The 41,642-nt window shown below is 69.9% G+C and carries 40 protein-coding genes (1 of these 40 cut by a window edge); 6 read left to right on the top strand and 34 right to left on the bottom strand.

Features of this window, described 5'->3' with window-relative positions:
• Together ACIQVL_RS22555 and ACIQVL_RS22560 are read right to left on the bottom strand one after the other, a co-directional pair.
• On the bottom strand, positions 1-2,540 hold the 5' portion of the coding sequence (locus tag ACIQVL_RS22555; protein ID WP_403476183.1) for a glycoside hydrolase family 2 TIM barrel-domain containing protein. The gene continues 499 nt to the left of window position 1, outside the view; 2,540 of the gene's 3,039 nt are visible here — the first part of the coding sequence; its start codon is at positions 2,538-2,540; its stop codon lies off the left edge, out of view.
• A gap of 5 nt (positions 2,541-2,545) precedes the next feature.
• On the bottom strand, positions 2,546-3,757 hold the full coding sequence (locus ACIQVL_RS22560; protein ID WP_403476184.1) for a glycoside hydrolase family 1 protein: 1,212 nt from the start codon (positions 3,755-3,757) through the stop codon (positions 2,546-2,548).
• A 179-nt stretch (positions 3,758-3,936) separates the two neighbouring features.
• Between ACIQVL_RS22560 and ACIQVL_RS22565 the strand changes: the two genes are divergently transcribed.
• Positions 3,937-4,557, top strand: coding sequence for a TetR/AcrR family transcriptional regulator (locus tag ACIQVL_RS22565; RefSeq protein WP_403436821.1), 621 nt, complete (start codon positions 3,937-3,939; stop codon positions 4,555-4,557).
• A gap of 13 nt (positions 4,558-4,570) precedes the next feature.
• Here the strand turns inward: ACIQVL_RS22565 and ACIQVL_RS22570 are convergent, their stop codons facing one another.
• The 5 genes from ACIQVL_RS22570 to ACIQVL_RS22590 all read right to left on the bottom strand — a co-directional run bounded on the left by ACIQVL_RS22570 (position 4,571) and on the right by ACIQVL_RS22590 (position 12,520).
• On the bottom strand, positions 4,571-7,201 hold the full coding sequence (locus ACIQVL_RS22570; RefSeq protein WP_403476185.1) for a family 78 glycoside hydrolase catalytic domain: 2,631 nt from the start codon (positions 7,199-7,201) through the stop codon (positions 4,571-4,573).
• A 141-nt stretch (positions 7,202-7,342) separates the two neighbouring features.
• Complete coding sequence (locus ACIQVL_RS22575; protein WP_403436819.1) at positions 7,343-8,203, bottom strand: ATP-binding cassette domain-containing protein; 861 nt, start codon at positions 8,201-8,203, stop codon at positions 7,343-7,345.
• On the bottom strand, positions 8,200-9,990 hold the full coding sequence (locus tag ACIQVL_RS22580) for a dipeptide/oligopeptide/nickel ABC transporter permease/ATP-binding protein (protein ID WP_403436818.1): 1,791 nt from the start codon (positions 9,988-9,990) through the stop codon (positions 8,200-8,202). Before ACIQVL_RS22580 ends, ACIQVL_RS22575 begins: the two co-directional genes overlap by 4 nt.
• The gene (locus ACIQVL_RS22585; protein ID WP_403476186.1) at positions 9,987-10,928 is read right to left on the bottom strand and encodes an ABC transporter permease; all 942 of its coding nucleotides are present in this window, start codon (positions 10,926-10,928) and stop codon (positions 9,987-9,989) included. Before ACIQVL_RS22585 ends, ACIQVL_RS22580 begins: the two co-directional genes overlap by 4 nt.
• 38 nt (positions 10,929-10,966) lie before the next feature.
• Positions 10,967-12,520, bottom strand: coding sequence for an ABC transporter substrate-binding protein (locus tag ACIQVL_RS22590; RefSeq protein WP_403476187.1), 1,554 nt, complete (start codon positions 12,518-12,520; stop codon positions 10,967-10,969).
• Positions 12,521-12,873: 353 nt separating this feature from the next.
• Between ACIQVL_RS22590 and ACIQVL_RS22595 the strand changes: the two genes are divergently transcribed.
• The gene (locus ACIQVL_RS22595) at positions 12,874-13,497 is read left to right on the top strand and encodes a TetR/AcrR family transcriptional regulator (RefSeq protein ID WP_403436814.1); all 624 of its coding nucleotides are present in this window, start codon (positions 12,874-12,876) and stop codon (positions 13,495-13,497) included.
• 102 nt (positions 13,498-13,599) lie between these two features.
• Here ACIQVL_RS22595 and ACIQVL_RS22600 read toward each other — a convergent pair whose 3' ends face one another.
• From ACIQVL_RS22600 to ACIQVL_RS22730, 27 genes are all read right to left on the bottom strand, one after another.
• A complete protein-coding gene (locus ACIQVL_RS22600) occupies positions 13,600-14,958 on the bottom strand; it encodes a DUF317 domain-containing protein (protein WP_403476188.1) in 1,359 nt (452 codons plus the stop codon).
• Between the two features lie 66 nt (positions 14,959-15,024).
• Positions 15,025-16,152: a DnaB-like helicase N-terminal domain-containing protein gene (locus ACIQVL_RS22605; protein WP_403436812.1), complete on the bottom strand. Its 1,128-nt coding sequence runs from the start codon at positions 16,150-16,152 to the stop codon at positions 15,025-15,027.
• A complete protein-coding gene (locus ACIQVL_RS22610; RefSeq protein ID WP_403476189.1) occupies positions 16,152-17,423 on the bottom strand; it encodes a DNA cytosine methyltransferase in 1,272 nt (423 codons plus the stop codon). The genes ACIQVL_RS22605 and ACIQVL_RS22610 overlap by 1 nt, the downstream gene beginning before the upstream one ends.
• Complete coding sequence (locus tag ACIQVL_RS22615) at positions 17,420-18,343, bottom strand: hypothetical protein (protein ID WP_403476226.1); 924 nt, start codon at positions 18,341-18,343, stop codon at positions 17,420-17,422. The genes ACIQVL_RS22610 and ACIQVL_RS22615 overlap by 4 nt, the downstream gene beginning before the upstream one ends.
• Positions 18,344-18,888: 545 nt before the next feature.
• Entirely contained in the window at positions 18,889-19,638 is a 750-nt protein-coding gene (locus tag ACIQVL_RS22620; RefSeq protein WP_403476190.1) for a hypothetical protein, read from the bottom strand.
• Entirely contained in the window at positions 19,635-20,135 is a 501-nt protein-coding gene (locus tag ACIQVL_RS22625) for a hypothetical protein (RefSeq protein ID WP_403476191.1), read from the bottom strand. The genes ACIQVL_RS22620 and ACIQVL_RS22625 overlap by 4 nt, the downstream gene beginning before the upstream one ends.
• 128 nt (positions 20,136-20,263) lie before the next feature.
• A complete protein-coding gene (locus tag ACIQVL_RS22630; RefSeq protein WP_403476192.1) occupies positions 20,264-20,692 on the bottom strand; it encodes an XF1762 family protein in 429 nt (142 codons plus the stop codon).
• Positions 20,689-22,479: a type IV secretory system conjugative DNA transfer family protein gene (locus ACIQVL_RS22635; RefSeq protein WP_403476193.1), complete on the bottom strand. Its 1,791-nt coding sequence runs from the start codon at positions 22,477-22,479 to the stop codon at positions 20,689-20,691. The genes ACIQVL_RS22630 and ACIQVL_RS22635 overlap by 4 nt, the downstream gene beginning before the upstream one ends.
• Positions 22,480-22,511: 32 nt before the next feature.
• Positions 22,512-23,288, bottom strand: a complete 777-nt coding sequence (locus ACIQVL_RS22640) for a DUF317 domain-containing protein (RefSeq protein WP_403436800.1) — start codon at positions 23,286-23,288, stop codon at positions 22,512-22,514.
• Positions 23,289-23,290: 2 nt separating this feature from the next.
• The gene (locus ACIQVL_RS22645; protein ID WP_403476194.1) at positions 23,291-23,827 is read right to left on the bottom strand and encodes a hypothetical protein; all 537 of its coding nucleotides are present in this window, start codon (positions 23,825-23,827) and stop codon (positions 23,291-23,293) included.
• 53 nt (positions 23,828-23,880) lie between these two features.
• A complete protein-coding gene (locus ACIQVL_RS22650) occupies positions 23,881-24,699 on the bottom strand; it encodes a DUF317 domain-containing protein (RefSeq protein ID WP_403436796.1) in 819 nt (272 codons plus the stop codon).
• Complete coding sequence (locus ACIQVL_RS22655) at positions 24,690-25,046, bottom strand: hypothetical protein (RefSeq protein ID WP_403436794.1); 357 nt, start codon at positions 25,044-25,046, stop codon at positions 24,690-24,692. Before ACIQVL_RS22655 ends, ACIQVL_RS22650 begins: the two co-directional genes overlap by 10 nt.
• A gap of 28 nt (positions 25,047-25,074) precedes the next feature.
• Complete coding sequence (locus tag ACIQVL_RS22660; protein WP_403436793.1) at positions 25,075-25,878, bottom strand: DUF317 domain-containing protein; 804 nt, start codon at positions 25,876-25,878, stop codon at positions 25,075-25,077.
• Positions 25,875-26,258, bottom strand: coding sequence for a hypothetical protein (locus tag ACIQVL_RS22665; protein WP_403476195.1), 384 nt, complete (start codon positions 26,256-26,258; stop codon positions 25,875-25,877). The genes ACIQVL_RS22660 and ACIQVL_RS22665 overlap by 4 nt, the downstream gene beginning before the upstream one ends.
• A gap of 22 nt (positions 26,259-26,280) precedes the next feature.
• Positions 26,281-26,535, bottom strand: coding sequence for a hypothetical protein (locus tag ACIQVL_RS22670; RefSeq protein ID WP_403436791.1), 255 nt, complete (start codon positions 26,533-26,535; stop codon positions 26,281-26,283).
• A 121-nt stretch (positions 26,536-26,656) separates the two neighbouring features.
• Complete coding sequence (locus ACIQVL_RS22675; RefSeq protein WP_403476196.1) at positions 26,657-27,310, bottom strand: hypothetical protein; 654 nt, start codon at positions 27,308-27,310, stop codon at positions 26,657-26,659.
• The gene (locus tag ACIQVL_RS22680) at positions 27,307-28,053 is read right to left on the bottom strand and encodes a hypothetical protein (RefSeq protein ID WP_403476197.1); all 747 of its coding nucleotides are present in this window, start codon (positions 28,051-28,053) and stop codon (positions 27,307-27,309) included. The genes ACIQVL_RS22675 and ACIQVL_RS22680 overlap by 4 nt, the downstream gene beginning before the upstream one ends.
• Positions 28,054-28,829: 776 nt before the next feature.
• Positions 28,830-29,255 carry a hypothetical protein gene (locus tag ACIQVL_RS22685; RefSeq protein ID WP_403476198.1) on the bottom strand — a complete coding sequence of 142 codons (426 nt, stop codon included), beginning with the start codon at positions 29,253-29,255 and terminating at the stop codon, positions 28,830-28,832.
• 99 nt (positions 29,256-29,354) lie between these two features.
• Complete coding sequence (locus ACIQVL_RS22690) at positions 29,355-29,852, bottom strand: hypothetical protein (RefSeq protein ID WP_403476199.1); 498 nt, start codon at positions 29,850-29,852, stop codon at positions 29,355-29,357.
• A gap of 34 nt (positions 29,853-29,886) precedes the next feature.
• The gene (locus tag ACIQVL_RS22695) at positions 29,887-31,686 is read right to left on the bottom strand and encodes a hypothetical protein (RefSeq protein ID WP_403476200.1); all 1,800 of its coding nucleotides are present in this window, start codon (positions 31,684-31,686) and stop codon (positions 29,887-29,889) included.
• A complete protein-coding gene (locus tag ACIQVL_RS22700; RefSeq protein ID WP_403476201.1) occupies positions 31,683-32,888 on the bottom strand; it encodes an AAA family ATPase in 1,206 nt (401 codons plus the stop codon). Before ACIQVL_RS22700 ends, ACIQVL_RS22695 begins: the two co-directional genes overlap by 4 nt.
• Before the next feature lie 132 nt (positions 32,889-33,020).
• Complete coding sequence (locus ACIQVL_RS22705; RefSeq protein WP_403476202.1) at positions 33,021-33,242, bottom strand: hypothetical protein; 222 nt, start codon at positions 33,240-33,242, stop codon at positions 33,021-33,023.
• Between the two features lie 156 nt (positions 33,243-33,398).
• The gene (locus ACIQVL_RS22710) at positions 33,399-33,893 is read right to left on the bottom strand and encodes a hypothetical protein (protein ID WP_403476203.1); all 495 of its coding nucleotides are present in this window, start codon (positions 33,891-33,893) and stop codon (positions 33,399-33,401) included.
• A 113-nt stretch (positions 33,894-34,006) separates the two neighbouring features.
• The gene (locus ACIQVL_RS22715) at positions 34,007-34,453 is read right to left on the bottom strand and encodes a hypothetical protein (RefSeq protein WP_403476204.1); all 447 of its coding nucleotides are present in this window, start codon (positions 34,451-34,453) and stop codon (positions 34,007-34,009) included.
• Between the two features lie 187 nt (positions 34,454-34,640).
• Positions 34,641-35,168 carry a hypothetical protein gene (locus ACIQVL_RS22720; protein ID WP_403476205.1) on the bottom strand — a complete coding sequence of 176 codons (528 nt, stop codon included), beginning with the start codon at positions 35,166-35,168 and terminating at the stop codon, positions 34,641-34,643.
• Positions 35,165-35,899 (bottom strand): hypothetical protein, encoded by a 735-nt coding sequence (locus tag ACIQVL_RS22725; protein WP_403476206.1) that lies wholly within the window; start codon positions 35,897-35,899, stop codon positions 35,165-35,167. Before ACIQVL_RS22725 ends, ACIQVL_RS22720 begins: the two co-directional genes overlap by 4 nt.
• Complete coding sequence (locus ACIQVL_RS22730; protein ID WP_403476207.1) at positions 35,896-36,777, bottom strand: hypothetical protein; 882 nt, start codon at positions 36,775-36,777, stop codon at positions 35,896-35,898. Before ACIQVL_RS22730 ends, ACIQVL_RS22725 begins: the two co-directional genes overlap by 4 nt.
• 110 nt (positions 36,778-36,887) lie before the next feature.
• Between ACIQVL_RS22730 and ACIQVL_RS22735 the strand changes: the two genes are divergently transcribed.
• Genes ACIQVL_RS22735 through ACIQVL_RS22750 form a run of 4 tightly spaced genes read left to right on the top strand, consistent with a single transcriptional unit; the run spans position 36,888 to position 41,537 of the window.
• Positions 36,888-38,081: a tyrosine-type recombinase/integrase gene (locus tag ACIQVL_RS22735; RefSeq protein WP_403476208.1), complete on the top strand. Its 1,194-nt coding sequence runs from the start codon at positions 36,888-36,890 to the stop codon at positions 38,079-38,081.
• A 2-nt stretch (positions 38,082-38,083) separates the two neighbouring features.
• Entirely contained in the window at positions 38,084-40,708 is a 2,625-nt protein-coding gene (locus ACIQVL_RS22740; protein ID WP_403476227.1) for a tyrosine-type recombinase/integrase, read from the top strand.
• Between the two features lie 9 nt (positions 40,709-40,717).
• Entirely contained in the window at positions 40,718-41,299 is a 582-nt protein-coding gene (locus tag ACIQVL_RS22745; RefSeq protein WP_403476209.1) for a DUF6262 family protein, read from the top strand.
• Complete coding sequence (locus ACIQVL_RS22750; RefSeq protein ID WP_403476210.1) at positions 41,292-41,537, top strand: hypothetical protein; 246 nt, start codon at positions 41,292-41,294, stop codon at positions 41,535-41,537. Before ACIQVL_RS22745 ends, ACIQVL_RS22750 begins: the two co-directional genes overlap by 8 nt.
• Positions 41,538-41,642: the final 105 nt, after the last annotated feature.

A 41,642-nucleotide genomic window follows, 5' to 3' on the forward strand; every position in this document is an offset into this window, starting at 1 on the left:
AGAACCCAGTCGCCGTCGGCGAGTGCCGTGATCGTCCGCCGGTGCACGACCTCGTCGCCGAAAGCGGCCTTGTAGCGCGTGGTGACCACTGTCCCCTCGGCCGTCTCCCCGATCTCGACGTCGATGGGCGTGAGGTCGAAGAAGCCGGATCGGACGAACCGATTGTCGAGCGAGAACGACTTGTCGTGGCACGTGAGAGCGCGCCACAGGCTGAGCTGTGGGGCGCTGCGCAGCAGCGGGTGCTGAAGGGTGCCGTCAACTCCCAGATCAGGGCGCCCTGTTGTGGTGCGCGGCAGCTGTGCCGGGTCCCGCGGGAAAGCGACCTGTTCCACTGCTGTCTCGGTACCGGCGGGGGCCCAGACGGAGGCTTCCCGAGTGCGCACGGTCAGAGTCAGCGCCAGTCCGTGGGCGAGCAGCTTCTGGACCGGGGCGGGGATGTCGATCGTGCCTTCTGCGCCCGCGGACACCTCCGGCGTCGGCACGGCCACGGTCCCGGCCGGGCCGGTCACGGTTTCGACGCGGAGTTCGAGTGCGTACGCACTGAGATCCGCGAAGGTCTGGCGGTTGCGGATCCGGAGCGTTCCCGCCCGGGCTTCGTCGGCTGCCGACACGATGCGGATCGGGCTGAAGAGGCCGCGGGCCTCGAACAGGGCTGGCTTCGGGGTGAGATCGGGGAACACGATGCCGTTGACGAGCATCGGGCCGTTGTGGGTCTCGTCTCCGAAGTCGCCGCCGTAGCGGTACTTCCCGTCACCGTCCCGGTCCAGGGAATGGTCCGTGAACTGCCAGATGAAGCCGCCCTGGAGGCCGGGCCGCGTCTCGAACAGCTCCCAGTAGTCGGAGAGTCCACCCGTGCCATTGCCCATGGAGAACGCGTACTCGCAGGTGATGAGCGGGCGGTCGGCGCGTGGGTCGGCCGAGTAGCCCTCCAGGCTGGCGAAGGACGGGTACATCGGGCAGAGGATGTCGCTGACCGCGTGCCCGGCGTGCCAGTCGGTGGAGATCGCGCCCTCGTAGTGCAGGGGCCTGGTCGGGTCCATGCGCCGGATCCAGGCGGCCGCCGCGTCGTGGGCGGAGCCGTAGCCGGTCTCGTTACCCAGGGACCAGGAGATCACCGACGGGTGGTTGCGGTCGCGCAGCACCATCCGGGAGATCCGTTCCACGATCTCGGCCAGGAAACGCGGGTCGTCGGCGATCGTCGAGGCGAAGGCGTGCCCCTCGACACCGGCCTCGTCGATGACGTACAGCCCGATCTCGTCGCAGAGGTCGAGGACGTACGGGTCGTTGGGGTAGTGGGCCGTGCGGATCGCGTTCACGTTGAACCGCTTGAGCAGGGACAGTTCCGCGAGCATGCGGTCCCGGGACAGGACGCGGCCGGTGCGCGGGTCGATGTCGTGGCGGGCGACGCCCTGGACGAGGATCCGTCGGCCGTTGACGAGGAGGTCGCGGCCCTCGATCCGGACGCGGCGGAAGCCGACCCGGATCCGTGTCTCGTCGGCGACCGCCCCGTCCGGTGACAGCAGCTGGACCACGACGTCCTCAAGGTGGGGGGTCTCCGCGGACCAGGGGGTGACGTCGAGGTCGCCGAGGGCGAAGGCCGCTTTGCCGGCGGGCGCCGCCGGCTCCGGGAGCCGGGTCATGGTGGCGGGGATCGCGCGGAACTCGGGCGGGATCGGCGCGCCGGCCGCGTTGATGCTGAGCAGGTCCATGAAGTCGTCGGGGAGCAGGGACTCGGGGCGCGTGGACCTGTCCAGCGAAGGCTTGGGGAGGGTGCGGGTGCCCAGTCGCGGGGACACCGGCAGTGTCACCGTCCGGTCGAGCACCTCGATCCGTACGGACCAGCCGGCGACGTCGTAGAGGTGGTCGAGGCCAGCCGTGGACACGGTGACCTGGAGGTCGCCGTGCTCGGTCTCGGGGTCGTAGTCGGCGACCGCCGTCACGTCGGCCAGCCGGATCTCCGGCACGGTGTAGAGGAAGACCGAGCGGCTCAGTCCGGACTGCCACCAGTGGTCCGGGTCCTCCAGATAGGTGGCGGCCGACCACTTGGCGACCCTGAGGTAGATCCGGTTCGTGCCGTTGACGAGAGCCTCGGTGATGTCGAACTCGGCTGCCAGGTGCGAATCCGAACTCGTCCCGACCGGCCGGTCGTTGACGAACACCCGTAGCAGACCCTCGGCGGCTCCGACGTGCAGGATCGTCCGTTGCCCCGGAACCGGTGACAACACGACCAGGCGCCGGTAGACACCGGTCGGGTTGTGTGCCGGGATCTGCGGCGGCACCTCCTCGAACGGCATGGGGACGTTCGTGTAGTGCGGCCTGTCCCCTTCCCCGAGCTCCTCCTGCATCGTCCACAGGCTCGGGACCTGGGTCTTCTTCCAGTCCATGCCGAGGGGTGCGGTGGGCGTGGGCAGCAGCTGGAAGTCCCACGTGCCGTCGAGGGTGATGTCGGGGGTGCGGTGCAGCGCGTGCATGGGCAGCCGCCCGACGGGGTGCAGGCCAGAGGCGTCGTAGGGGCCCATCGTGTTCTCCGTTTCCGTCATGCCGATCACGCGTCCAGGTTCCGGCCGCCGCTGCGGGCGACTCCGCCCAGCCAGCCCAGACTCGGCTTCGGGTGCCGCTCGAACGTCTTGCGGTCGACCGCGACAAGCCCGAACGTCGGCTCCCAGTGGCCCCACTCGTAGTTGTCGAGGGCGCTCCAGTGCAGATAGCCCCGTACGTCGACGCCGTCGTCCACCGCCGAGAACAGATGGCGCAGGGCCTCGCTGGTGTAGGCGATCCGCCGGGTGTCGTCGGCGGTGGCGATGCCGTTCTCGGTGACGAGGACCGGCACATGACCCGTGGTCTCCCAGGCGTGCCGGACGGCGATGCCGAGGGCATCGGGCCGGTACGCGTTCCCGGTCAGCGTGGTGTCGGGGCCCAGAGGGTGGGGGACCACGCCGTTCTCGTCGACGGCCTGGCTGGAGTACGACTGGACGCCGATGAAGTCGTCGCCGCGGGCCGCTTCGAGATACAGGTCCTCACGGACGTACCGCACCTCGCGCAGCTTCTCCTCGTTGCCGGGGGTCGGCGTGAGCGCCTGGCAGGCCACCGTCCAGCCGGACTTGGCGCCCGTGCGCCGCCCCAGGATCTCGCGGGCGGCCCGGTGGGCCTCGGCGAGCCGCTGTCCGATCTTGGGGTCGGGGTCCGGGAGGACGGGCCGGGCCGCGCCCTCGACGGTGGGGCTCATCCACTTCGCGGCGTCCTCCTCGGAGGGGCGTGCCTGGCTCATCGTCGCCATCAGGGCGAGTATGTTGGGCTCGTTGATGGTGCAGACCCATTCGACGCCGTCGAGGATGCGCGTGGCCGTCTCGACATACGCCGCGAAGCGGTCGATCGCACGATCGCTCAGCCAGCCGCCGTCCTCGCTGAACCAGCGAGGGTTGGTGAAGTGGTGCAGGGTGACGACCGGAGTGAGCCCGAGGTCGAGGGCGGTGTCGATCATCCGTCGGTAGTGGGCGAGTTCGGCACGGGAGACATGCCCCTCGGCCGGCTCGATGCGCGCCCACTCGATCCCGAAGCGGTAGGAGTTCAGGCCGGCGTCGGCGAGCAGCCGCATGTCCTCGGCGTAGCGGTGGTAGCTGTCGACAGCGTCGCCGCTGCGAGCCATGCCGGGCATGTTCGGCTCGTTCGCCCACCAGTCGCTGGTGACGTTGTTGCCTTCGATCTGGTGGGGGGCTGTCGCCGCGCCCCAGAGAAATCCAGGAATGAGTTGGGTCACCGTCGAGGTCCTTGCTCGAGAACGGCAGAAGAAGCCGCGGCCCGGAAGAAGGCGGGCGGCGGGAGTACTGCCACACTAACACGAATTTCGAATCGCGATACTATTTTCGCGGCCGTCGGCGGTGTGGCGGACAATAGGACCGCCACGCCAGCCAGGGATTCATCGTCGGGAGAGCACGCATGACGCCAACCAGCGGACGCGGACCGTACGCGAAGTCGGCGGAGGTGCGCCGCCGGATCCTCGAAACCTGCGTGGACGCCTTCGGCGCGACCGGCTTCTACGGCGCCACCATGAAGGACATCGCCGCACGCGCCGGCATCAGCCACACCGGACTGCTGCACCACTTCGCGCGCAAGGAGGACCTGCTCATCGCCGTGCTGGAACTGAGCGACGAACGCAGCAGTCGCTTCCTGGAGTCGGCCGACGCGATCGACCCGGTCAAGAACCCCGCCGACGCTCTGCGCGGCATGCTGGCCACGGTCGTCGACAACGAACTGCAGCCGGGAATCATGGAGTTGCACTGTGTGCTCTCCGGCGAGGCGACCTCGCCGGGACACCCCGCGCACGACCACTTCGCGGCGCGTTACCGCGGCATCCGCCGCTTCTACACCGACGCGTTCGCCGCGCTCGCCGCGCGCGGCGAACTCAACTCCCCGGTCGACCCGCCGACCCTCGCCGCCATGACGATCGCTCTCATCAACGGTCTCCAGACGCAGTGGCTCTTCGACCGGGACTCGGTGAAGATGGAGGCCGCGATCCGGGCGTTCATGACGTCCCTCGTCCCTCAACTCGCTCGCTGAACCGGCCATCGGGTCACCCCATGTCGCAGATGTAGTGGTGCTGGCCGGGCCCCGCCTCCGCAGACTCCCCGCTTGGCAGGGTGACGGTGGCGGAGGTGCCCGGCGGCACTGCGACCGTGAGGAGGAACCGGTCGGCGTCGATACGCCAGTGCGCCGCGATGCGTCCGTGGACCGAGTCGAACTGCGCCTCGGCCCAAGTGAGTCCACCACCCGGCCGGGGGTGGATGTCGAAGTTTCGGTAGCCGGGGGAGTTCTCACGCAGACGGATGCCCGCGACATGGCGGTGCAGGAAGGAGATGACCGCACCCTTGCTGTAGTGGTTCAGGGACCCGTGCGCGACGCCGTCGGCGTCGATCCCGTCCCACTCCTCCCAGACGGTGGTGGCCCCCCGTTCGAGCATGGCCATCCAGGACGGTGACGTGTCCTGGAACAGCAGGTCGTAGGCGATGTCGAGGTGCCCGGTCTCCGCCAGGACGGGCAACAGGGAGGGCGTGGCGAGGAAACCGGTACTCAGGTGGGTGTCGGCCTCATGGACCAGCGCGGCCAGGCGCTCGGCCGTGCGCGGCCGCAGTTCCTCGGGAACCAGGCCGAAGGCGAGCGCGCGCACATGGTTGGCCTGGGTGTCGAGAGTGAGACTGCCGTCCGGCCGGATGAACTCGGTGCGCCAGGCCAGGAGCACGCGGTCGGCGAAGCGGCCGTAGGACGCGGCGTCATGCAGTCTGCCGAGGACGGCGGCGATACGGGACAGCAGGCGTGCTGAGCGATGGAGGTACGCGGTGGCGACCGGCCCGTGGTCCTGGAGGTAGAACGGCGTCGCGCCGGGCTGTTCCGGCTCCAACCACTCGCCCCAGTGGAAACCGGAGTCCCACAGAAACTCCTCGTGCGCCGCTGGCTCGGGGCGAGCTGCCGCACGGTCGGCGTGGCGCCCGGTGCGCGCTTGCTCGGCGGCCCAGTCCACCCAGCGGGTCATCGAGTCGTACTGGTCGGCGAGGATCTGCACGTCGTCGTAGGCGAGGTAGGTCTCCCACGGCACGATCACCGCCGCGTCGCCCCAGCCCGCCGAGCCGTGCAGGAGGGCGCGGCGGTGCTCGGGGGTGCGGCGCCGGATGGCGTGGTCAGGGGCGATGTTCGCGGTCTTCCCGTCGGGCCACTGGTCGGCGGCCAGATCGCGCAGCCACTTGGTGGAGAATCCCGCGACGTCGTAGAGGAATGCCGCGGTAGGGGCGAAGAGCTGCCAGTCGCCGGTCCAGCCGTCGCGCTCCCGGGTCGGGCAGTCGGTGGGGATGTCGCAGGCGTTGCCGCGGAAGCTCCAGACGGCGGCCTCGTGCAGGCGATTGAGCCGTTCGTCGCTGCACCGGAACCAGCCGGTGCGGCGCAGGTCGGTGTGGACCACGACGGCCTCGATGTCGTCGGCTCCGATGTCGCCCGGATGGCCCTCGACCCGCACGAACTGGAAACCGTGGGTGGTGTGCCGGGGTTCGAAGACCTCGCCCGAGCGGCCGGAGGAGACGACACGGTCACGCTGTCCGGCTTTGAGCGCGATGCCGTGGTCGTGGTTTTCTGCGGGCAGGTCGAGATGGTCGGTGGTCACGTCACCGTCGGCGGCGAGGGCCTCTGCGTGGACGAGGGTGAGCTCGGTGCCGCGCGGCCCGAGGTCGGACAGCCGTACCCAGCCGTTGATGTTCTGGCCGAAGTCGACGACCTGCACTCCGAACCGCGGGCTGGTGATCGAGACGGGAGTCAGGGACTCGACTCGGCGTACCGGTGGTGCCGGGCTGGTGGTGAGCCGGTCGCGGAGCGCGTACAGCCCCCCGGTCGGGACCGTCACCTTCTCCCAGGCGGAGTCGTCGAAACCAGGCCGGCTCCACCGGGACAGGGCCCGGGTGAAATCGACATGTTGCCCCTCCATCGGGTCGGCGGCGGTGATCTCGGCGACGCTGGATCGCCACTGGGGGCCAGTACCGATCACCTGGGCGTACCCGTCGGCCGACCGTGTGTGCAGTTCGGCGAGCAGGGCGGTACGCGTGCCGAAGCCGTCAGGAATCCGCTGGGTGCCATTGCAGCCACGGAACCGTCCGTCGGACAGCACGGCACCGAGCACGTTGACTCCGGCCCGCAGCAGGCTGGTCACGTCGTACGTCTGCACCTGCAGGCGCGACAGATACGACGTGAAGCCTGGTGTGAGCTCCTGGTCACCGACGCGGACGCCGTTGACGAACATCTCGTAGTCGCCGTGTGCGGTCGCGTACAGCCGTGCCCGGGCCGGTAGTTCGGTCAGTTCGAAGGAGTGCCGCAGCAGATGCGCCGGGCGCCGACCGGCCGCGGGCACCTCGTTCTCGGCCGGTTCGATCCACGCGGCTCGCCAGTCCTGCGGACGGATGGCGGATTCCCAGGAACTCGGCTCGGACCAGTCGCTCTCGCCCAGGTCGGTCCAGACCTTGACCTGCCAGACGACCCTTTGCCCCGGGTCCACTTCGGGGCCCGGGTAGGGGACCAGCACGTTGCGGTCACTCTCCACACGCCCCGAGTCCCAGTCCTCGGTCTTGATGCGGTAGGCCACCTGTCGAGTGGCGTCGGCCGGCAACCACCACGACAACCGTGGCGCGATCGCCTCAATCCCGAAGGCCTCATCCAGGTGTTCCACGCGCAGATGGGTGGGTGGGCGCATCGGCGTCCCTCTCTCTGTCAGTCGGTTGCACCGGGCCTACCGGTCCGCACTGGACCCCCGGGTCCGCCTCCCCCGTCGACAGGCGAGGCGGACCCGGGGCCGGGGGACCGGGCGCGGTCAGGCGGCGTCGGCCCCGGCACGCTGCTCGCGCTCTGCCTCGGCCAGGTGGTGCCGTTCGGCGCGGCGCTGCTCCTGCCTGACCGGGTCCGCGACAGGGGCGGCGAGCAACAGCTTCTGGGTATAGGGGTGTTCGGGGGTGGCGGTGACGAACTCGGCGGAGCCGGTCTCGACGATGTCGCCCTTGTAGACCACGCTCACCCGGTGGCTGACGTGGCGTACGACCGTGAGGTCGTGCGAGACGAAGATGTAGGCCACGCCGGTGCGCCGCTGGATGTCGATGAACAGGTCGAGCACCCGTGATTGTGTCGACAGGTCGAGCGCGGAGACGGGCTCGTCACAGACGATCAGCTTCGGCTCGGGAGCAAGGGCACGGGCGATCGCGACACGCTGGCGCTGGCCGCCGCTGAACTCGCGGGGCAGCCGCTCAGCGGCGTCCTTCGGCAACCCCACCTGGTCCAGGAGGTCACGTACGCGACCGCGCGCGTCCTGTGCGGTCGTGCCCTGCACCACGAGCGGCTCGGTGAGGATGTCACCGACGGTGAGGGACGGGTTGAGCGAGGTGTAGGGGTCCTGGAACACGACCTGGATGTCGCGCGCGAAGGCGCGGCGCGCCTTGCCCGTGGCGTGAGTGATGTCCTCGCCGCCGAACAGGACGCGCCCGCCGGTCGGCTTCACCAGGCCGAGCACGGCGCGGCCGATGGTCGTCTTGCCGGATCCGGACTCGCCGACGATGCCCAGTGTTTCGCCTCGGTGCACCGTCAGGGACACGCCGTGGAGGATCTCCACGGGGCGGGCACGGAAACCCCGTCCGGGGTAGGCGACGCGCAAGTCGCTGACTTCGAGCAGGGGCGTCGTCATGATGCCTTCTTCCCGAGTGCCTCGGCCACGGCCTCCGGGGGATCCGTGCGCAGGCTGCTTCCGTCGAGGATGGAGCTGAGGAGCATCCGGGTGTACGGATGCTGAGCCGACCCGAAGATCTCCTGGGCTTCCCCCACCTCGACGACCTCGCCTCGCCGCATGACCGCGATCCGACTGCAGCTGTCCGCGACCACACCGAAGTTGTGGCTCACGAGGAGGACGGCCATGTTCAGCTGCTTCTGCAGGTCGCGCAGCAGGTCCAAGATCTCCGCCTGGACGGTCACGTCGAGCGCCGTCGTGGGCTCGTCGGCGATGAGCAGCTTCGGGCCGCTCGCGACGGCGCCCGCGATGAGCACGCGCTGCGCCATGCCGCCGGAGATCTGGTGCGGGTAGGAGTCGAAGGTCCGCCTGGGGTCAGGGATGCCCACTCGGGCCAGCAGGGCGAGCACGTGATCGCGGGCGGCTTGCCGGGACATGGGCTTCGACGCGCGCACCCCTTCCATCAGCTGGGCGCCCACGGTGAATGACGGGTCCAGGTTCGACATGGGCTCCTGCGGTACGTACGCCACGGACGAGCCGCGCAGCTTCTTGAGGTCTCCCTCGCCCAGGTCGAGGAGTTCACGTCCGTCGAGCCGGATCGAGCCGCGCGTGACGGCCGCCTCCGGCGGGAGTACGCCGAGGATCGCGAACGCGGTCTGGGTCTTGCCCGATCCGGATTCTCCGACTAGGCCGAGCGTCTCGCCCGCGTTCAAGTGCAGGGTGACTCCGCTGACGACCTCCTTCAGCTCGCCCGAGGGAGTCGGGTAGGCGATGGCGAGGTCTTCGACGGTCAGCAGGTGCGGAACGGCGGAGGATTCGGAGTGGGTGTCGGTGGCTTCGCGCCTGCGCTTGGGCACCGTGAGCTTGGCCGGCTTGGGCATCACCAGTTCCAGTGCGTCGCGCAGCGAGTTGCCCAGCAGCACGAACGAGGCGTTCATGAGGCCGAGCAGGAGGCTCGGCCAGACGAACTGCATCGGCTCGTCGTAGAGGTTGGCAAAACCCTCGGAGATCATCGCGCCGAAGCTGGGGACGGTGCTGGAGCCCAGGCCGAGAAAGGCCAGGCCCGACTGAAGGGTGATGGACGACCCCATCAGGAAGGCGGTCGCGATGATGATCGGCCCGCGGATCACCGACAGTACGTGGCGGCCGAGAATACGCAGATCCGTCAGGCCCGACACCCGTGCGGCGTCCACATAGAGCTCGTTCTTGACCCCGACGACCATGTTGCGCACAAGACGGAAGATGCCCGGCGCGGACAGGACGCCGAAGATCAGCATCGTCGCCCGGTAGTCGCCGTTCGTCACGGGCAGGAGCACGATCAGCAGCAGCAGCCCCGGGAACGTCATGATGAGGTTGAAAGCCCAGTCGGTGACGCCCCGCACCCGGCGGCCGAAGTACCCGCCGATCAGCCCGGCAGTGACGCCGATGACGAGAGCGACCCCTGTGCCGATCAGGCCGGCGACCAGGCCTGTGTTGATCGAATGCAGCAGCCGGGAGAAGATGTCGCGGCCGCTCTGGTCGGCCCCAAGCGGGTAATCCGCAGTGCCCGGAGCGGCGTTCACGGCGTCCAGTGAGGCCTGGTTGGGGCCGTGTGCGGCGAGGACCGGGGCCAGCAGCCCCAGCACCACGATGACCAGGAGCAGACCGACCGTGATGGCGCCCTGCGGGTCCTTGAGGAGCTTGCGAAGAGGGGACCTGCGCCGCGGGGCGACCGGCCCCGCGGTGGTCACGACGGAGTTCCCGCTCACTGGAGCCTCGCCTTCGGGTTGAGCCAGCCGAGTACGACATCGACGACGAGGTTGATGCCCACGACGAACAGGACGCCGAAGACAGAGAGGCCCATGATGACCGGGACGTCTCCCTGGAGGGCGGAGTTGAAGGAGTAGCTTCCGATGCCCGGCAGGGCGAACACGTTCTCGATGATGAGAGCGCCGCCGAGCATCGCGATGAACTCGAAGGACAGGACGGTGAGGGCGGGCCCGGCAGCGTTGCGCAGGGCGTGGCGCAACACGATGGACCGGGTGGAGATGCCGCGGGTGCGCAGGGTGCGGACGTAGTCCTTGCGCAGTTCGCCGATCATGGTGCCGCGGATCTGCGCGGAGAGATTCGCGATGCCCCCCACCGCGAGGCCGATCACCGGGATGGTGATCGAGGCCAGCCAGCGGCCGGGGCTCTCCCCGAGGGGCGTGTAACCGGTGGCCGGCAGCCAGTCCAGTTTCACGGCAAAGACGTAGACCAGCCCGATCACGATCAGCAGGTTCGGCACGAGGTAACCGAAGAGGGACGCACCCTGCGAGAGGCGGTCGACGGCGCCGCCACGCGACGCGGCGAGAACGCCGAGTACGACGCTGATGACGACGGAGATGGACAGGGCGACGACGACGAGGGACAGCGTGACGGTGAAGTGGTTCCAGACGGCTGTTCCGACGGATTCGCTGGTGCCGTACGAGGTCCCGAACTCACCCCGCACAGCATGCGACAGCCAGTCGAAGTACTGGACGATCACCGGACGGTCCATGCCCAACTCGGCCTTCTTGGCCTGGACGGATGCTGCCGAGGCGTTGCCGCCGAGCAGGGTGGTGACGATGTCGTTGAATGACGTGCTCAGCAGAAGGTACGTGATCATGGAGACCAGGAGGACGAGTACCAGACTCGTGGCGAGTCGGCGCAGAACATAGAGGATCATGGGTGGGAAGCTCCTTCGCGTCCACGCGGGCCGACGGACTAGCCGACCACGTCGAACGCGCGGATGGTGCTGTTGGTGTTGGAGCCGTCGCCGAGGTACTTGATGCCCTTCTTGACCGCCCAGTTGTTGCCCAGGTAGGCGATGGGCGCGTCCCACGCGTTCTTGACCAAGAGCTCGTTGACGGGCTTGTAGGCCGCGTCGGCACTCGCAGGGTCGAGCTGGCTCGCAGCTTGGGTCATCAGCTTCGTGAGCTGCGGGTCGGTGGTCTTGAAGGGGTTGAGCACAGCGATCGGGCCGAAGTTGTTGGCCATCTGGCGCGCGGGGGTGTTCAGCCCGTCGAAGAAGAGGAACATGGGGTACTTCTTGGACGCGATCGCGCCCAGGTTGTTCTGCGGGGGCACCGGCGTCCACTTCACCTTGATTCCGATGTCGCCGAGTTGCTGGCCGACGGTGGGCTCGAGCTGCTTGGTGAAGACGAAGCTCGGCACGGTGACGGAGAATCCGTTCGGATAGCCGGCCTCGGCCAGCAGCTTCTTCGCGGCCGCGGGATCGTAGGGGTAGGTCTGTTCGAGGGCGGAGTCGTGAGCCGCGCTCTTGGGGTTGACTATCTGGACCGTGGGCTGGCCGACCCCCATGAGCAGCTGCTTGACGATCTTCGTTCGGTCGAAGGCCATGTTGATCGCCTGGCGCACCCGGGCGTCTCCGAGGGGCTTGAGCACGCTCCCGGTCCGGTCGGCCAGGATCAGGTTCGCCACCGCCGTGGCCTTGACCAGCGTCATGCTGAAGCCGCCCGACTTGAGCTTGGCGGTGTACTGGGGGGCCGCGGGACCGGCGTCGATCTGCCCGGCCTGCAGGGCGTTGTAGGCCGCGGTGGGATCCACGATCACCTTGAACTTCAGCGTCTTGAAGGGGTACGCCTTCGCGTTCCAGTAGTCGTCACGCCGCTTGAGCACGTACGACGAGCCGTTCACGGTCGCTTTGTCGAGGGTGTAGGGACCCGAGCCGACCGGGTTCAGCTGGCTGCTCTTCTTGGCCATCGTGGCCGGATCCGCGATCACGCCTGCTGCCATCGAGAGGTTGGTCAGCAGCGCGCCGTCCTGTTGCCTGAGGTGGATCACGACGGTGTTCGTGTCGGGTGCCTCCACCGACTTGACGGAGGCCAACGGGACCTGCTGCGGACCGGGCGTGGACATGGTGCGTTCGAGCGTTGCCTTCACTGCGGCGGCGTTCACCGGTGCGCCGGAGCTGAACGTCATGCCCTTGCGCAGCTTGATCGTGAGGGCCAGACCGTCGTCCGAGTACTTCCAGCTTTCGGCAGCGTTGGGCTTCAGTTCGCCGTTGTTGTCGGTGTAGAGGAGCGTGTCGTAGAGGGCGCTCCATATGTAGGTCGCCTGTCCCTCGTTGAGCTGGGCCGGATCGAACGAGGCCGGAGCCGCTTGTACCGCGAGCGAAAGCGCCGTGGCGCTCGACGACGACGCGCCCTCTGCTCCGCCACCGCCGCACGCCGTCAAAGAGAGCAGTGCCGTCGCCGTGAGCGCCGCGGGCAGCGCTCGGGAGCGAGTGCGCGGGCGGATGGATCGAATGCGAGTCATATGGATTCCCCTTGTCCCGTGCAGCTCGGGGCCGGGCCGTGAAGCATGCGGCCGGCACCGCCCCGGAGCTCGTGCCCGACGGCTCGAACGAGCCACTTGGCAACGTCTACCAAGTGGTTGAATTTAGCTCGTGGAACGTAGGCGGGGGAGTGAGTGCCCGGGAAGGGGGCGCGCATGGTTCTTGACCAGAGCGTTATCTTCCGGTCCGGCGAGCGCCTCTTTCGCGCCTCCCTAGTAGGATTTGAACGTCAACCATCTGGATGATTTTGGCCTGAAGGGCTAAGGTGCCTGGCATTCCTGCCGGTAGTCGGCCTCGGAGGCCCTCGGCGTGACCAAGGCAAGGGAGACGTGACGTGGACCGGGCAAAGCGGCGGGGCCCGTACGCGAAGACGGCTGCCCGCCGCGCGGACATCATCCGCGCGGCTCGTGCCAGCTTCGCCGAGAACAGCTACGCCGGGGCCTCGTTGAGGGACATCGCCAAGCGGGCCGGCATCACCCACGCCAGCCTGCTGCACCACTTCGAGAGCAAGGACGAACTGCTGACGGCGGTTCTCGCCCAGCGCGACGACGAGGAGTGGGAAACCGGCTTCGCTGGAGGCGACGCCCATGACTCGCCCAAGGAGTATCTGGCCGAGACGCTGCTCGCCCACCAGAAGGCACCCGAGCTGATGCGATTGTGGGCCGAGCTCTCCGCCGCCGCCTCGCGTGCCGATCACCCAGCGCACGCGTACTTCGCGGGCCGCAGTGAACGCGTGCACACCTACACGGTCGAGGTCATGAAACAGCGCGAGGCACAGGGACGGCTGCCGGAGGGTCTCGATCCGGAGAGTGCGGCGGCCCTGCTCTTGGCTGTGCTCCACGGACTTCAGGCGCAGTGGCTGTTGAAGCGGGACCTCGACATCATCGTGCCGCTCAACCGCTTCCTGGATCTCGTTCTCCTGCCGGGCGATGAGCATGGGTCCGCGGGTGCTTCGTAGCGGACACTGTTCGGTGGATGAAGGAGATGTGGTGGGGTGCGACTGTTCAGCGCGGCCGCGCCTCGCTGGTGCGCGCTGCCTGCGCCTCCAGCTGGGTGGCGGTCACTGCCGTGGCGTCGTCACGCGGCCCCAGCCCGATCGGGTCCAGCACGGCCGTCCACGACGTGCGTCCCGTCTCCAGCGATGGGTGTGGCGGGTGCCGGTGTCGTGGGCGAGCGTTTCGGAGATGTCGGCCAGCAGCGGGCTGGGGGTGTACGGGGATGCCGTGACGGTCCAGGTGGGGTGGTCGATGCTGGGGCCGGACCAGATGGTCCAGGTGGTGAGGTTGCTGTTCGGCTGGTGGGCGGCGAATGCGTCGAACCGGATGTCGGCGTCCCGGGAGGGGTTCGTCCACCGGATCCAGCGTCCGTCGACGGTGTGCTCCCAGCCGGCGTCGGTGAGGGGTTGGGTGGCGGCGGTGACGGTCTTCTCGGTGACGGGGCTTCCGATGGCGGTGTCCCATGCGTCGCCTGCGGCGAGGTGGTGGAGCAGGGTCTGGAGCACGGGGGCGGGGGTGGTGCCGGTGGCGGTGAGGTGCCACATCCGGTCGGAGACGGGCGTCTCGTAGGCGGCCACGGTCCAGGCGGCCTCGCGGGGGTCTGCTCCGTGGACGCGCTCGATGCGCAGGGTCTGGCACTCGTGGATGGCGTGTGTGGTGTCGTCCGACCAGGTCCGCCATTTCTGCCATTCGCCGTGGGAGTCGATGAACGTCTCCAGGAGCGCATCGTGGTCGCCGGCGTCGGCCAGGTAGACGGGGACTGTCTCCGGGGTCGGGCGGGACGGTTGGGCCTTGGCCGTGGTGACGTCGAAGACGAAGCGCGCTGCGATGGCGGCGCGTTCGGTGTCGGTCAGGGGCGCGGGGCCGGGGCGCATCGTGGCTGCGTGGACCTTCTCGAAGGCGAGCAGTGCCTCTGCGGGTGAGTCGAAGGTGTCGGCGATCTGGCGCAGGTGGTTCTCGCCGTGGAGGTAGACGGACTTGCCGCTCCGGTGAAGGTATGTGCCGACCGCGACGGTGGTGTGGCCGTCGTGGGCGTGGGCGTGGATGAGGAGGTGGCCGTGGCGGATGTCGTCGTGGATCTGTTGCGCCTGGTTGGAGACCTCGCGGATCTCGCTGCGAGTGCACCAGGGCATCGGGTAGTTGGCCCAGGTCCATTCCTCGTTCATGGCCTCCTGGAGCCGAGGGGTGATCTCCACAGCGATGCCTACGGCGCGCAGGTGCTCGGCTGCGTCCTTGGCCCAGTGGGGCTCCTCGTGATCGATGCGGGCCAGGACCAGGACGTTGGTGGCGGCGACGCTCCACTCGGCAGCCTCCAGGGCCACGAGGGCGACGTGAGCCTGGCTGCCGGTCAGGACGGCCTGCACGGCGCTCGGGTGAGTGGGGTGGGTATCGAGGCGGACGTGGGCGTCGATGGCGGGAGTCATGTGAGGGGTCTCGTCTGTTCTGCCGGTGGCCGGGCCTTCGGGTCCGGCCACCGGCGTATGCGGGGGCTACCGGGCTGCTCGCACGCGGCGGGTTGTGTGCGGGGCCGTGGTGGTTGGTGGGCCGGCGCGGGTGGTGGGCGCCGGTCGCCGAGGTGGAGGCGGGCAGCAGGGGGGTGTGGTGGCGTGCTGCCAGCGGGTGCGGACGGCGCCGATGTCGGCGAGGGCGCGTCGGGCGCCGACGACGAGCTGGAAGGGGGTGTTCGCCGGGTCGCCGGCGTACGCCGTGATGCGCTGGGCGGTGTGCTCGGCGGCGGTCAGGAGGGAGCGCTGCAGGGCGCGCTCGCCCCAGTGCTCTACGGATCCCGCCGGTTCGGCCAGCATCCGGAGCACCTCACCAGGGTCGCTTCTGTCGTCGAGGAGACCGCGCTGCTGGGCTTCCCACAGGACGGTGACGGGGTCGATGGGCTCCTGGCGGCGGGCCAGGGCGTTCAGGCACTGCCACAGGCCGGCGTGCAGCGGCACGACGAGGTCGCCGGGGAGCAGCCACGGGACGGCGTCGATGCCGGCCGGGTAGGCGGTGGCGGTCGCGAGCAGCAACCGCTCCTCCTCGACGGCCTCCATGTAGTCGGGTGCTGCGGGTGGCGGCGGAGCCGCGGTGCGGGGCAGGACGCCTGCGCGTGGGGGGAAGCGGGCTGCGATGTCGTCCACGACCGTGGCGAGCGCGTCGGTCTCGGTGAGCACCGTCTGGACGGGGTGGGGGAGGGAGGTGTCGTGGACGGTGTGCACGAGGCGTTCCGCGGCTGTCTCAAGGCGGCGGCGGGCGTGTTCGGCCTCGACCATCCGGGCGTAGGCAGGTGCGTGGCGGGGCCAGGGGCAGACCTGGACGAGCGCGTGAAGGTCGGAGGCGGTCAGCCCGCGTACCTGCTGGCGTGCCGTGGTGAGCACGAGATCGAGCCACGTGGCGTTCTTCGCGTGCTCGTCCGGGTCGGGCGGCGGCAGGGCGCTGATAGTGGCGAACAGAGCCGTGTGCGCTGCGGTGGAGAACGAGTCGGCGGTGATGCTGGTCAGGTCACCGAGGCGGTGGGGATCGAGGAGGAGGGCTCCGAGGAGGGCCTGCTCGACGTGGAACACCGGCTGCGGGGGCGCGCTGGCGTAGAGGTCGTGGTCTTCGTCGGGTTCGGGAGTGTGGGGCATCAGGCGGCGAGAGTGAAGTCGTCGGGGTCGAGGCGGACGCCGAGGTGCGGGGCGAGGAGATGGCCGGCGAGCAGCGGCGGGACGGCGTTGCCGATCTGCGAGAACTGCTGGCTCTTGTTCCCGGCCCAGGGATAGTCGGCCGGGAAGGTCTGCAGGAGGCCGGCCTCTTGGGCAGTGATCCGGATCGGCTCGGGAACGGCAGGCACATCGGCTTCTGAGGCCGGCGGTGAGGCGGGTTCGGCGACCCAGGTGCACTCGTTGGCACGGTGCCCGAAGAACAGCGTCCCCGCCGGCTCGGACAGTGGACGGACGGTGGCGTTGGCCTGGCTGTTGCTGCGCAGGGACCATGACCAGCGGTGGGCCTCTGCGGTGAACATCGGCGCCTGGGTGTCGGCGGCACGGCTCTTCTGTGTGCTGTGCTTGGCCTCCCGGCTGGCGCCTTCACGACGGGACTGCAGGACCATCCTGTCCGGCCGGGGTGTCCAAGTGCCGCGCTCCCGGGCGTCGGACAGCGTCTTGCGGGAGCCCGAAGGGAACGGCTCAGGTCCGCCGCCGGGCCCGCCGCCGGCGCACACGGTGGGGACGGGCCGGTCGGTCGCCCCCCATCCCAGGGCCTGGGCCATGCTGACCCAGCGGGCGCGGCCCGGACCGAACAGCGATTCTGGCTCCGCGAGTTGGGCGTGTGTGGGGGTGGGCGGCTGTGCCGTGCGGACCCGGGAGGCCAGGAGGATGGCCCGCTTCCTGGTCTGCGGGACGCCGAAGTCGGCGGCGTTGAGGATCCCGTACCAGACCGAGAACCCCCACCCGCGCAGCACGGCCCCGTACTGCTTCCACAGCGGCAGGACGTCCGGGACCTCCTCCATCGCGACCCAGTCGGGCTCGCCCGCCGAGTTCAGCGCGTACAGGTAGCGCATCGGTTCGGCGGCGAGCAGGGAGCGCTCGTCACGGCACGTGGCAAGGAGGCGCTCGCGGCTGTCGCGTCCGGCGGCCAGGTCCTCGACCGCCGTGTGCACCAGCGGCTGGTCGAGCAGGCCCAGGCGCTTGCCGGCCATGCTCCACGCCTGACACGGTGGGGACGCAATCACACCGTGGGTGCGGCCGACGAACGGCCAGGTCGGATACCGTGCCACGTCTGTCCGGACCGTCAACTGCCCCGCCGCAGAACGGGTCTTGCACGCCCACGGATCCCATTCCAGCCCGACGTCGCGCGCGCCCAGGACGTGAAGGGCTCTGCTCCAGCCGCCCGGCCCCGCGAAGAGGTCGAGTATCACCTGGCCAGCCCGAAGCTGTCCTGCGTCAGTGCGTCGGCGTCGCCGCGGCAGGCCCAGGGCGAGCAGCCGTCCTCGACACCGCTCTCCAGGACGTCGGCCTCGTCCATGCTGATCTGCTGGGCGGCTCGCTCGGCCGCGGTGACGTGGTCGATCGGCGCCTGGCTCAGCGGGACGCGGGAGCGGTGGAGGAACGCCTCGCCGAGGAGTCGGCTGCCCGACGCGTTGGCACGGGCATTGCCCTGCCGGATTGCTGTGTCGAATTCGACGACGTCCGCCCACTCGGACGGAGAGGTGTCCCTGATATGCCGCCACTGGGCATTTCCGTGGAACGGACACCCCAGGCAGCTCGATTTCGGGGTATCGGATAGCCCGAGCGAGGTCAGGTAACGCAAGCAGTCGGCCCTGCTCCAGGACATGTCCAAAAGCGGGTGCCGGTTGCGCATGTACTTGACGTCAGCGTCCTTGGCCCGATGGAATTCATCGGTCGAGATTCCCACCCACTGTTCGACGAACACCCCCTTCGGGATGCGTGTGGGATAGGGGTAGCCGAGCAGTTCGCGGACCTTCTGCTTGATCGGCTTCACCTTGTATTCCCCGGTACACTGGCGTCGGGTCATTCCAGGCCGCCCGTCCTGATTGAGAATGTGGAGCGGCATGGAGGCGAACCGGTGATCCGGATCAAGGGCGTCTTGTCGGATATTCCCGGCCGACACGCGGAGTACGGATATTCCCGTCGGTGCGGCTATCTCCTTTTCTAGCCGGTCAAGGTGTGCATAGACAGCTTGGGGTTCCCATCCTGTGTCGGCGAAAATGGCGTAGTCGACTCGGGGGAGAATGCCCTCGGCTGACAGAGCGAGAAGCGTGCTGGATTGAACTCCGGCGCCAAGGGAGAGGGCGCGGAATCGGGGCTGATCTGAAATGGTCTGTCCTGGGAGTAGGGATACGAGGGCGCTCTCACCGACGGTCGCGGGTGATGCCGGCGGCGACGTAGTGGCATCCGGTCGCGCTCAGGTCGAGCTGGTGGGTGGCGTCGGCGAGGTGTTCGGTCATCTTCGGGATGGCCGCGGCGTGGCGAGCGGTGTGCGTGGAGGCGTCGTCCGCGGGATAGCCGGGGAATGGAGCACCGTCGTAGGGGTTGGCGAGCAGCGCGCTGACGAGGTCGTTGCCGGCCAGGGAGGAGGCGACTGCGACCGAGGCCAGGCACTCCAGGCTGGAGCGGCTCCCGGCGACGCTGGTGTAGGCGCTGGATTCGAGCGTGCCCAGGTGGACGAGGACGGTGGCTGTCAGGTCCTGGGCCTTGAGCAGGAGCGGGCTGATCTGGCGCAGTCGTCGGTGCCGGGGGTGTAGGAGAGGTCCCGTACGCGAGTGTGCAGGGCCTCGAAGTCGCGTGCCAGAGCGCGCAGTTGTTGTACCGGGTCTGCCAAGTTGAGCAGAGGCATGGAGTGGTGTGACTCCGGAGGATCGGTCAGCGGGTCCGGGCGGCTGACTCCGCGGGGGCGGGCGCGGATGTCGTTCCGGGGGGACTTGCGCTGTGTGGGCTGCTGATGGCGGCGGTCAGGGCGATGGTGCCGGCCGCGGTGAGACGTACTCGGTCTTGGAGCGGTCCACCCATGTAGGCGGAGGGCGCGGACTTCGGCACGCGTTCCGCGAGGCCGCTCGTCTCCAGCGACCGCAAGGTGCCGATGAGCACGCGCTCGCTGCGGTAGCGGACGTACTGCCGGCCCAGGGAACTGGTGGCCACGACGTTCCCGCAGCCGATCTCCCACAAGGCGGTGCGGTGCGTGGAGGTCAGCCGGTGGCGCGGAGCGTTGCCGGTACTCCCGCGTCGGTGCCGTATCACGTAGGCGAGGGTGTCGGCGCACCCCATGGCCGCCTCGGGTGCCAGGGCGGTCAGCGTGCGGGCCGTGTGGGGCCCGTGGTCCGCGGATGCGCTGTTTAGGAAGGCGAGCTGCTGGAGCCGGACCACTGCGTCCGACAGCTCGTGACTGTGGAAGAGACGTTCGTCGGCGACCGCTTTGATCGCGGCGCGGGTCGCGGCGGCGAGTTGCTCTGCGGAACCGGCGTGGGCGTCGAGCTCCGACGATGGACCGGCCCGCAGGAGCCGGTCGAGCATGTCGTTGTGCTGCACGTACTGGTCAGCGAGCAGCAGCAGCCGCTCGATGGGCGTCGGCGGGGCGGCTACGTCGAACAGGAGGCCCTCGGACGGTGTCGTCATACGCGGCGCCGGGTGGCGGGGACCGGTGACGTGGCGGGGGCCTGTTGCGGGCTGTGCCGGCGGGCGTCGGATATGAGCTGACGGTCCTCGGCGCGCTCCGAGAACGAGGCGAGGCGGCGGGAGAGATGTCGGGCCACGGCGCGATAGGTGGTGGCCGCGCGCTGCATCTCGTCACCTGCGCGGCGGAGTTGGTCACGGCTGGTCGCGGGGGTGGAGTCGGCGTCCTCGGACAGCAGGATCTCGGTGCGGTGGTGGATGGCGAGGTTGCACAGCGTGGCGGCCAAGGAGATTTGAGCGCAGGCACCGGCCAGGTGCGCCAGGTTGTCGGTGCCGCCCTTCATCGCGGGGTACTGGCTGACCGGCAGGTCGTGGAGCTGGCGTGTGCACTGCATCGCCAGCTCGTTCACCTGCAGGCTCAGGGGCGTGATCTCTCGGACGGGCTTGGCGATCTCGCCCTCCCGGATCCGCGTTGCCTGCGCGGACAACTCCTCCAGCACGGGGGCCACCTCACCAAGAAGGCGGGTATGTTCGGTCAAAACGACGGTGTGCAGGACAACTCCGGTGGCGGGGACAGGACGGGAAGATAGAGGGTGGTCGGCCCGTTGGGGTGCCGGAGCGCGCTCGGTCAAGGGGCTTCCCACAGCAGGCGGGTGACGCGGTCGTTTCCGTGGTCGGTTTGTGGGCGGGAGGGGGAGTGCCATCCGGCCCGGGGCGGGCGGCTGGCGATGATGCGCCACCCGGCACCGCGCAGTGAAGCGCCGCTCTCGCCGTCCTGCGTGTAGGTGACCAGGCGCCGGTACCCGAGGGCCTTCGCCGCGCGCCACGATGCCCCGTAGAGCAGCGAGTTGGAGTTGCGGGTGCCGTCGCTGGCGGTCCGGGTGACTTCCAGGGTGGCGCCGTCGTCGAGGTGGCGGGCCACGGGCCGGCCGACAATTGCGACGGCGCGCAGGGTGCCGGTCTCGTCGGCGGCGCCGACGGCGAAGATCTGTCCTGCGGGCGGCGGGTGGTGGCGGTCCAGGTCCGCACGAACTCCTTCGCCTGGGGCGTTGCTCACACGGCCGTCCCGAAGTCGGACTGCGTCGGCGTGTGCTTCGCGACGGCGCGGGCGGTGATCGCCTGCGACGCGCGGGCGGACGCCGCGGACAGCGCCTCCGCGCCCGGCTCCCGGTACCACGGGCGGAGATCGAGCATGGCCGCGCGCATCCCGGTGGCGAAACACAAGGCCGTGCCCTTGGGCAGGGCGCGGATCGCGTCGGCGGGCAGGATCCGCTCCTGCCGCATCGACACGGACGTGCTCTTGCCGGACTCCGAGTGCGAGGTGGACGTGGTCTCCACGTCGTGGTCGCCGATCAGGCGGGACAGCTTGTCGGCGAAGTCCGGGTCGTCGATCCCGGACCCGATCACCTTGACGGTCGAGGCGGACCACATGGCGTCCATGCCCGCGTCTCCCCACACCTTCTGGCCCTGGCGGTAGGACTGGAGGATGGTGATCGGGATGATCCCGCGGGAGCCGAGGTGGGAGTACAGGTCCGGAAGGTCGCTGATCTTGCACACGTTGGCGGCCTCGTCGAGGATTGCCAGCATCGGCGGATCCAGGCGTCCGCCGGCGCGTTCGGCCTGTGCGGTCGCGGCCCGCATCACCGAGTCCGCGCACGCGGCGATCAGCGCCGAGGCTCCGCCGCCGCCGTCCTTGCTGAGCAGGAACAGCGTGTCGGTGGACGTGACGAACTGCTCCGGCCGGAATTCCGGGACGTCCTTCTGCGGGGTCACCCACGCGGCGATCTCTGCGTTCAGGAGCGCGGAGGCGTACTGCCGGGCGGTCTCGTAGATGCCGTCCCTCGTCTCCGGGGGGCCTTCGACGGTGCCCTTGAGCTGCGCGGCGACGGCGGTGAACTTGTGGTCGCGCAGGATGTCGAGGGGCGTGCGGTCGGCGGGGAAGGCGAGCCACTGCATGATGTCGGTGATCGGGCGCTCGTCGAGCGCTGCGGCCAGCAGCAGTTGGGACAGGATGTTGCTGCCGGCCTTCGACCAGAAGTCGCCCTGCTGGGAGGCGTCCACGGAGGCGGCGAGGAAGTGTCCGGCGAGCCGGTTCGCCCCGTCCAGGGTTCTCGCGCTGGCGAGGGGGTTCCACCACATCGAGCGTTCGGCGTGCGCTATCTGCTGCGGGTCCATGGTCCACACCGTCCCCGCCCGGGCCCTTGCCTCGTAGGCGGTGGTGAAGGCGTCGCCGGCGGCCTTGTTCGACGTCAGCAGGACCGGGCCGGGTGCGCCGAGCATGGAGGGGATGGCGAGCGAGGTGGTCTTCCCGGACCGGGGCGCCATGATCGCGACGGCGACGTCCTCGAACCCCATCCGCACTTCGTGGCGGCTGCCTTGCAGGTTGCCGAGAAGGATGCCGGTGTCCTTCGCGTCGATGTGCTTGCTGTCCTTCAGGCTGGGGCGCAGGGAGCGGGCTTTGTCGGTGATCGCCTTGGCCATCAGCGGCTCGATGTCCCGGGCCTTGGCCATGCCGGTGATCTTCTTCCGGCCTCCGCTTCGGTTCTTGTGCTGCGCCCACAGGACGCCCGCCCCCGCCCCCAGGGCGAGGAACAGGAGAACGGGGACGATGCGGGCACCGATCAGCAGGGACGTCTCGCCTGCGGTGGGCCAGACCTGCTCGGGGTGGAGCAGGGCCTTGGTCGGCTGGTAGGGGGCCCAGCTGGTGCCGGTGAGGTAGGCGGTGATGTTCCCGGACAGCCAGGCTAGGTGGGCGAGAAGGACGACGACGGCGAGGACGCCGAGCAGGAGGCGCAGGACGAGGTCGTATCCGTCGGTGTTGCTGTTGGAGGAGGAAGGGGGCAAGGGCTACGTGCTTCCGGGCGGGGAGGTGGGGGTCAGCGGCTGCGGCCGTGCCTGGGCGGTGTTTGCCGCGGAGGGAACGGGACCGTCGGCGGGGTGGCGTGCCAGGCAGCGAGGGAGTGAACGCGGTCTTCCAGCGCCCCAGCGACGCGTACGGCGAGTACGCCGGTGGTCTTGCGGGTGACGATGTTCGGGCCGAGGGTTGACAGACCGCGCCCGCTGTGGGTGCGGGGCAGGGGCTTCGGGTCGGCGAGCGCGGCGGTGAACGCGGCGACGAGGCGTGGCGGGGTGTGGACGTCGAAGCGGGCCTCCCAGACCTTCCGGCGCGTGCCGAGGGTGACGGTGAAGAACCAGGCTCCCGGATCGGCCGGTGTTCCCGGACGCTCGACGTACGCCTTCTCGTCGGGGGACACGAGGCCGTCGCCGAAGTACCGTGACCAGCCGGCCTGCCGGAGTGCCCCGTACGGGTCGCACGGCGCATCGGCGGCCAGGGCCGGATCGGTGAGGGCGTCGGTGACGGCGGCGATCAGTTCGACCGGAGTGCGGGCGCCGAAGCTCGCGTACCAGGCGGGCCGGTCCGGCTCGGCGGCGTGATGCAGGGCCCACCACTGGTCGTCGGGGTCGGGCTCCAGGCGCAGGAGGGCCTTCTGGTCGGGGCTGGAGAGCAGGGCGCGCGGCATCAGGGGGTCGTCGCCGTGGCTCCATCCGCAGGCGCGGTGGAGGGGGACGGTGATCCAGGCGGGGTCGCTGCCGCCGGCGAGGTGACGCGGGGCGACGAAGTCGACCTCGACGGTCGCGGGAGTCGGTGACATGGTCACTTCCGGGCCAGGGTTCGCCGGACGGGTGCGAGGTCCGATGCGGGGACCAGAGGAGAAGGGGCCTTGCGGGCCGCGGTGTTGATCTCCCGGAGCGCTGTGCCGTGGGTGGCCCAGTCGTCGAGGTAGCTCCACGATTCGGCGTGGTGCTCGGCGAGGGCGTCGTCGAAGTCCGGTGTGCCGGGCTTGGCGGTGGCGGGGAGGGCGTCGCGGGTGAGCAGCCATTGCTGGTGCAGTTCGTCGAGCCGGTCGAACGCTGTGTGCAGGACGCCCAGCTGGTAGACCCAGCGGCTCTGGACCGTCTTCTCCGGTAGTTGGGCCAGCTGTGTCTCGGCGGTGGCCAGCAGGTGCCGGGCGCCGTAGCGGAGCATCTCGAACGCCGCGGCGGTGTCCGCGTCGCGCTGGCTCGCGCGCAGGCCGTAGGCGTGGTCGTCGTAGGGCCAGCCGTCGAGGTCGGTGTGCTCGTCGGAGTAGGCGTCCCAGGCGTCGAGGATCTTCTTGCTGTCCCGCACGTAGTGGTCGAGGTGGCGCAGCAAGTCGCGGTGTGCGTGGTGGTCGAAGAGGGGGATGGACAGGGTGTCCTTCCAGGTCAGCGGCGCGCCGGTGTCCGGGTGGCGTCTGGGGCAGGGGGCGTGGCGGGTTGGCTGTGCTGGCGCCGGGCGGCGCGCGCCCGGGCCCGGATCGCGTCGAGCCGGGCGGTGTGTGCCTCGACCACCTGCTTGGGGGTGAGCGGGCTGGGCTCCTGGACGACGCTGTAGTGGGCGGTGCGGTCGTGCATGCCGCGCTGCAGGGGGCTGGGGTCGGCGAGCGCGGTGACGAAGGCGTTGACCAGTGGCCGGGGTGTGCGGGCGGCGAACCGGGCCTCCCACAGGCGGGGACCGAAGCGTCCTCGGTCGGGATCCCGCACCTCAATGTGCCAGGACACCTCGGAGTCGTCGCGTTCTTCGGTACGCCGTTCAACGCGGCACGTTCCGTCCGGCGAACTGGCCGCGCCCTGAGCGTCGATGAGCCAGCCCGCGGCGTCGAGCACGTCCAAAGGGGTGGCGTCTGCCGGGGGCGTGGAGGCGACGAGGGCGTCGGTGAGGCCGCAGATGATCTCAGCGGGGGCGAGTTCGCCGAAGTAGGCATACCAGCCGTGTTCATTGTCCGTGCGTTCCGCCCACAGCCGCCACCAGGCGAACATGCCGGCTCCCGGATCGAAGCCGAGGCTGTAGCGGTGGTCGGGGCTGGTGAGCACCATCTCGGGGCTGAGCGGGTCGGAGGTGCGCTGCCATCCGGCGACGGCCAGCCCGGGGGTGATGTGCCGTGCGTCGCCGGGACCGGCGAGATGGCGGGGGCTGGTGTCGAAAGGGATCCGCCAGGCGTGCTTGTCGGCGAAGGCGGCGAGCTGTCGTTCGCTCAGCGGCACGGGCAGGACTCCCGCTCGCTCGTCGGCGAACTGCCGTACAGGTCGCGGAGATCGTCCAGCACGTAGTGGAGGGTGTGCTGGTCGGCCAGTTCCCACGCGGCCGTGCGCAGCTCGGTGATCAGAAGGTCGCCGTGCGCCGTGCGCGGTGTGTCCGGGTTCTCCTGTACGGCGCGGGCGAGGGCGCGCAGCGTGTCGGCGAACTGGGCGGGCAGTCCCGTGTACTCGTCGAGGAGAGGCTCGACGAGGGCGAGGGCTTGTGCGGGGTCGGGGTTCTCGCGCAGGTAGTCGGTGAGGTCCGCGAGCGTTTCGGGCAGAGTACGGATCGTGTCCGGGGTGAGTGCGGGCATCGGGCTCCTCGGGGCGGGACGGTCGCGGTCAGCGGCGGCTGTGTGCGCCGCCGGCCGGGGTGTAGGGGCGGGCGGTCGTGCTCGGCCTGGTGCTTTGGGCGCTGTTGCGGGCCCAGGTGGCGGCGCGGGCCGCCGTGATACGGGCCTGCTGCCAGGCACTGAGCTGGGAGGGCTTCACGGACACCGACCAGGTACGGATCTGCGCGCTCATCGGCACGCGTCCGCGCGGGCGCATCACGGGGTCAGGGCTGGCGAGTTCGCTGGAGAAGGCTTGCACCAGGTGCATCGGGGTGTTCGGCGTGAAGCTGGCCGTCCAGCTGTTGCCCTGTGTGTCCTGCGCGCCGGTCCACCACATCGTCACCCCGTCGGGGCCCTGCCGGTACTGCATCCACGCGGTGCCGTCGGGGCTCGTCGCCGTGTAGTCCTGGCCCTCGAACCGCGTGTGCCAGTCCTGCTCCAGCAGCGGGGCCCAGACGTTGGGGGCGTGGGCGGAGCGGGGGCGGGTGAGGGCGTCGGTCAGACCGGCGAGGATCTCTACCGGGGTCTGCCGGCCCAGGTGGGCGGACCACTCGCCGTTCGCCCTGCCCGCCCGGCCGTGGATCGTCCATCCGCCGGGAAGGCTGTAGGGGTCGTAGGCGACACGGACGGCGCGGTCCGGGCTCTCCGTGTACAGGGGGCCGCCTGTCTTGGACTTGTCGCGCCAGCCGGAGGCGCGCAGGAACTCCGAGACGTGCCGGACGTCGCCGCCACCGGCCAGGGCACGGGGCTGGACGAGGTAGTGCTGCTCGGCCTGCTCGCCGGGTCCCCAGCCGTGCCACTGCTTCTTCTTCACCGGTGGCGCCGTACGACGAGCGGTGCGGGCGCCGGGGGCTTCGCCGCCGTAGCGGCGGGCTGGGCGCCGACGCGCTGGAGGGTGTCTTTGTGTCCGTCCAGATCGAGGGTGATGTCGCCGAGTTCGTTCGAGGCACGGCCCAGGGCGAGCCACACCTGCGCGGGGAGCGCGCCGCGCTCTGCCTGGTCCTTGGCGAACACGCTGCCGGTGGCGACGAGATGGGTGACGCCGCCGAGGACTCCGTTGTGCGGGTCGAGCACGCGGGCGATGACCTGCGCGGCCTGGGGCGGGGGAAGCTGCGAGAGGTGGTCGGCGAGCTGGCCGAGCTGGCGGGCGATGGCGTCGGCCAGTCGCACCGGGTAGGGGATGGGGTGGGTCATGCTCCTCCGGGTCGGTGGACGGTCAGTGGCGGTGGCGTTGCCCGAGGCGCTGTGTCTCGGCGAGGACGGCCTCCGGACGGCCGTCGGCCAGCGGGGAGGTGCAGTTGGGGCCGGTCGGAATGCAGGAGCGCAGATAGCGGCGGAAGAGGGCCGTGGCGAGTCGGGTGTTGAGCCGGTTGCTGATCGGTGGGGGTGTGCGGGTTGCTACGGGCTTCTCCGGTTCGGGGTCGGTGAGATGGGCGGTCCCGCTGCGGCACCGGGACCGCCCAGGCGCCATACGGGGTGCGGCGGCCGACGCCGCAGGCAAGGGGGGACCCGATTGGCCGTCAGGGCCTTGATGTAGGTCTCGACGTCCTTGCCGCATCCGTCGGCCAGGTTGGCCGTGAGGTTCTCCGCGGTCAGCGGCGGCGCGATTCCGCAGGCCGGGCGCGGCCCGCCGGCGGTGGTGAGGCAGTGGCCGGCCGCTGTCCAGAGCGTGCGGCGTGGTTGCGGGCGTGGAGGATGGCGCGCGCGGCCTCGCTCATGGAGGCGGCGGTGCTTCCGAGCCGCGCGAGGGGATCGGTCTTCCCGAGGGGCGCGGCCTCCTGGAAGTCGTCTGCGGCGATCCAGACGCGGACGACGACTTCTCTGACGAGGGGCAGCAGCCCCTGGACGGGGGCTGCGACCTCGGTGAGGACCTCGGCCACCTCGCTGCCGGTGGTGGCGGTAGCGGCCCGCTCGGCGAGTCCCGCCAGGTAGCGCAGGGCGGCCTCGCGTTCACCGTCCGGGACGACCAGCATGTTCAGTGCGGGGTCGAGGTAGACGCTGTGCCCGGCGGCGAGCAGAGCGTGCGAGGTGGCGGTCGCCTTCAGCCGCTGCTGCTCGACGGGCAGGCCGTGCGGCAGCCGGTGATAGTCCCCACGCGGTCCGGGGGCGGAGAGGAAGCTCCCGGTTCGCTGGAGAATGTCCGCGGCCCGCTCGGTGCCACCGACGGCCACGACCAGGTCGGTGCGGGGGTCCCTGGTGATGGTGACGTACTCCAGCACCCAGAAGTCGGGCTCCGTCTGCTTCACCGAGACCGGGCGGTCGTCGTACGCGCGTTGGCGGGGACGGGCGACGCGGTAGCGGGCGCGGTCCGGCCCGCGGGATGCTGCAGAGCGATGCCGATGCCGAGCGCGTCCAGCCGCGGGCCGATCTCGCGCAGGGTCCGGGCCTGGGGCTGGGTGTCGTCACCGCGCAGACGGTAGATACCGCTCTGCGGATCATGGACGAAGCCGTGGGCTATCAGGACAGCGCTGGCGCGGTCGTCGGCGGGTGCGGTGGCGATGCTGCCGTCCGACTGCCAGGTCAGAACGACCCGGTCCGGCTGGGAGGGCCGGATGTGGCCCAGGGCGTTGTGGCGGGCCTGGGCGAGGGCGCGGTCGTAGCGGGCGAGCAGGTCGCCGGCGACCTGTTCGGCGCCCAGGAACGGGTCGTCGGCCAGGGCGATGCCGTTGGGCTCGCGGACGGCGCGGTACGCCTCGTTGGGCAGGGCGTGCGGGGCGACGGCGGCGACGAGGAACCCGTCGCGCTCGTCGTACCGGTCCACAATGACGAGCTGCGCGCCGTCGGGCCGGCTCAGGACGGCCGCTTGCTTCAGCGGATGCTCGGCGAGGGAGGCGGCGACCAGGTCCAGGTCCCATATGCGTTCGGCGAGTTCGGCGAGGTCGTCCTTGGCGTCCGGCTCCAGGTAGGAGCTCGTCCAGGTGTCGGGGAGTTCACCGGCAAGAACGTCGGCGTACGAGGCGAGGCGCTCGGAGGTGTCATGGTCGTGCATGGTGTCCTTGGGCAGTTGCAGGGGGTCAGCGGCGCAGGCGGGTGGCACTGACGGGCGGTGGCGCCGGGGCCGGCAGCGCACGCGGCGGTGGTAGGCAGGCGCACACCGCGGAGCGTTCGGTCTCGTGGTCGGGAACCTGTTCGAGACAGGACCGGCGGCCGGGGTGAGGGGCGTACCTGGTCGGCCAGCCGTGCGCGGGTGTGTGCGAGGTCGGAGCGGATGACGCGTACGTATTCGTCGGCGAGGTAGCGCAGGCGCCGGGCGGTGTAGGGGTCGGAGGGGTTGCCGAGGCCGTCGAGGAACTCCGCCAGGGCGCCGAGGGTGTCATCCAGCCCGGCGAGGACGCCGTCGTGAGGCGCGGTCAGTTCGGTGAGGATCCGGGCTGCTTCGTCGGTGTCGGTGGCTTCACGCAGACGCTCGGCGAGGCGGGAGACTGAGGAGCCGAGGGCGGGATAGCGCACGGGCCGGGCATCGGAGTCGAAGTGCGGGTCGCAGTCGACGTGGTATCCGGCTGCCCGCAGGCGTGCGACGGCGTTGGTGGCGAGGCGGGACTCGTCGTCCTTGGCGAGGACGGCGGGGGCCCAGTGGTACGTCTCGTGGAGGCGGACGACGGCGACGAAACCCGCGCGCTCAAGGATGCTGTGTGCCTCGGAGTCGCCGCCGCGGGCGAGGAGTTCGTCGGAGTGCGGGTCGCGGCGGATGTCCAGGAAGCGGTCAGTACGGGGCAAGGAGACGTTTCTCCCGGGGAGATCGTTGGGCGTTGGGCCCGACGGCGGTCACCGGCCGCTGCGGATATCGGCGATGTGCACGAGCTGGCCCAGGGCGGTGGTGGTGTACCAGCCGCAGTCGATCAGCTCGTCGCGGCCGGCGAACCGGGCCAGGAGCGTCTCCTCCATGGCCCGCAGGTGGATCAGGCAGTCCGGGCAGCGGCGCGCGAGGTGCACGAGGTAGCGGGGGTGGGCGGTGACGTAGGACTGGGCACCGCCGGTCGCATCCCGCAGCCGCCACCCGTCCTCGTCGGTCGGGGTGTGCCAGGACGGGGCGACCACGCGCATCGCGTCGCCCCATAGTTCCCCGCCGGCCACCCCCTTGAGGACGACGACGGTGTCACCGGCCTGGAAGTGGGCGTGGGTGACGTCCCGGTCGGGAGTGAGCGGGTCGGCCGTCGGCGCGAACGCCGAGGTGGGTGGGGGCTGGGACATGCAGTTCCTTCCACGTGAACGGTGGCGGGGTGGGAGGAACAATGGTCCGGAGGAACGCCGGTTTGGCTAACCGGCGGTCTGCGGCTATGTTGCCCGCCGTCAGCGGAACGGGTTCTCCGTCCCGCGGTCCGTCTCACCGGCTGCGTCGAGGAGTTCGAGCAGGTCAGGACCTTCGGCATCGCGCTGATCGATCCACCATCCGGCCCGGGTGACGGCGCGGGCCTTCTCCTCCAGCTCCGCCCAGTCCGCCTCGTCCCACGTGCCCTCGGCGACGAGCGCGGTGTACGCGGCCGTCATCAGTTGGTGGCGGGAGCGCTCGCCCCAGGCCAGGGTCTTTTCCGGGCCCTCCAGCTGCGGCATGCCGAACTGCTGCGCCCAGGTGACGGCCGCTTCCTGCTCCTCGGCCCGCTTCGTCGCGAGCCACTCCTGCTTGGACTCGGATCCGGTATCGCGCGCCGCCTTCCAGCAGTCGGTGCAGTCCTTCGACGCGAGCCAGCGGGCATAGCCCGCCCTCTGGTCGGCAGGACGATGGGACAGGTCGTGATCCACGCTGTGGGAGCAGGCGTGCTCCACGGTCCAGGTCGTACGTATTGCCACGTGGTTGTTCCTGCTTTCTGTCTTCTGTGTTGTCTCAGCGTGTCCTGCGGATGGCGTCTGTGGCCGCCGTGGCGATGGCGGCGGGGGCGCTGGAGGGCTGGGGCAGGTGCAGCAAGGTGGTCCCCGGCAAGTGGTGGGACTTCGCGGTGAGGGTGAGCTGGAGTACGGCGCAGCCGGCGGTCGTGAGCTGCTTGACGCGGGTGACGGCTTGAGCGGTTTCGTCGCTGCCGTACCGGGCGTCGGTGACGATCACGAGGAGGCGGCCGGCGCCGGGGCGTCTGAGTTCGAGGCCGTGGTCGAGTGCGTCGATGGCGTCGCCGAGGTTGTGGTGGCCGCCGTTGGCGTCGAACGTCGTCACGCGCTCTGGTGCTCGGTGGGTGGGTCGGGTCAATGCGGTCAGGTGCCTGTCGTAGGCGATGGTGGCGGTAAGGGAGTCGGGGTCGGTCAGGGCTGCTGCGCGTGCCACGATCCAGGCAGCGGACGCGACGGGCGCGCAGGCGGCACGCATGGAGCCGGAGACGTCGACGGCGATACCCACACGCAGCGGTGGGGTGGGGGAGTTCCGGCGGCGGGTGTGGGTGAACGGTTCCGCGGTGGGGACCGACCCGGCCGCGCGCTGAGCGTCGCGGGCGAGGGCCGCGCGCATGTTGAGGCGGCCGGGCGGGGTGGGGCTGGTGGTCCGCTCCTCGGTCCGCTCGCGGTAGGCGGCGGCACGCAGGGCGCGGCTCAGGCGCGCGGCGGCACTCTGCTCGGCGGCGGTGGGCCTGCGGGTGCCGGTGACCGGGTTGCCGTAGGGCGCCGGTGTGCCGTCGGGGGTGACGGTGGTGCCATGGGCGTTGAAGACCGACTTGGCGGTGGCGGCGGCTTTGCGTCGCTGGCCGGCCCGCTGGGCGCGGTCCTGAGCCTGCGCTTTGGACTGCGCGGCCATGGCGTTGGTCGCTGCGGCCTGTGCCGCGAGGTCGGCGGCGTCGGTGGCTGCCGTGCTGTCCATGACGACCCCTACGGCGCCGGACAGCAGATCGGTGAGGTTCTCCGGCATGGGCAGGGCGGGGGCCGCGGTGTCCAGAGCGTCGCACCATTTTTGAGCGTGCGCGAGGATGGTCGTGGCGTCGTGGTCGGCGCACTGGTGGGCTGCGGTCCAGATGCGGGTGAGTGTGGCCAGCAGGTTTGCGCCCAGCACCTTTTCGCATAGATCGGCGACGGCCCGGGTCTCGCCGGCGTCCAGGATGCCGACGTCACGGCGGCCGAGGACCAGGGCCGCCACGGCGGCGGCGTGCTCGATGCCCTGGAGGGTGGGGTGGGCGATGTCGGGCATGACCAGGGTTCGGGCACTGGTGCGCAGGTACGTGCGGTCCGTGGGCCGCGTGATCAGGTGTGCGCCTTCGACACGGCTCTCCTCCAGCAGGAGCGCGGCGTCGACGACACGGGGGTTCGCTCCGGCTGGCGCCGTCCAGAGGGAGTGGGCCGCGTGCGCGGCCTCGTGGACGAACACTCCCCAGGCGGCGGGATACTGCTCCTCGTCGCCCACGATCCGCGGATGGATCTCGTGGGGCTGGAGCGGGGCGAACAGGCCGGCGTCGAACTCGACCTCGCCCAGAGTGGGGAAGAACGCGGCCGGTGCGCCGCTGCGCGTGCCGGGGCGGCAGGTGACGAGGAGGTCCTGGCGGCCGGAGAGGGCGACCAGCCGATCGCCGAGTTCGGCTCCCACGCGCAGCCACGCGTCCGGGGAGGAACGGGGTTGCGTGGGCGGGGCGCCGTCGTCGTCCCATCGCGCGAGGTCGGCGTCGTCGTCCGGCGTGGTGGCGGGGGACTGGACGTGGTGGTGGGCGCTCATCGCGAGCGGCCCCGGTGCGCGGAGCCGGTGCTGCCCGGGGGCTGCCGGACGGCCGAGGCGGAAAGCTGCTTGCCGAGGGTGAGGGGAGCGACCTCCTTGACGCCGGCAGCCTTGATGACGGCAGCGGCGACGGCGTCGCGATCCTCCAGAGGGGCGATGCCGACCAGGTTCGCGAGCGCGGCTTTGGTGCCGAGGACGGCCTCGGTTTTCTGGTAGCTGAGCAGCTCTCGCAGTTGGGGGGCCCAGCCCAGCTCGCCGAGTTCGACTTGGCGGGAGAGGTGTCGGGCGACCCGGACCACCCGGGCATCGATCCTCAGCGCCAGGGCCAGGTCATAGTCCGTGCCGATCTGGATTTGCACGCTGAACCGGCTTGCGAGCGCCTCCGTCAAAACCGCCCCGTGGACGCCGGGATTGTGGCCCGCCACCACGTAGAAGCCCGGCTCGGCCTTGATGGTCTCGCCCTTGTGGGCTTTGACCTGGATCTGCTTGCGCCCGTCCATCGCGGGATACAGCGCCGCCAGGACCTTTGGTGAGATCAAGGTGGCATCGTCGATCAGCAGGGCGCGGCCCTCGGTCATCGCGGTGACCAGCGGACCGTACTGGAAGACGTAGGCTCCTGCGTCGTCCTGTGTGTACTCGCCGATCAAGTCGCCGACCGTGGTGTCGCCGTCACCGGCGACGGTGAGCAGGTCCGGGAACGCCGCCTCGACCAGACTCGTCTTGCCGGTGCCCGGAGGGCCGTAGAGCAGCACCGGTACGTCGGCGTCGCGCAAGCGATTCAACGCCTCGACGTCGGGCAGATCGGCCAGCTCCCGGGGGTGGTAGACCTGGCCCCCCGCGCGGCGGATCGGGCCGGTCTGCCTGGGCGTGGCTGCGGCGGGAATGGTCGTGCGGGCCGTGGCCGCTTGGGCGCGGGGAGAGTGGGTGCCCGGTGGGCTGATTACAGCGGTCTGTGCGGCTGCGGCGGTTTTCGCGTTCGCGCGGAACTCCGGTTGTCCGGTTCCGCCTTGGTCGGCCTCCCCGCGTCGCACCAGGGTGAGGGCGGCGTTGCGGACGGCGCCGTGGGAGTGGCCCAGCTGCCTGGCAATGTCCCCGATGGTGAGCGTATCCGCTGGCCGGTCGGCGAGCAGTCGGGCTACCTTGGCCCGTAGTTCGCCGCCCTTGGTGCGCGCTGGACCGGTAGGCGTTCCGGGTGTGGTCAAAACGAGGCCCCTTCAACAGGTACGGGTGCGGGCGGGGCTGGCGATGCGCTGGAGAGGCTGGCCCGCTCTCGGAGCGGATCACGGACTGTGCCGATATCGGCGACCGGGCCAACCGGGGCGTACCGTCGGCGCTCACCGGCCGACCGAGGGCTCGGTCCAGGTGCACGGGATGGCCGGCGACGAGCAGCTCGCTGGCTGCCGAGCAGGCCCGTGCGTCTGCTCCGTACCGGGTTCCGTCGCTCGGTAGGCGCAGCCTGGTGTCTCTTCGAAGCCGGCCTGGAGCAGGATCCGCCGGGCGGCGGCGTTGTATCCGGTGGTGGTGATCTCGCCGGTGATGGTGTGTCGGATCGTCATGAATGGCTCTGCTGGCGTTTCGGGCAAGGCGGATCTCCTATCGGTGGTGGCGGGAAAGCGGTGGGGTGTTGGGCGAAGACGAGGCGGGCCCGGAGCTTGGTGACCACCGTGATCAGGGGTGCGGCCAGGTCATGGTCTGCGCGGCACGAGGGTGGTTCAACGGCGTGTGGTGTTGCGCCGGGACGCGGTGCTGGATGGGGGCTTCGCGGCCCGGGCAGCGCGGGCGGGCGCAATCACTGGAGGCGGTTTATCGAAGGTCCAGTGGGCGGGGTGATCGCTGAAGCGAGTGAGGGGGTCGGTGTCCCAGGGGACGAGCGGTCCCCAGCCCGCCTGGATCCTGACGCTGATGACTTCGATGCTCCCCGGGCGCAGGATGTAGCCCCACTCGAAGTCCTGTTCAGCGGCTGACTGCGGGGTGATGGTTTCGCGGGCGGGCGGGGAGCCGTCCGGGGTGATCAGGAAGTTGTCGAGGGCCCTGCTGCGAAACTGCATACCGCCGGTCAGCTCGGTGACCAGCGCGGGGGGTGCCCCGTCGAGGAGATCGGTGCCCAGGGTGTCCCAGCCCAGGGTGACGCTGTCGATGAGGTGGTGCGCCATGGCGTCCACGTCACGGTTGAAGCGGTACTGGAACGCGGCGAGGAGCAGGGGCACCTTGTGACTCGGCTGGCCGATGTAGTGGACGCCGATGCCGCTGTAGCCGTCGCTGGTGCGGCGGGCAATGAAGGAACTGGTCGACAGGAGGTCTCCGGGATGACGAGGGTGAACTAGCGGCGGGCGGCGGGGCGCGAGGGGCTGGCCTGTGACGGGGCTGCGGCAGGAGCGCTTTGAGGCCGGCGTCCGCGCGGTGTCCGGATGGAGGGCGGGGTGTCGAGGGAGGACCAGGCAGCCGGGTGGTCGTTGAAGGCGGTGCGCGGGTCCACGGACCAGCTCACGAGCGGGCCGATGTCCTCGTGCAGGAGGCTGATCACCTCGACGCCCTCCTTGTGCAGGACGTACCCCCACTGCATGTCCTGCTCGCCGGCGGTCGTTTCGGTGACCGACATGCGGACCGGCGGGGAGCCGTCAGAGGTGACCAGGTGGTCGAGGGTTCGGCTGGGCCAGTGCTCGCCGCCGGTCAGCGCGTTCACGAGTGCGGGCGGAGCGTCGTCGAGGAGATCGGTGCCGAGTTCGTCCCAGCCGACGGCCACGTCGTCGATGAGGTGCCGGGTCATGGCCTCGACGTCCTTGCCGAACCGGTGTCGGTAGGCGGCGAGCAGGAGGGGGAGCTTCTGGCTCGGATCACCGTCGAGGTGGACATAGATGCCGTCGTAGCCGGATTCGGTGGGCCGGGCGATGAAACAGCGGGTGGACAGAGGTACTCCAAAACTGCCAGGACGCGCAGGACTTGGCGGAACAGGTCTAGGGCCGGCGGCGTGGAGACTGGGGGCCTGAGGCATCGGTGGCCCGCTGGTGTTGCTCGGCGACGCCCGGCGTCGGTGCGGGCTTGGGCGGGGGACCGGTGACGGATTGCAGCGCCCGTTTCAGACTGCGCAGCGCCGCCGCGTGCCCGAGCGTCAGGGCCAGTTGGCTTTCGGGCGTGGCGGCGGGGGCATGCCGGTAGGCGAGGCGGTGGGTATCGGCGAGTGCGGTGAGGGCCGTGCTCAGATGCGTGGCGGCCCGGTTGGTGTGTACGAGCGCGGTCGCCAACTGCGCCAGGTACTCGCGTCCCACGGTCGTGGCGGCGAGGGGGTTGTCGGCGGACTGGCGAAGATCCGCGAGGAGACCAGTCGCGAGGTTGTGCACGGCGACCAGTTCGTCGGTGGTGGGTGTGATGGCGGCCCGCGCGTTGTCGGCCTCGGGAGGCACGAGGGCGGCGGCGGTCTCGGTGATGCGTCGCTGCCAGGTGGTCAGGCGGGCGTGAACGAAGGCGTCGTTGCTCAGGCTCATCGGCGCTTTCCCTTGTAAGCGGCTGCTCCTGGCAGGGGCGGGTGCGTACGTGGTCCGTCGTTGGTGTGCAGGGTGATGTGGAAGTTGCGGTGCCGCAGGCGCTGCAGGCTGGTGATCAGGTGGCGCCGTACCTCCTGGGGGCTGAGGGCGTCGGGGAGGTGGCACTCGCCGGTCGCGGGGTCGAGGAGGAACCCGCCGTGTGCGAGGAGTTCGGTGTTGGCACCGAGGTAGCCGGAGCGGATCCGGGGGCGCTGCTGGTCGTCGAAGGCGACGTGGACCTGCAGGTAGCCCGGACTGCTGCGCCGGATCGCGATCGGGGCGGCGAGCCGGTAGGCGAGCAGCAGTCGGCGGTGCAGGGCGGCTGCGGCCCGGACCGGGTCGTCGGGAACGGCGATGCCGCGCGGGGCCCGGATGCCGCGGACATGCCAGTAGCTGGTGTTCGCGGGCAGCATCGGCAGCACCAGGTACTGCCTGGGGCGGTGGGGGCGGGGCAGGACGTAGAGCTGGAGGCCCCAGTGGTGGGTGAGCACGGTGCGCCGGGCGCCGGCTTCGTAGGCCGTGTACGGCATGGGGCCGCTGTCCCACATCCGTGCGCCCGCCGGGTCGGCGGCAATGAGCACGGTGTGGGGGGAGGGCCGCCAGCCGGGCAGCCGCTCGGCGAGAGCATGGGTGAACTCGGCGAGGTGCACGGGAGGTTCCTCGTGGGGGTGGTCGTCGGCGTGGCTGGTCACGAGGAGGCGGTCATGCCGTGGGCGTCGGTGCGGCGGCAGGTGTAGCCGAGCAGCGTCGACTTGCCCCGCGTGGTGGGGACGGCGGCGACGTCGGAGCAGGTGAACTCGTATGTGAAGTAAGGGCTGTTGGTGGTGCCGAGCCAGGCGCGGTCGTTCTTCTCCGGGATGATCTCGAAGCCGGAGAAGACGGTGTCGCGCTGGGTGTGGTTGTGGGCGAACATGACGAGGGCCTGGCCGTCGGCGGCCTTCAACGCGTAGCTGCCGGTGAACTCGGGGGCGGCGGCCGAGAACGTGGTGACGCCCTGGCTGCCGAACTTGTGCACCGTCTTGTCGTGCGCCTTGATCTGCCGGGCAGTCGCCTTCGAAGAGGTGAAGACCTTCCTTGCGCTCAGGTCGCCGCCCGTGGCGAAGTTGTCGCCGACGGCGGTACGCAAGGTGGTGACCGGCGTGGGGGCGTCCTTGCTGGAGGTGGCGTCCAGGGCGGTGGCGTAGCCGTCGGCGTCTAGGGAGATCTTCGGGAGCTTCTTCGGGTCGTCGAGGTCGACCGCGGCGACCATCTCCCACCGCTTCGTTGTGGCCTGCTGGGCGAGGACCATCACCCGGACGTGCTGCTTCTTTTTGCCGCTGCGGGTGACGGCGGCGAACCACCGCTGCTGGCCGGCGCGGACGCGGGGGATGTAGACGTCGGTGGCGGCGAGGTCGTAGGACCACGGCTTGTACGGCTCGCGGTCGGCCGGGGGCAGGCCCTCGTTTTCCTTGTAGTCGGCCACTGACAGCGCGTAGAGCGGCCCGTCCTCGACCGTGTCCAGGAGTGCCCGGTCGCGGTGTTTGTTCGCCTCGTTGTTGATCTTCGAGTAGTGGGCGATTTTACCGACCATCTTGTGTGCCTCCGGGTCGTTCGTCGGGATGGTTCTGGGTTGCGTTTCGTGTCCCTTTACCGATCTGGCCTGTTCTTTTTTCGACGTTGGTTGCGGACGGAGGAGGACGATTGCGGAGCGCGATGGTCGTGGGGGACCTGCGGGTACAGAAGCTGGCTCGTGCCGGGGGCGGTTGGTCGTACACGATCGTTTGGCCGGACGTCACGGTGGACGAGGAGGCGGACAGCTACCTGCGTACGCACGAGGGCAGTGGGTCGCAGAAGACGTACGCGTACTTCCTCGTCGATCACTTGCGGTGGCGGATCCGTGAGCGGCTGACGACCGGGTCGGTCACGCTGCTGGACCTTCTGCGCTACCAGGGGGCGGTGGGGGCGAAGGTGGCGATGCCCTACGGGCAGCCGTGGCGGGTGCCGCCGAAGCGTCCGTACGGCACGTCGGCACTGGAGATCTCGGCGTCCTGTCTGAAGGGCTTCTACCTGCATCAATGCGCGATGAGTGGTGTGAACCCGGAGTTGAAGGCCGCTCTGGAGGCCCGCCGTCTTCCCACTCGGGCCGACCGTGACCGGGCCCTTCTGGGGCATGTGAAGACGTCGATGCCGGTCAACCCGCTGGCGCCGAAGCGGGGAACACGGCGTCGCCACCCCAAGATGCTGCCGGACGGGGCCCGGGGCGGCCTCCTGGACGTCGTGAACACGGCCCGGGACGCGATGGTCGTGACCTGGCTGTCCGATACGAGTATGCGCATCGGCGGCCTGACCGGCCTGCATCTGGCCGATCTGCACCTGCGGGACAACGCGGACTGCGGCGAGTGCAAGAGCCCTCATGCCCATGTCTGTCACCGGTGGGGCAACCCGAACGGGGCTGCTGCGAAGATCAAGCCGGACTGGGAGACGGTCGACGGCGTGGTCACGAAGGGCGAGATTTACCGTGTCAGTCCGGCCATGGTCAGCAGCTACTACACGTACATGACGACGGAGTACGCCCAGTACGCCGCGGGCCACGGCATGCTGCTGATCCAGTTGGCCGGCCCGCGCCGGGGCGAGCCGTGGTCGGCGGACGCGGCACGCGGCATGCTGCGCAGAGCCGGACGCCGGGCCGAACTGCCGGGCCGGATCAGGCCGCAGGCGTTCCGCCATCAGTTCACGAACGACGTCATGGATGCGAGCAACAACGATCCGCAGGTGGCCAAGGCGGCCGGGAACTGGGCCTCGGCTCAGATGGTCGATGAGGTCTACGGGCATCCTGACCTGCACTCTCCGCAGTTCGTCGCCGTGCTGAACAAGGTCTGGGGTGAACAGGCGTGACGATGACCGCCGCCCGGTTGCTGACGCTGGTGGGGCCGGCGGCGCGGACGACGCGCACGACGCGGGACCGGCTGGAGGTGCTGAGCGCGCTGATCTCGGCGCCGGCGTTCGATGCGGTGCTGCGGCCGGACGTGATGCACATCCCGCGCGAGCATCCGTTCTACGGCTGGGGCTGCGGCGTCGAGGGCTGCGAGCGGACCCGGGATGCACGCCTCGATTTCTGCAAGGACCACGAGGACGAGTGGCGCGCCATGCGCCGGGCGGGCGGGAACATCGCGGACTTTCGTGCCATCGCCCGGCCGAAGCCGCCTCTGGCCTGGCTGTCGCCGCCGCCCTGCCTGGTCTGCCCGAACGTCCCGGCCCGCAGCCGGAATCAGCTGTGTTACTTCCACTCCCAGCAGTGGAACGCGCACCGCCGCTACGCCCGCAAGAAACACCAGCGGGAAGCTGTCTTCGACGACTGGCTGACCGAGGTGGCCCGGCCTTTCCCCGGTTTTGGGCGGTGCCGGGTCAGGTCGTGCCACTGCACCGCAGAGCACCCGCTGGGGCTGTGTCATCGTCACCGCGCCAGCTACATCGAGCAGAAGAATCCCGGTGGGGCCCGTCTGCCGCAGTACTGGAGCCGGAAGCTGGCCGAGACCGGTGAGCCGGTTCCGGTCAGTTACGACGACGAGGCCCGGTTCGTGAAGTGGTGTCAGGAGACCGACCCGCCGCACCGGGTCAACGGCACCCTGACACTTCTGGGCCTGCGGCCGTTGGCCAAGGCCGAGATCAAGTGGTGCATCGACCACCACACGCGGGGTGAGGAGGGCAGCGTCTGGTCCATCTCCTGGATCCAGCGGCTCATCGACGAATGCCGGCGACAGGACGTGAACTCGCTGGCTGACATCGACCTGGACGCCTGCAAGCGGCATACCCGGCACATGGCCAAGGTGATGCTGCACTATCTGCGGCTGGTCTACTTCACCCGCGAGGACACCAGGGAGGCCGGCTTCATCGAGACCGAGCACTTCGGGGTCCGCTATCCGCGCACCCGCAGTCACATCGACCTGACCCGGATCACCCAGCGGTGGCTGCGGGACATGTGCTGGGACCTGATGGCCGCCCGGCTCCTGGCGGGACAGGCGCGATCGCGCGGCCCGTTCGACTTCGACCGGCGCGGCTGCATCGAGTTGAGTGCCTACCTGGAGATCGAAGCCCCGCACGGCGGACACGACCCCACTTTGCTGACCGAAGCCCACATGGTCGACTTCGTGGCGGACCAACGGCACCGGGCACGCCACAGACTGCCGGCCCTCGGACAACGGGCCAACGGGAATTCGCTGGAGAACGGGCCCACCACTCCCGGCACGATGTCCACCGCCTTCGACGGCGCCCGCAGGATCCTGCGGGCCGGACTGGAATCGGGAGAGGCTGAACGCATCGGTCTGGACCGCCGGTTCATCATCGCCCTGCCTTACGGCCCCAAGACCAAACGGCGCCGCAAGCCCTTCTCCGACGACGTCGCCCGCGCACTCGCCAACGAGGCAAACCTCCAGCTGCTGGCGGCCCGCGATGTCGAGGACCGCGGACTGCGGGACATCTGGGAGGGCCTCGTCGCCACAGGCCGGCGCTGCACCGAGATCCTCGACGTCCGCCTGGAATGCGTCGGCCGACTCGGCAACGTCCCCATGTTCTGGCACGACCAGACCAAGGTCGGCAACTTCGACGAGGGCATCCGTATCCCCGAGCGGTTCTACCGCCGGGTCAAAGAGCGCCAGGCCAAGACCACCGCACGCTTCGTCCAGCGCAAGGGACGCCCGCCGACCGAGCAGGAGCGCCTTGAACTCGCCCTGTTCCCCCGCAAACACACCAACCGCGAACTCCTCAAGGGCACCGGCTACAACTGGTTCCTCGCCCTGTTCGGTGACTGGGTCCTCACTCTGGACATCGGCAAGGCCGTCCCGCATCAGGCCCGCCACACCCTGGCCACCAACCTGCTGAAGGCAGGCGCGAATCTCACCCACGTCAAGCGCTACCTCGGGCAGGTCTCCGAGGCGATGGCCGAGCACTACACCCACATCGCCAATACCGACCCCCGCCTCAACGACGCTTTGCAGACCGTCTGGGTCAGCGGCCCGGGATCGTTCGAGCCGGGCATCGTCCTCTCCGGCAGCCAGCCCATGACCAGGGAAGAAGCCGAGGCGATGCTGATCGACCTCACCCGCAGATCCACCCCTGCCGAGGGCGGCTTCTGCACCTTCCAGCCGGTCGTCGACGGCGACGCCTGCCCCTTCAACCTCAACTGCCACAGCTGTGCCGAGTTCGTCATGACCGGGGCCGACCTCGTCTACTGGCATCGCAAGCGCGAGCAGTGGCGCATGCTCGCCGAGCGTGCCCCGGACGATGCCACCAGGGACTATCTGCATCAGGTCTTCGACCCCACTGCCCGCGCGATCGAGGGCCTGGAGCGAGCGCTTGCCGCCGTCGGCTTGCTCGAAGAAGCCCTCCAGCTCGATCTCCGCCGGCCCCAGGACTACTTCGGCCGGGTCTGGTCCACCGCTTTCCGAGCCGAAGAACTCGTCCGGCAGGCCGAAGCCGACGGCCTCGAAGCCGACGACGAGTACGCCATCGATGCACAGGACTGAGGTGACATCGTGACCGCCATCCCCCAGACCGCAGCCGCCACGGCTGCCCGCCGCCGCCAGACGCAGGACAAGCTCCAGCAGGTCGAGAGGGCGATCGGCCAGCTCCGTCGCGAACGCGGACGGCTCACGGTCCGCGCGATCGCCGACCGGGCAGGTGTGTCCGCCACGTTCCTCTACGAGAACACCGGCGCACGCGCGCTGGTCCACAACGCTGTCGTCGAGAGCAAGAGCCGCCACGACCTCCGGGCGCAGACGGAACACGACCGGATCGAGGCCACCTGGCGAGAACGGGCACTCAACGCAGAGGAAGGACTGACCCAGGCCCAGAAGGAAATCCACACACAGCGGCAACGGATCGGCGAGCTCATGGGGCAGCTTCGAGACGCGGAGCAGATGGTCCCAGGCGAGTCCGTCCAGCAGCTCCTCACCGAGAACACGACACTCAAGCGCCGGCTCCACCTGGTCACGCAGGAACACCGGTCGCTCCAGGAACGACTGCACGGCGCCCGCTCCAACCTCCGCTTCGCGGACAAACGCATCGCCGACCTCGAAGCCGAACTCCTCGAACTGCAGGCGGCCTCCCGTGACTGAACCAGGGCGTGACCCGATCAATCTCGACCGAGAGGAGGCTGAGTCCCTCGTCAAGCTCCTGAGAGCGTTCGAGAAGTTCCTCGACGACTGCGAGGAGAGCATCGCCGACGCCGTCGCCGACCACTTCGGGCTCAGCCCGGCCGCCGAAGCGTTCAGCGCGGCACTGTCCATCCACGCGGACGCACTCGAAGCCGCCCTCTGCACAACGGACTTCACTCCGTCACGAACGCCTACGTGACGCATCATCACAGGTCAGCGACCCAGCGCACCTTCGGTGCGCGCCGGGGGCGTGGTAAATGTCGTGGCGTGCGCCGAGGTGCTTCTTGTCTGCCCTGCCGTGTGC

Source organism: Streptomyces sp. NPDC090499 (assembly GCF_044769305.1).
Lineage (GTDB): Bacteria > Actinomycetota > Actinomycetes > Streptomycetales > Streptomycetaceae > Streptomyces.

What these genes read in the sequence shown, in the direction of transcription:
- ACIQVL_RS22565 (WP_403436821.1), top strand. Translation starts at nt 3,937, where the DNA reads ATGACGCCAACCAGCGGACGCGGACCGTACGCGAAGTCGGCGGAGGTG.
- ACIQVL_RS22575 (WP_403436819.1), bottom strand. Translation starts at nt 8,203, where the DNA reads ATGACGACGCCCCTGCTCGAAGTCAGCGACTTGCGCGTCGCCTACCCC.
- ACIQVL_RS22585 (WP_403476186.1), bottom strand. Translation starts at nt 10,928, where the DNA reads ATGATCCTCTATGTTCTGCGCCGACTCGCCACGAGTCTGGTACTCGTC.
- ACIQVL_RS22590 (WP_403476187.1), bottom strand. Translation starts at nt 12,520, where the DNA reads ATGACTCGCATTCGATCCATCCGCCCGCGCACTCGCTCCCGAGCGCTG.
- ACIQVL_RS22600 (WP_403476188.1), bottom strand. Translation starts at nt 14,958, where the DNA reads ATGACTCCCGCCATCGACGCCCACGTCCGCCTCGATACCCACCCCACT.
- ACIQVL_RS22605 (WP_403436812.1), bottom strand. Translation starts at nt 16,152, where the DNA reads ATGCCCCACACTCCCGAACCCGACGAAGACCACGACCTCTACGCCAGC.
- ACIQVL_RS22620 (WP_403476190.1), bottom strand. Translation starts at nt 19,638, where the DNA reads ATGACGACACCGTCCGAGGGCCTCCTGTTCGACGTAGCCGCCCCGCCG.
- ACIQVL_RS22640 (WP_403436800.1), bottom strand. Translation starts at nt 23,288, where the DNA reads ATGTCACCGACTCCCGCGACCGTCGAGGTCGACTTCGTCGCCCCGCGT.
- ACIQVL_RS22655 (WP_403436794.1), bottom strand. Translation starts at nt 25,046, where the DNA reads ATGCCCGCACTCACCCCGGACACGATCCGTACTCTGCCCGAAACGCTC.
- ACIQVL_RS22665 (WP_403476195.1), bottom strand. Translation starts at nt 26,258, where the DNA reads ATGACCCACCCCATCCCCTACCCGGTGCGACTGGCCGACGCCATCGCC.
- ACIQVL_RS22670 (WP_403436791.1), bottom strand. Translation starts at nt 26,535, where the DNA reads ATGGCGCCTGGGCGGTCCCGGTGCCGCAGCGGGACCGCCCATCTCACC.
- ACIQVL_RS22680 (WP_403476197.1), bottom strand. Translation starts at nt 28,053, where the DNA reads ATGCACGACCATGACACCTCCGAGCGCCTCGCCTCGTACGCCGACGTT.
- ACIQVL_RS22685 (WP_403476198.1), bottom strand. Translation starts at nt 29,255, where the DNA reads ATGTCCCAGCCCCCACCCACCTCGGCGTTCGCGCCGACGGCCGACCCG.
- ACIQVL_RS22695 (WP_403476200.1), bottom strand. Translation starts at nt 31,686, where the DNA reads ATGAGCGCCCACCACCACGTCCAGTCCCCCGCCACCACGCCGGACGAC.
- ACIQVL_RS22705 (WP_403476202.1), bottom strand. Translation starts at nt 33,242, where the DNA reads ATGACGATCCGACACACCATCACCGGCGAGATCACCACCACCGGATAC.
- ACIQVL_RS22715 (WP_403476204.1), bottom strand. Translation starts at nt 34,453, where the DNA reads ATGACCCGGCACCTCATCGACGACGTGGCCGTCGGCTGGGACGAACTC.
- ACIQVL_RS22720 (WP_403476205.1), bottom strand. Translation starts at nt 35,168, where the DNA reads ATGAGCCTGAGCAACGACGCCTTCGTTCACGCCCGCCTGACCACCTGG.
- ACIQVL_RS22730 (WP_403476207.1), bottom strand. Translation starts at nt 36,777, where the DNA reads ATGGTCGGTAAAATCGCCCACTACTCGAAGATCAACAACGAGGCGAAC.
- ACIQVL_RS22740 (WP_403476227.1), top strand. Translation starts at nt 38,084, where the DNA reads ATGACCGCCGCCCGGTTGCTGACGCTGGTGGGGCCGGCGGCGCGGACG.